Annotated in this window: 61 protein-coding genes and 1 tRNA gene (2 of these 62 only partly in view); 42 read left to right on the plus strand and 20 right to left on the minus strand. The window is 74.1% G+C overall.

Annotated elements, in window-relative coordinates:
* From O7602_RS13230 to O7602_RS13245, 4 genes are all read right to left on the minus strand, one after another.
* A protein-coding gene (locus O7602_RS13230; protein ID WP_281589214.1) for a hypothetical protein crosses the window boundary here: on the minus strand, positions 1-7 show its 5' portion. It extends 479 nt beyond the left edge of the window; the window shows 7 of its 486 coding nt (coding positions 1-7); the start codon lies at positions 5-7; its stop codon lies beyond the left edge, outside the window.
* A gap of 207 nt (positions 8-214) precedes the next feature.
* The gene (locus O7602_RS13235) at positions 215-694 is read right to left on the minus strand and encodes a hypothetical protein (RefSeq protein WP_281589216.1); all 480 of its coding nucleotides are present in this window, start codon (positions 692-694) and stop codon (positions 215-217) included.
* A gap of 31 nt (positions 695-725) precedes the next feature.
* Complete coding sequence (locus tag O7602_RS13240; protein ID WP_281590280.1) at positions 726-1,340, minus strand: response regulator transcription factor; 615 nt, start codon at positions 1,338-1,340, stop codon at positions 726-728.
* Positions 1,341-1,408: 68 nt separating this feature from the next.
* Positions 1,409-2,506 carry a sensor histidine kinase gene (locus O7602_RS13245; RefSeq protein WP_281589218.1) on the minus strand — a complete coding sequence of 366 codons (1,098 nt, stop codon included), beginning with the start codon at positions 2,504-2,506 and terminating at the stop codon, positions 1,409-1,411.
* A 175-nt stretch (positions 2,507-2,681) separates the two neighbouring features.
* On the opposite strand from O7602_RS13245, the gene O7602_RS13250 reads away from it, so the two are divergent.
* From O7602_RS13250 to O7602_RS13275, 6 genes are all read left to right on the plus strand, one after another.
* Positions 2,682-3,098, plus strand: coding sequence for a DUF6069 family protein (locus O7602_RS13250; RefSeq protein ID WP_281589220.1), 417 nt, complete (start codon positions 2,682-2,684; stop codon positions 3,096-3,098).
* A gap of 498 nt (positions 3,099-3,596) precedes the next feature.
* On the plus strand, positions 3,597-4,007 hold the full coding sequence (locus O7602_RS13255; RefSeq protein WP_281589222.1) for a YciI family protein: 411 nt from the start codon (positions 3,597-3,599) through the stop codon (positions 4,005-4,007).
* A 9-nt stretch (positions 4,008-4,016) separates the two neighbouring features.
* Entirely contained in the window at positions 4,017-5,153 is a 1,137-nt protein-coding gene (locus tag O7602_RS13260) for a DUF6596 domain-containing protein (RefSeq protein WP_281589224.1), read from the plus strand.
* Between the two features lie 101 nt (positions 5,154-5,254).
* Positions 5,255-5,800, plus strand: coding sequence for a hypothetical protein (locus tag O7602_RS13265; protein ID WP_281589225.1), 546 nt, complete (start codon positions 5,255-5,257; stop codon positions 5,798-5,800).
* Positions 5,801-5,871: 71 nt separating this feature from the next.
* Positions 5,872-7,125, plus strand: a complete 1,254-nt coding sequence (locus O7602_RS13270; protein ID WP_281589226.1) for an MFS transporter — start codon at positions 5,872-5,874, stop codon at positions 7,123-7,125.
* A gap of 94 nt (positions 7,126-7,219) precedes the next feature.
* Positions 7,220-8,425 (plus strand): lycopene cyclase family protein, encoded by a 1,206-nt coding sequence (locus tag O7602_RS13275; RefSeq protein WP_281589228.1) that lies wholly within the window; start codon positions 7,220-7,222, stop codon positions 8,423-8,425.
* Here O7602_RS13275 and O7602_RS13280 read toward each other — a convergent pair.
* Positions 8,399-9,526 (minus strand): serine hydrolase domain-containing protein, encoded by a 1,128-nt coding sequence (locus O7602_RS13280; RefSeq protein WP_281589230.1) that lies wholly within the window; start codon positions 9,524-9,526, stop codon positions 8,399-8,401. The two genes, O7602_RS13275 and O7602_RS13280, sit on opposite strands and share 27 nt — an antisense overlap.
* 125 nt (positions 9,527-9,651) lie before the next feature.
* Between O7602_RS13280 and rnhA the strand changes: the two genes are divergently transcribed.
* Positions 9,652-10,224, plus strand: coding sequence for a ribonuclease HI (rnhA, locus tag O7602_RS13285; RefSeq protein WP_281589232.1), 573 nt, complete (start codon positions 9,652-9,654; stop codon positions 10,222-10,224).
* Here the strand turns inward: rnhA and O7602_RS13290 are convergent.
* The 3 genes from O7602_RS13290 to O7602_RS13300 form a co-directional block, all read right to left on the minus strand.
* The gene (locus O7602_RS13290) at positions 10,143-10,403 is read right to left on the minus strand and encodes a hypothetical protein (RefSeq protein WP_281589234.1); all 261 of its coding nucleotides are present in this window, start codon (positions 10,401-10,403) and stop codon (positions 10,143-10,145) included. The two genes, rnhA and O7602_RS13290, sit on opposite strands and share 82 nt — an antisense overlap.
* 326 nt (positions 10,404-10,729) lie before the next feature.
* The gene (locus tag O7602_RS13295; protein ID WP_281589236.1) at positions 10,730-11,632 is read right to left on the minus strand and encodes a pentapeptide repeat-containing protein; all 903 of its coding nucleotides are present in this window, start codon (positions 11,630-11,632) and stop codon (positions 10,730-10,732) included.
* Positions 11,633-11,766: 134 nt separating this feature from the next.
* On the minus strand, positions 11,767-12,747 hold the full coding sequence (locus O7602_RS13300; RefSeq protein ID WP_281589238.1) for a WYL domain-containing protein: 981 nt from the start codon (positions 12,745-12,747) through the stop codon (positions 11,767-11,769).
* 44 nt (positions 12,748-12,791) lie between these two features.
* Here O7602_RS13300 and O7602_RS13305 point away from each other — a divergent pair, with 44 nt between their 5' ends.
* Positions 12,792-13,307, plus strand: coding sequence for a hypothetical protein (locus tag O7602_RS13305; protein ID WP_281589240.1), 516 nt, complete (start codon positions 12,792-12,794; stop codon positions 13,305-13,307).
* On the opposite strand, the gene O7602_RS13310 is transcribed toward O7602_RS13305, so the two are convergent.
* Complete coding sequence (locus O7602_RS13310) at positions 13,226-13,939, minus strand: TetR/AcrR family transcriptional regulator (RefSeq protein ID WP_281589242.1); 714 nt, start codon at positions 13,937-13,939, stop codon at positions 13,226-13,228. The genes O7602_RS13305 and O7602_RS13310 overlap by 82 nt on opposite strands.
* Positions 13,940-14,053: 114 nt before the next feature.
* Between O7602_RS13310 and O7602_RS13315 the strand changes: the two genes are divergently transcribed.
* The 4 genes from O7602_RS13315 (at position 14,054) to O7602_RS13330 (ending at position 18,808) form a co-directional block, all read left to right on the plus strand.
* A complete protein-coding gene (locus O7602_RS13315) occupies positions 14,054-15,547 on the plus strand; it encodes an NAD(P)/FAD-dependent oxidoreductase (protein WP_281589244.1) in 1,494 nt (497 codons plus the stop codon).
* Entirely contained in the window at positions 15,540-16,412 is an 873-nt protein-coding gene (locus O7602_RS13320) for an SDR family NAD(P)-dependent oxidoreductase (RefSeq protein WP_281589245.1), read from the plus strand. The genes O7602_RS13315 and O7602_RS13320 overlap by 8 nt, the downstream gene beginning before the upstream one ends.
* A complete protein-coding gene (locus tag O7602_RS13325) occupies positions 16,409-17,263 on the plus strand; it encodes an alpha/beta fold hydrolase (protein WP_281589247.1) in 855 nt (284 codons plus the stop codon). The genes O7602_RS13320 and O7602_RS13325 overlap by 4 nt, the downstream gene beginning before the upstream one ends.
* A 201-nt stretch (positions 17,264-17,464) precedes the next feature.
* Entirely contained in the window at positions 17,465-18,808 is a 1,344-nt protein-coding gene (locus tag O7602_RS13330; RefSeq protein WP_281589249.1) for an MFS transporter, read from the plus strand.
* Between the two features lie 13 nt (positions 18,809-18,821).
* Here O7602_RS13330 and O7602_RS13335 read toward each other — a convergent pair whose 3' ends face one another.
* Entirely contained in the window at positions 18,822-19,238 is a 417-nt protein-coding gene (locus O7602_RS13335; protein ID WP_281589251.1) for a hypothetical protein, read from the minus strand.
* Between the two features lie 307 nt (positions 19,239-19,545).
* On the opposite strand from O7602_RS13335, the gene O7602_RS13340 reads away from it, so the two are divergent.
* The 5 genes from O7602_RS13340 (at position 19,546) to O7602_RS13360 (ending at position 24,612) form a co-directional block, all read left to right on the plus strand.
* The gene (locus O7602_RS13340; RefSeq protein WP_281589253.1) at positions 19,546-20,634 is read left to right on the plus strand and encodes an S-(hydroxymethyl)mycothiol dehydrogenase; all 1,089 of its coding nucleotides are present in this window, start codon (positions 19,546-19,548) and stop codon (positions 20,632-20,634) included.
* A complete protein-coding gene (locus O7602_RS13345; RefSeq protein ID WP_281589255.1) occupies positions 20,631-21,260 on the plus strand; it encodes an MBL fold metallo-hydrolase in 630 nt (209 codons plus the stop codon). The genes O7602_RS13340 and O7602_RS13345 overlap by 4 nt, the downstream gene beginning before the upstream one ends.
* A gap of 230 nt (positions 21,261-21,490) precedes the next feature.
* On the plus strand, positions 21,491-22,576 hold the full coding sequence (locus O7602_RS13350; RefSeq protein WP_281589257.1) for a DUF3626 domain-containing protein: 1,086 nt from the start codon (positions 21,491-21,493) through the stop codon (positions 22,574-22,576).
* Positions 22,577-22,818: 242 nt separating this feature from the next.
* Positions 22,819-23,511, plus strand: a complete 693-nt coding sequence (locus O7602_RS13355) for a hypothetical protein (RefSeq protein ID WP_281590281.1) — start codon at positions 22,819-22,821, stop codon at positions 23,509-23,511.
* A 543-nt stretch (positions 23,512-24,054) separates the two neighbouring features.
* Complete coding sequence (locus tag O7602_RS13360; protein ID WP_281589258.1) at positions 24,055-24,612, plus strand: hypothetical protein; 558 nt, start codon at positions 24,055-24,057, stop codon at positions 24,610-24,612.
* Positions 24,613-24,669: 57 nt separating this feature from the next.
* Here the strand turns inward: O7602_RS13360 and O7602_RS13365 are convergent, their stop codons facing one another.
* On the minus strand, positions 24,670-26,151 hold the full coding sequence (locus tag O7602_RS13365) for an MFS transporter (RefSeq protein ID WP_281589260.1): 1,482 nt from the start codon (positions 26,149-26,151) through the stop codon (positions 24,670-24,672).
* A 71-nt stretch (positions 26,152-26,222) separates the two neighbouring features.
* Positions 26,223-26,459, minus strand: a complete 237-nt coding sequence (locus O7602_RS13370; protein WP_281589262.1) for a hypothetical protein — start codon at positions 26,457-26,459, stop codon at positions 26,223-26,225.
* 138 nt (positions 26,460-26,597) lie between these two features.
* On the opposite strand from O7602_RS13370, the gene O7602_RS13375 reads away from it, so the two are divergent.
* Positions 26,598-27,734: a geranylgeranyl reductase family protein gene (locus O7602_RS13375; protein WP_281589264.1), complete on the plus strand. Its 1,137-nt coding sequence runs from the start codon at positions 26,598-26,600 to the stop codon at positions 27,732-27,734.
* Here O7602_RS13375 and O7602_RS13380 read toward each other — a convergent pair.
* Positions 27,721-28,755, minus strand: coding sequence for an NAD(P)-dependent alcohol dehydrogenase (locus O7602_RS13380; RefSeq protein ID WP_281589266.1), 1,035 nt, complete (start codon positions 28,753-28,755; stop codon positions 27,721-27,723). The two genes, O7602_RS13375 and O7602_RS13380, sit on opposite strands and share 14 nt — an antisense overlap.
* 188 nt (positions 28,756-28,943) lie before the next feature.
* Here O7602_RS13380 and O7602_RS13385 point away from each other — a divergent pair, with 188 nt between their 5' ends.
* The gene (locus tag O7602_RS13385) at positions 28,944-29,129 is read left to right on the plus strand and encodes a hypothetical protein (protein WP_281589268.1); all 186 of its coding nucleotides are present in this window, start codon (positions 28,944-28,946) and stop codon (positions 29,127-29,129) included.
* A 212-nt stretch (positions 29,130-29,341) separates the two neighbouring features.
* Here O7602_RS13385 and O7602_RS13390 read toward each other — a convergent pair whose 3' ends face one another.
* Positions 29,342-31,141, minus strand: a complete 1,800-nt coding sequence (locus O7602_RS13390; RefSeq protein WP_281589269.1) for a 5'-nucleotidase C-terminal domain-containing protein — start codon at positions 31,139-31,141, stop codon at positions 29,342-29,344.
* 99 nt (positions 31,142-31,240) lie between these two features.
* Between O7602_RS13390 and O7602_RS13395 the strand changes: the two genes are divergently transcribed.
* Positions 31,241-32,143: an SDR family oxidoreductase gene (locus O7602_RS13395; RefSeq protein WP_281589270.1), complete on the plus strand. Its 903-nt coding sequence runs from the start codon at positions 31,241-31,243 to the stop codon at positions 32,141-32,143.
* A 10-nt stretch (positions 32,144-32,153) separates the two neighbouring features.
* On the opposite strand, the gene O7602_RS13400 is transcribed toward O7602_RS13395, so the two are convergent.
* Together O7602_RS13400 and O7602_RS13405 are read right to left on the minus strand one after the other, a co-directional pair.
* Positions 32,154-32,804, minus strand: coding sequence for a nucleotidyl transferase AbiEii/AbiGii toxin family protein (locus O7602_RS13400; RefSeq protein ID WP_281589272.1), 651 nt, complete (start codon positions 32,802-32,804; stop codon positions 32,154-32,156).
* Positions 32,801-33,127 carry a hypothetical protein gene (locus O7602_RS13405; RefSeq protein WP_281589274.1) on the minus strand — a complete coding sequence of 109 codons (327 nt, stop codon included), beginning with the start codon at positions 33,125-33,127 and terminating at the stop codon, positions 32,801-32,803. Before O7602_RS13405 ends, O7602_RS13400 begins: the two co-directional genes overlap by 4 nt.
* A 331-nt stretch (positions 33,128-33,458) precedes the next feature.
* Between O7602_RS13405 and fdh the strand changes: the two genes are divergently transcribed.
* The 9 genes from fdh to O7602_RS13450 all read left to right on the plus strand — a co-directional run bounded on the left by fdh (position 33,459) and on the right by O7602_RS13450 (position 43,492).
* Positions 33,459-36,785 carry a formate dehydrogenase gene (gene fdh, locus O7602_RS13410; RefSeq protein WP_281589275.1) on the plus strand — a complete coding sequence of 1,109 codons (3,327 nt, stop codon included), beginning with the start codon at positions 33,459-33,461 and terminating at the stop codon, positions 36,783-36,785.
* A complete protein-coding gene (locus O7602_RS13415) occupies positions 36,778-37,824 on the plus strand; it encodes a 4Fe-4S dicluster domain-containing protein (RefSeq protein WP_281589277.1) in 1,047 nt (348 codons plus the stop codon). Before fdh ends, O7602_RS13415 begins: the two co-directional genes overlap by 8 nt.
* Positions 37,821-38,960 (plus strand): NrfD/PsrC family molybdoenzyme membrane anchor subunit, encoded by a 1,140-nt coding sequence (gene nrfD / locus O7602_RS13420; protein ID WP_281589279.1) that lies wholly within the window; start codon positions 37,821-37,823, stop codon positions 38,958-38,960. The genes O7602_RS13415 and nrfD overlap by 4 nt, the downstream gene beginning before the upstream one ends.
* Positions 38,961-39,006: 46 nt before the next feature.
* Positions 39,007-39,102, plus strand: a tRNA-Sec gene (locus tag O7602_RS13425).
* A gap of 23 nt (positions 39,103-39,125) precedes the next feature.
* Positions 39,126-40,418: an L-seryl-tRNA(Sec) selenium transferase gene (gene selA / locus O7602_RS13430; RefSeq protein ID WP_281589281.1), complete on the plus strand. Its 1,293-nt coding sequence runs from the start codon at positions 39,126-39,128 to the stop codon at positions 40,416-40,418.
* A 4-nt stretch (positions 40,419-40,422) separates the two neighbouring features.
* On the plus strand, positions 40,423-42,186 hold the full coding sequence (gene selB, locus O7602_RS13435) for a selenocysteine-specific translation elongation factor (protein WP_281589283.1): 1,764 nt from the start codon (positions 40,423-40,425) through the stop codon (positions 42,184-42,186).
* 30 nt (positions 42,187-42,216) lie between these two features.
* Positions 42,217-42,996 carry a hypothetical protein gene (locus O7602_RS13440; protein ID WP_281589285.1) on the plus strand — a complete coding sequence of 260 codons (780 nt, stop codon included), beginning with the start codon at positions 42,217-42,219 and terminating at the stop codon, positions 42,994-42,996.
* 45 nt (positions 42,997-43,041) lie between these two features.
* Positions 43,042-43,239, plus strand: coding sequence for a hypothetical protein (locus tag O7602_RS13445; RefSeq protein ID WP_281589287.1), 198 nt, complete (start codon positions 43,042-43,044; stop codon positions 43,237-43,239).
* A 67-nt stretch (positions 43,240-43,306) separates the two neighbouring features.
* Positions 43,307-43,492: a hypothetical protein gene (locus O7602_RS13450; RefSeq protein ID WP_281590655.1), complete on the plus strand. Its 186-nt coding sequence runs from the start codon at positions 43,307-43,309 to the stop codon at positions 43,490-43,492.
* A 9-nt stretch (positions 43,493-43,501) separates the two neighbouring features.
* On the opposite strand, the gene O7602_RS13455 is transcribed toward O7602_RS13450, so the two are convergent.
* Positions 43,502-44,158, minus strand: a complete 657-nt coding sequence (locus O7602_RS13455) for a hypothetical protein (RefSeq protein ID WP_281589289.1) — start codon at positions 44,156-44,158, stop codon at positions 43,502-43,504.
* A 128-nt stretch (positions 44,159-44,286) separates the two neighbouring features.
* On the opposite strand from O7602_RS13455, the gene O7602_RS13460 reads away from it, so the two are divergent.
* A complete protein-coding gene (locus tag O7602_RS13460) occupies positions 44,287-44,493 on the plus strand; it encodes a hypothetical protein (RefSeq protein WP_281589291.1) in 207 nt (68 codons plus the stop codon).
* 15 nt (positions 44,494-44,508) lie between these two features.
* On the opposite strand, the gene O7602_RS13465 is transcribed toward O7602_RS13460, so the two are convergent.
* The 3 genes from O7602_RS13465 to O7602_RS13475 form a co-directional block, all read right to left on the minus strand.
* On the minus strand, positions 44,509-44,970 hold the full coding sequence (locus O7602_RS13465) for a hypothetical protein (protein ID WP_281589293.1): 462 nt from the start codon (positions 44,968-44,970) through the stop codon (positions 44,509-44,511).
* Positions 44,967-45,176 carry a phosphatidylethanolamine-binding protein gene (locus O7602_RS13470; protein WP_281589295.1) on the minus strand — a complete coding sequence of 70 codons (210 nt, stop codon included), beginning with the start codon at positions 45,174-45,176 and terminating at the stop codon, positions 44,967-44,969. Before O7602_RS13470 ends, O7602_RS13465 begins: the two co-directional genes overlap by 4 nt.
* Before the next feature lie 150 nt (positions 45,177-45,326).
* On the minus strand, positions 45,327-46,208 hold the full coding sequence (locus O7602_RS13475; protein WP_281589296.1) for a universal stress protein: 882 nt from the start codon (positions 46,206-46,208) through the stop codon (positions 45,327-45,329).
* A gap of 154 nt (positions 46,209-46,362) precedes the next feature.
* Here O7602_RS13475 and O7602_RS13480 point away from each other — a divergent pair, with 154 nt between their 5' ends.
* The 12 genes from O7602_RS13480 to O7602_RS13535 form a co-directional block, all read left to right on the plus strand.
* Positions 46,363-47,109 carry an SAM-dependent methyltransferase gene (locus tag O7602_RS13480; protein WP_281589298.1) on the plus strand — a complete coding sequence of 249 codons (747 nt, stop codon included), beginning with the start codon at positions 46,363-46,365 and terminating at the stop codon, positions 47,107-47,109.
* Between the two features lie 75 nt (positions 47,110-47,184).
* Positions 47,185-48,372, plus strand: coding sequence for a PP2C family protein-serine/threonine phosphatase (locus O7602_RS13485; RefSeq protein WP_281589300.1), 1,188 nt, complete (start codon positions 47,185-47,187; stop codon positions 48,370-48,372).
* A gap of 46 nt (positions 48,373-48,418) precedes the next feature.
* The gene (locus O7602_RS13490) at positions 48,419-48,889 is read left to right on the plus strand and encodes a MarR family transcriptional regulator (protein ID WP_281589302.1); all 471 of its coding nucleotides are present in this window, start codon (positions 48,419-48,421) and stop codon (positions 48,887-48,889) included.
* 266 nt (positions 48,890-49,155) lie between these two features.
* Positions 49,156-49,791, plus strand: coding sequence for a CDP-alcohol phosphatidyltransferase family protein (locus tag O7602_RS13495; RefSeq protein WP_281589304.1), 636 nt, complete (start codon positions 49,156-49,158; stop codon positions 49,789-49,791).
* Positions 49,788-50,732 carry a DUF881 domain-containing protein gene (locus O7602_RS13500; RefSeq protein ID WP_281589306.1) on the plus strand — a complete coding sequence of 315 codons (945 nt, stop codon included), beginning with the start codon at positions 49,788-49,790 and terminating at the stop codon, positions 50,730-50,732. Before O7602_RS13495 ends, O7602_RS13500 begins: the two co-directional genes overlap by 4 nt.
* Positions 50,729-51,061 carry a small basic family protein gene (locus O7602_RS13505; RefSeq protein WP_007071104.1) on the plus strand — a complete coding sequence of 111 codons (333 nt, stop codon included), beginning with the start codon at positions 50,729-50,731 and terminating at the stop codon, positions 51,059-51,061. The genes O7602_RS13500 and O7602_RS13505 overlap by 4 nt, the downstream gene beginning before the upstream one ends.
* Before the next feature lie 10 nt (positions 51,062-51,071).
* The gene (locus O7602_RS13510) at positions 51,072-52,022 is read left to right on the plus strand and encodes a DUF881 domain-containing protein (protein ID WP_281589308.1); all 951 of its coding nucleotides are present in this window, start codon (positions 51,072-51,074) and stop codon (positions 52,020-52,022) included.
* Between the two features lie 54 nt (positions 52,023-52,076).
* Positions 52,077-52,457, plus strand: a complete 381-nt coding sequence (gcvH, locus tag O7602_RS13515; protein ID WP_281589309.1) for a glycine cleavage system protein GcvH — start codon at positions 52,077-52,079, stop codon at positions 52,455-52,457.
* Between the two features lie 217 nt (positions 52,458-52,674).
* Positions 52,675-53,127, plus strand: coding sequence for an FHA domain-containing protein (locus tag O7602_RS13520; RefSeq protein WP_007071101.1), 453 nt, complete (start codon positions 52,675-52,677; stop codon positions 53,125-53,127).
* Positions 53,128-53,177: 50 nt separating this feature from the next.
* Positions 53,178-53,879 carry a MerR family transcriptional regulator gene (locus O7602_RS13525; protein WP_281589311.1) on the plus strand — a complete coding sequence of 234 codons (702 nt, stop codon included), beginning with the start codon at positions 53,178-53,180 and terminating at the stop codon, positions 53,877-53,879.
* A gap of 214 nt (positions 53,880-54,093) precedes the next feature.
* Complete coding sequence (locus tag O7602_RS13530; protein ID WP_088647333.1) at positions 54,094-54,558, plus strand: bifunctional nuclease family protein; 465 nt, start codon at positions 54,094-54,096, stop codon at positions 54,556-54,558.
* A gap of 204 nt (positions 54,559-54,762) precedes the next feature.
* A protein-coding gene (locus O7602_RS13535) for a MerR family transcriptional regulator (RefSeq protein WP_281589313.1) crosses the window boundary here: on the plus strand, positions 54,763-54,972 show its start. It continues 378 nt past the right edge of the window; 210 of the gene's 588 nt are visible here — the first part of the coding sequence; it begins with the start codon at positions 54,763-54,765; the stop codon falls past the right edge of the window.

Here is a 54,972-nt window from a genome sequence, read left to right on the forward strand (position 1 = left end):
CCTTCATCCGCGTCTTCCCTCACTTTTCGTCCGCTGTCTGCGTGGGACGTCGTTCGGGTGGCCAACTCCGTGACTAGCACCGGTGTGGCCAACACTAGGAGGGTTGAGACAGTCACTGGGGGTAATTGAGAAATCTTCGTTGCCGTCCGGTGTTACCCCTCTCGCCACCGGCCGACGGACATGTCGGCACGTCGAGGATGAGACCGGACAGGCGTCAGGACGACCCGTGCGGGCTGAGCGCCGCCGACCACAGGGCGATCCGGCGGTCCCGGCTTCGCCGGCTCAACAGCGCGAAGCAGACGGCGAGGACGACGAGGTCCGGATGCCGCCCGGTCACCTCGACGTCGACCGGGGCGCCCGGCCGGCCCGACGTGCGCGCGGTGACGGTCCCCCCGGGCCGGGTCAGCACACCCTCGTACCGCCGGAACCCGCGCGTCGTCCGCCACCCGGCCGGGGTGTCCATACCGGCCCACCGGGCCGACGGCGGCTCCAGTTCGAGCAGCGGCGCGTCCGCCGGCCCGGCGGTGATCCGCAGCCGGCGTCGGCCCTGGGCGCGTAACGACCAGGCGCCCTCGGACGTGGTCGCGTCGGCGCGGACCAGGCCACGGTCGGCGTGCAGCGTCCCGCGCGGCGAGGTCCCCGCCGTCAGCGTCCACAGTCGGCGGCCCGTGCGGCGCAGCGTCAGATCAGTCATGTCGTACCCCCGTGATCGTGGTGTGAGCGGCTCAGCCGGACGGCGGCTCCGGCCGTACCAGCCCGGTGTCGTACGCGAGGACCACCGCCTGGATGCGGTCCCGCAGCCCCAGCTTGGTGAGAATCGCGGAGACGTGGGTCTTCACGGTTGCGGTGCTCAGGTGCAGCCGGGCGGCGATCTCCGCATTGGACAGCGCCCGCGCGGTCAGGGTGAGCACCTCCCGCTCCCGGGCGGTCAACGCCGCGAGCGCCCGGTCGGCGGCGGGTGCCGGGCCGGGCAGCCGGTCGGCGAACCGGTCCAGCAGCCGTCGCGTCACGGTCGGCGCCAGCAGCGCCTCACCCCCGGCCACCACCCGCACCGCCTCGGCGAGGTCGGCCGGGCGGGTGTCCTTGAGCAGGAAGGCGCTCGCCCCGGCGCGCAGCGCGGCGTAGACGTGCTCGTCGACGTCGAACGTGGTGAGCATGACGATCCGGGCGGGATTGCCGGCGGCCACCAGGTCCCGGGTCGCGGCGATGCCGTCCCGCCGCGGCATCCGCACGTCCATCAGCACCACGTCGGGCCGGGTACGCGTCGCCACCGCGACCGCCTCGACGCCGTCCGCCGCCTCCCCGACCACGGTCAGGTCGGGCCGGGCGTCGAGGACCATCCGCAGCCCGGCGCGGATCAGCTCCTGGTCGTCGGCGACCACCACCCGTACGCACTCACTCCTCGCGCTCACCGGACCGCCGCCCGCACCGGGAGCTGCGCGCGTACCCGGAAACCGCCGGCCGGCAGCGGGTCGGCGTCGAGCGTGCCGCCGAGCAGCCGGGCCCGTTCCCGCATGCCGACGATGCCGCGCCCGCCGGGCCGGCGGGCCGGCGCCGAGCCGTCGTTGACCACCTCCAGCCGCAGCAGCCCGTCGCCGTAGCGGACGTTGACGTCGGCGCGGGTCGCGTGCCCGTGCCGCAGCGCGTTGGTAAGCGATTCCTGCACGATCCGGTACGCGGAGAGCTGCACCCCGCCGGGCAGCGCCTCGCCGTCGCCCTCCCGGCGTAACGTCACCGGCAGCCCCACCGCGCGGACGGCGTCGACGAGCGCGTCGAGCTGCGCCAGCCCCGGCTGCGGCCCGTCCGGGTCCGACCCGTCGTCGGCGGTCAGCGCGTGCAGCATCGCCCGCAGCTCGGTAAGCGCCGACCGGGCCGCCGTGTTGATCGACCCGAGCGCGGCACGGGCCTGCGCCGGGTGCCTGTCGAAGACGTCCTCGGCGGCGACGGCCTGCACGGCGATCACCGCCACGTGGTGGGCGACCACGTCGTGCAGCTCGCGGGAGATGCGCTCCCGCTCGGTGGCGCGTACCTGCCGCTCCCACTCGCAGCGCCGCTGCGCCTGGGCGCGGAGCAGCTCGCCGATCGACCAGCTGAGGCCGAGCGCGGTCACCGCGAGCAGCATGTCCCGCCAGCCGCCGCTGACCAGCTTCCACGGCGTGGGCGCCACCAGCACCGCGAGCGCGGCGAGCGAGAACCGCGGCGGTCGGAGCCGGGCGACGTAGGACAGCGGCGCGGCCACCAGACCGAGCCAGCCCAGCGTCGGGCAGAGCGCCTCCAGGCCGACGCCGGCGAGCGCGGCCACCGCGAGCGCGTACCCGGGTCGGCGCCGGATCCAGAGCAGGCAGCTGGCCTGCAGCACCGCTAGGCCGACCGCGGCGGCGGTCCCGCCCGGCGTGGCCGGGCCGACGTCCGAGGTCAGCAGCACGAGCAGCGACACGCCGAGACAGGCCGCGGCGATGCCGCCGTCGAGCAGCAGCAGGAACCGGGTCCGGGACAGACACTTCATGTCCCGGATGCTAGGCCGCCGACCCACCTGACCTCATCGGCCGCGAGACGGACATCCGGCCCGCCCGTGGTTCCCGGGACGGAGCCGGGAACCGGCCCGCGGCGCGATCCGCGTGACGCCCCGCCGGCCCTAGCGTCGTCCGCAGTCGATTTCACCGCACCGGAGGTACGCACCGATGGAAACCACGATCCCGAGCGCCACCGTCCGTCCGTCCCGCCGCCGCGACCGGCTGTTCACGGTGCTCGCCGCCACCGCCGCCACGCTGCTGGGCTGGGCCGTCGCGGTGCCGCTCGCCGGGGTGGAGCTGACCGCCCGCGGCGGCGGCGCCGAGCAGCGGGTGACGCCGGTGGCGGTGGCGGTCAGCACGGTGCTCGCCGGGTTGGCCGGCTGGGCGCTGCTGGCCCTGCTGGAGCGGTTCACCGGCCGGGCGCGGACCGTCTGGAGCGTGGTCGCGGCGCTGGTGTTGCTGCTGTCCCTGGTCGGGCCGCTGACCGGGGGAGTGGGCCGGGCGGCCACGGTGACGCTCGTGATCCTGCACCTGCTCGCCGGCGCGGTGCTGGTGCCCGGCCTGCGGCGTACCGCCGCGCGCTGACCGGCCGGGCCGGGACCGCCCGCGACGGGGGTGGGCGGCTCCGGCTCGTCACGGTGCGTGACATTGGCGGGCGCCCGGGCGTGGCTCGCTCCCGCCTTTGCTCTGCAGCCATCCGCGCAGCAGGCACGGAACGTCACCGAACCGGTCCACCCCCGCCGGTGGCGGACCGTGCGTCTGAGCAGCTCAACCACCTGCTGCGCGGATGGCTGCAGAGCAAAGGCACCGGGGGGCATCAGTCCGTCCCGGGCCGTGCCATCACGCTCGGCAATCATTGCGCTGCGTGACCAACGTCGTCCGGTGATATCAAGCCAGCAACCACCGCCGAGGCGATACGGCTAGCCTCCTAGGACGCCTTAGGGGCGGTGCCGCACCTCCCTCGGCAGCTGTCGGGACTCGGCCACGAATTTTTCTGCTCGGGATGTCGAGAACCCGGGGCCGGCTCCGTCCCCGGTCCGAACGCGGCCAGAATGAGTCGCACCCGCATCGAGGAGAAGCATCATGGCGAAGTACCTGCTGCTGAAGCACTACCGTGGCGGCCCGAAGCCGGTCATCGACATGCCGATGCTGGACCGGTGGACGCCGGAGGAGGTCACGGCGCACGTGCAGTACATGAACGACTTCGCGGCCCGCCTGGAGTCCTCCGGCGAGTTCGTCGACGGTCAGGCACTCTCCCCGGAGGGCACCTTCGTCCGCTACGACGGGGAGGGGCGCCCGCCGGTCACCGACGGCCCGTTCGCCGAGACGAAGGACCTCATCGCCGGCTGGATGGTGATCGACGTGGACAGCTACGAGCGTGCCCTCGAACTGGCCGCGGAGCTGTCCGCCGCGCCGGGGCAGGGCGGCCGGCCGATCCACGAGTGGCTGGAGCTGCGCCCGTTCCTGACCGAGCCGCCCACCATCACGGAGTGACCTGATCCGATGGACGACGTGATGCTGCGCAGCCTCACGCCGAGCGTTCTCGGTGTCCTCGTCCGCCGCGGAGCTGACTTCGCGGCGGCCGAGGACGCCGTGCAGGACGCGCTTGTCGAGGCGCTCCGCGTGTGGCCGGCCGGCCCGCCGCGCGAGCCGAAGGCGTGGCTTGTCACCGTCGCCTGGCGCCGGTTCCTCGACATGGCGCGCGCCGACGCCGCCCGGCGCCGGCGTGAGGAGACCGTCGACGAGGAGCCGGCGCCCGGGCCGGTGTCCGGGGCGGACGACACGCTGCGGCTCTACTTCCTCTGCGCGCATCCGGCGCTGACACCGTCGTCGGCGGTCGCGCTCACCCTGCGCGCCGTCGGCGGGCTCACCACCCGCCAGATCGCCCGGGCGTACCTGGTGCCCGAGGCGACCATGGCGCAGCGGATCAGTCGGGCCAAGCGCACCGTCACCGGCGTACGGTTCGACCAGCCCGGCGACGTCGCGACCGTGCTGCGCGTGCTCTACCTGGTCTTCAACGAGGGCTATTCCGGCGACGTCGACCTCGCGGCCGAGTCGATCCGGCTCACCCGGCAGCTCGCCGCCGCCATCGACCATCCCGAGGTGGCCGGGCTGCTCGCCCTCATGCTGCTGCACCACGCGCGCCGGGCCAGCCGCATCGGCCCCGGCGGCGGTCTGGTGCCGCTCGCCGAGCAGGACCGCCGCCGGTGGGACACGGGTCTCATCGCCGAGGGCGTGGAGATCCTGCAGGGGGCGCTGGCCCAGGACCGGCTGGGGGAGTTCCAGGCGCAGGCCGCCGTCGCCGCCCTGCACGCCGACGCGCCCACCGCCGCGGAGACCGACTGGGTGCAGATCGTCGAGTGGTACGACGAGTTGGTCCGCCTCACCGACAACCCGGTCGTCCGGCTCAACCGCGCGGTCGCGGTCGGCGAGGCGGACGGCGCACGGTCCGGGCTGGCGGCGCTCGCCGAGCTGGACGAGACGCTGCCCCGGTACGCGGCGGTGGCGGCGTACCTGCACGAACGCGACGGCGACCGGCCGACGGCGGCCCGGCTCTACGCCGACGCGGCCCGCAAGGCCACCAGCATCGCCGAGCGGGACCACCTGACCCGCCAGGCCGCCCGCCTGAACACCCGGTGAGGCGGGTACGGCGGGCGTCGAGCTGAACCGTCGGCGGTGGCCGGTGGGGTCCTCGACGGTGGGCTCCGATGGCGCGCCTCGCCACACGCTAGCCTGCGGGCATGGATCTGGGGCCGCACGGCGAGCGGGTGGCCGTGTCCCTCGCGCGCCGACTCGACCGGCTGACCTTCGAGGATCTGGCCACCGACCAGGTGACCGCCCGGCTCGTTGACGCCGTGGTCGAGTGGGCGACAGATGAGGGTTGGCGGGTCTACCGCCGGGCGGCGAGCGTGCTGCCGTTGCCGCCGCCGTTGTCCGGGCGGCAGTCGGTGCTCGACGTCGCCTGCGCCCGGCCGGACGGTCCACCCGTCGTCGTCGAGGTCGACCACACCGACCGTCGACGGACCGTGGAGAAGCTGCTGGCTGAGGCCGGGGCCGGACGGATCCCGATCTGGCTGCGCTGGGGCGTACCCGGGTTCGCCGCGCCACCCGCGCCGATCCGGATGGTGACGGTCGAGGTGTCCCGCCGCAACGGTTCGGCCGGCCGGGGGCGGCTGCACTCGCGGCGACCGGTGGCGGACCGGCCGGCACCTGCGCACTCGGTCACGGCGGTCGGCCCGGCGGCCCCGGTCGCGTTGCCGATTCCCCTCCCTGGCGAGCCCGACTGAGCGGAGTGGCGTGTGCGGGGCCTCCGTAAATTGCTCGGCGGGCGGCGCTGTCACTGGTAGCTTGCCCCGTCGTGACGGGGGAACGACTCGGGGGGCGCTTCGCCCGCCTGTGGACCGCGAGCACGCTGTCCGCGCTCGGCAGCGGCACGGCCACGGTGGCCGCCCCGCTGTACGTGGCGTCGCGTACCGACGACCCGCTCGTGGTGTCCGCTGGCGCGGCGGTGTCGTGGTTGCCGTGGCTGCTGTTCGCGCTGCCCGGCGGGGTGCTGGCGGACCGGGTGGACCGGCGTCGGCTGATGGTGCTCATCGACTGGGTGCGGGTCGTCGCGCTGGCCGCGCTGGCCGCGGCGATGCTCGCCGACCGGGCCGGGATCGTGCTTCTCTACCTGGTGCTGTTCGTGGTCAACGCCGGTGAGGTGGTGTTCCGCGTCGCCGCCCAGGCGGTGCTGCCGGCGGTGGTGCCCCGGTCCCGGCTGGAACGGGCAAACGGCTGGCTGAGCGGCGGCGCCCAGGTGACGCAGAACATGGTCGCCGGCCCGCTCGGCGGGTTCCTGTTCGTGCTCGCGGCGGCGGCGCCGTTCGCGCTCAACGCCGGCACGTACGCGCTCAGCGCCGTGCTCGTCGGTCTGCTCGCCGGCACGTATCGCGGGGAGGGGGCGAGGACCGGGCCGCGCTCGGCGCGGGCGGAGATCGCCGAGGGCTTCCGGTGGCTGCTGTCGCAGCGGCTGCTGCGTACCATGGCCGTGCTGATCGGGCTGCTCAACGTCACGCTGACCGCGGCGATCGCGGTGCTGGTGCTGCTCGCGACCGAGCGCCTGGGCCTCGGTTCGGTCGGCTACGGCGCGTTGTTCACCTGCCTGGCGGTGGGTGGGCTGCTCGGCTCGGTCGTCGGTGACCGGTTGATCGCCGCCTTCACCGCGACCTGGACGGTGCGGGTGGGCCTGCTTGTCGAGGCCGGCCTGCACCTGGCGTTGGCCGCGTCGCGCAGCGCGGCGGTGGTCGGGTTCGCGTTGTTCGCGTTCGGGGTGCACGGCGCGTTGTGGAACATCGTGGCCAACTCGCTGCGGCAGCGGCTCACCCCGCCGGCGATGCTGGGTCGGGTGGGCAGCACGACGTTGTTCGTCGCGGCCGGCGGCAACTGCGTCGGCGCGTTGCTCGGCGGCGTGGTGGCGGCCCGGTACGGCATCACCGCCCCGTACTGGGTGGGCTTCGTGGTGGCGGTCGCGGTGATCGCCGCGACGTGGCGGGTCTTCGACCGGGCCACGGTGGCCGCCGCGTACGCCGAGCCGGCCGTCGCGGAGGTCCGCGAGCTGGCCACCGGATAGCCCCCGCGCGCGAACTGCCCACCGGTTTGTTAAGCGGGGGCCCTTCCTCTACCGCAGGCGTTAACCGGGGCCCCCTCCTTGAATCGTCCCGCGGGTGTGGCAGCGTGGGTGGGTGTCCGCTTTCTCCCCGGTCGACGTCGACCTCGCGCTGGTCGGCGGCGGTGGCGCCGCCTCCCTGGTCCTGGCCGCCCTGGACCGGCATCGGGTGCGCGGCGTGCGGGTGGCCGTGGTGGATCCGGTCCGCAAGCGCGGCCAGGACCGCACCTGGGCGTTCTGGGGCACCCCCGGCGGCGACCTCGATCCGCTGCTGAGCGCGAGCTGGTCGCGGGTGGAGGTGGTGACGGCGGCGGGCCGCCGCGTCCTGCCGTTGGACCCGCTGCGGTACGCCATGCTGCGTTCCGCCCCGGTCTACGACCGGGCTGCCGAGGCGGAACGGCGGCTGGACGCGGTGCGGATCGGCGCGGCGGCGGGGGAGGTGCGCGACGACGGTGCTCGGGTGACCGTGCACGACCCCGCCGGTGGGGTGTTGGTGCGGGCCGGCTGGGTGCTCGACTCCCGGCCCCGCCCGCCCGCGCGGCCGGGGCGTACGACCTGGTTGCAGCACTTCCGGGGGTGGTGGTTGGCGGCCGAGAAGCCGACGTTCGACCCGGGCCGGGCGGTGTTGATGGATTTCCGCACCCCGCAGCCGGAGCGCGGGGTGTCCTTCGGGTACGTGCTGCCGGTCGACGACCGGTTCGCGCTCGTGGAGTACACCGAGTTCGGGCCGGCGGTGCTCGACGACGCCGGCTACGACGCGGCGCTGCGCGGCTATGCCGGGCTGCTCGGTCTGGACCTGGGCGCGCTGCGGGTGCGGGAGGTGGAGAACGGGGTGATCCCGATGACCGACGGCCCGTTCGTGGCCCGCCCGAGCCCTCGGGTGGTGCGTTTGGGCACCGCCGGTGGGGCGACCCGGCCGTCCACCGGGTTCACGTTCTCCGCCATGCTGCGCCAGGCCGACCAGGTGGCCCGGGCCGTGGCGGCGGGTCGCCCGCCGGTGCCCGCGCCCGCGTACCCGGGTCGGCACCTGTGGATGGACGCGGTGGCGTTGCGGGCCCTGGACCGGGGGCACGTGGCCGGGGTGGAGTTCTTCGAGCGGCTGTTCGACCGCAACCCGCCGGAGCGGGTGCTGCGCTTCCTCGACGGCGTCACCAGCCCGGTCGAGGACCTGGCGGTGATGCGGTCCAGCCCGTTGCTGCCGATGACCGGCGCGGTGCTCGGGGACGCCGCCGGCCGGCTACGCGCCCGGCTGCGCCCCGCCTAGGGTCGCGGCGACCCGGTCGCGCACCAGCGCCCGCAGCCGCTCCATCGGGTCGCCGTCGCCCGCGCCGAGCCGGTTGCGCACCGCCGCCACCGTCAACCCCAGTTCCGGGTACGCGAACGCGAGGCTGCCGCCGCTGCCGGCGGTGCCGAACGACCCGTCGTCGTCGACCGCGTACCCGAGCCCGAACGTGCTCTCCTGCCCGAACACCCACTCCTGCGCGCGCACCGCGGGCGCGGACACGGCGCGCAGCCGCTCGGGGGAGATCAGTCGGACCCCGTCGACCGGGCCGAGCAGCGCCGCGTACATCCGGGCCACCGCGCGGGCGCTCATCGTGCCGACCGACGGCACCTCGGCGCGGAGCACGTCCGGGTTGCCGCCGATCGTCGCGTCCGGCCGGACCGCGGGCGGGGCCACCGCGTCGAAGTGCGGCAGGTTGGCGCCGGCCCAGGTCATCATCGCGGACAGGCCGGCGTCCTCCAGCCGGGCCAGCCGGGGCAGCTCCGCCTCGGGTACGGCGAGGAACAGCTCCCGGTCGACGGCGAGCGGCCCGGCCACCTCCTCGGCGAGGACCCGGGAGATCGACCTGCCGGTGACCCGGCGGACCACCTCGCCGACCAGCCAGCCCCACGTCCAGGCGTGGTAGGCCAGCCGTTCGCCGGGCGCCCACAACGGCTTCGCGTCGGCGAGCAGATCGCACATGCGCTGCCAGTCGGTGAAGTCGGCGGGGGTGATGTCGGCGGGCAGGGCGGGCAGGCCGGCGGTGTAGGTGAGCACGTGCCGCAGCGTGATGCCGTCCTTGCCGTTGCGGGCGAACTCCGGCCACACCCGCGCCAGCGGAACGTCGTAGTCGAGGCGGCCCTGCTCGGCCAGCACGTGCACCACGGTCGCGGTGAGGCCCTTGCCGGTGGAGACCGCGTGCACCGGCGTGTCGGCGGTCATCGGCCGGCCGGCGTCGGTGTCGGCGAGGCCGGCCTGTTCCTCGACGATCGGCGCGCCGTCGAGGTAGGCGGCGACCTGCACGCCGGCCTCCCGCCCGGAGGTCACCAGGTCGTCGATCGTCGCGCGCACTTCGGCCCGCAGGCCGTCCCATCGGTCGTCCACGGTCAGGGAGCCTGCCAGAGCGCCGCGTCGGCGTCGCCCGGTTTTTCGTCGTCGATGTCCCTCCGCCGGAGCCGTGAGACGGTGCGCCGTCGAGGGTCGGGCGGCGCACCCGGTAGGTTGCCGGCATGGCGGAGGCGGAGACCGGCCGGGTCGTGGAGATCTGGACCGACGGCGCATGCAGCGGCAATCCCGGGCCCGGTGGCTGGGGCGCGGTGTTGCGCTGGGGCGGGCACGAGCGGGAGCTGTGCGGTGGCGAGGCGGCCTCCACCACGAACAACCGGATGGAGCTGACCGCCGCGATCGAGGCGTTGGAGAGCCTGACCCGCCCGGTGACCGTGCGGCTGCACACCGACAGCACCTACGTGCGTAACGGCATCACCGGGTGGTTGAACGGGTGGAAGCGCAACGGCTGGGTCACCGCCGCGAAGCAGCCGGTGAAGAACGCCGACCTGTGGCAGCGGTTGGAGGCCGCCTGCGCCCGGCACGACGTCACCTGGCTGTGGGTGAAGGGCCACAACGGACATCCGGAGAACGAACGCGCCGACGCGCTCGCCAACCGGGGGATGAGCGAGTCGCGGGGCGGCGGTTCACCGGCCACCCCGCGCACGCCGGCGGCTCACCGCAGCGGGCGGCCCTCCTCGATCTCCTCCGGCCCGTCGGCCGGGTCGGCGGCGCCGGAGACGGCGTCCACGTCGTAGCCGGCCCGGCTGGTGTCCCGCGCCGAGCGCCGGTCCTCGGCCGGCAGGTCGGCGAAGTCGTCGCCGCTGTCGTCAGTGGTGTGCAGGGATTCGCCCGGCGGGCGCAGGGACGCCTCGTAGGCGGTGGCGCCGTCCGGTTCGTCGCCGGCCGCGCGGCCGAAGGACTCTTCACTGGTCATGTCGCACTCCTGCCCGCATCCGGTGACGGCAAACGTTCAGCGGGCCGCGTCCGGGTGCGTCGGCATCGACGAGCCGCCCGAACTGCTGCCGGACGCCCCGCCGGCCATACCCGACCCGTCGTCCTCGGTCACCTCGCCCGATATCCCACCGGTCCCGCCCCCGTCCCACCTCGACTGTTCCCGCCGCCTACCCACCCCACCCCCACCAAAACCCCACCCACCCCGCCCCGCCGCCCGCCCACCTCACCCACCCGCCGTCCCCCGCCCCAGCGGTGATCAAGGGGTTCACGTCGAGAGGCCGCGTTGTCGAGACGCGAACTCCTTGATCAACGGGGATGGCGCGGGCGGGGATGGTGGGCCGGGCGGTGGCGGGGTGGGCGAGGTGCGGTGGGGGTTGGGGGGCGGGACGGGGTTAGCGTCAGGAACCAGTGCGCGGGGCGGCGCAGGCCGGGCGGTAGGACGGTGCGGTGGTCGCCGCGGGCGGCGTCGAGCTGGGACTGGTGCGTGAACAGGCACTCGCCGAGATCGGCGCCGCGCAGGTCCGCGCCGCGCAGATCGGCCCCGGTCAGGTCGGCGGCGCCGAGCCGAACCCCGCGCAGGTCCGCCCCGATCAGGGTGGCGCCGCGCAGGTTCGCCCCGGCCAGCGCGGCGCGGCGCAGGTCCACGCCGATCAGCACGGCGCCCCGGCGGTCCGGCCCGGCCCGACCGGCGCGGGCCTGCTCGCCGGCGCTCGACAGCAGTCGGTTGACCCGGTCCCGGTGCGCGTCGGCGTCGACCGCGAGCAGTTCCTCCGGAGTGCCGTCGGTGAGCCGGCCGGTCTCGTCCCGCGCGGCGGCCAGGTTGTCGCGCAGCGGACCGGGCGGGGTGAGCCGCACCGCCTCGGTCAGATACCAGAGCAGCTCGTGCAGCGGTCGCAGCACGGCGAACGTGTCGAACATCCGCCGTGCGGTCGCCGGGTCCGTGCGCCAGTCGTGGCCGGCGAAGGTGCCCTGGGTGAGGTGCTGGCCGGCACCGAAGCAGTCGAACACGGTGCACCCGGGGAAGCCGCGTTGCCGCAGCTCCGAATGGATGCCGCAGCGGGAGTCGGGGCGCAGGTTCGGGCAGGGCCGCCCGGCCGGCTTGTCGATGGCGAAGTCGGCCGAGGCGGCGAACGCCGGCGCGACGCAGCAGACCCCCGCGCAGCGCGCGCAGTCCGCCCGCAACTCCCACCCCTCGCGCTCACCGGTCATCCGCCGCCCCCTCCGACATCCGGTCCATTCTCCGCTGGCCCACCACCCGCACCCCACCCGCCCCGCGATCATGAAGTTGGCGGCGCCCGCCGTTCGAATTGTCGCCGGCAACCTCATGATCGGCGGGGCGGGTGTCAGGGCCGCTTCCGCGAGTAGAGGGCGGCCAGGGCGGCGGCGGTGTCGGCCAGCCGGGTGCGGAGCGCGGCGGGAGAGAGGACCTCCACGTCGGCGCCGAGCCGCAGCAGGTCGCCGTGCGCGTGGGTGAGCGACTCGATGGGGATGACGGCCCGCACCCAACCCGCCGCGTCGGGCGGGCCGGCGGACGCCTCGGCGGCGGCGACCACCACGTCGCTGCCGATCTCCCGCAGCCGCGCCCGCCCGCCCGGGGAGAGCCGGACGGTGGCCTCGTCCCGGTGCAGGCCGGCCCGGAACGCGACCACGTGCGCCCGCCACCACGCCGGCAGGTCGAACTCCGGCCGGTCGAACGGCTCGTCCAGCGGGGTGAGGTCGAGGATCTGGTTGACCCGGTAGGTGGCCGGCTCGGCGCGGTCCGGCCGGGCCGCGACCACGTACCAGCGGCCACCCTTGAGCACCAGCCCGTACGGCTCCAGCACCCGGGTCACCTCGCCGCGCCAACCGCGGTAGCGGACCCGGACCCGATGTTCCCGCCACACCGCCTCGGCCGCCTCGGCCAGGTGCGGTGACGGGTCGCCGTCGGAGTACCAGCCCGGCGTGTCCAGGTGGAAGCGCTGCTCCAGCCGAGCGGCCCGGTCGGCCAGCGGGGCGGGGAGCGCGGCGCGCAGCTTGAGCTGCACGGCCGCCACGACCGACTGGTAGCCCAGCTCGGCGGCCGGCCCGGGTAGCCCGGCGAAGAGCAGCCGGTCGGCCTCCTCCCCGGTCAGCCCGGTCAGCCGGGTACGCCAGCCGTCGACAAGCCGGTAGCCGCCGGCGTGTCCGGCCTCGCCGTACAGCGGGATGCCTGCGGTGTGCAGCGCCTCGACGTCCCGGTAGATCGTGCGTGCCGACACCTCCAGGCGGGCGGCCAGGTCGGCGGCGGTGAGCCGGCCGTGCGCCTGGAGGAGCAGCAGGATGGACAGGAGTCGACTGGCCCGCATCCGCTGACACTAGCTGTCAGGGGAGCGGCCCTACGGTCCCCGGCATGGCCTTCCACGACAAGGAGCTGACCGTGCCCGGGACCGTCGAGGTCGCCGGCCGGCACGTCAAGCGCTACCACATCGACCAGCCGCGGCGTCGCCTCGAACCGGAGGTGGTCGCCGCCGCGTCCGCGTACCTGCCGTCGCTGCTGCCCGCCCCGGACGGCGGCACCCCGCCGGCGAGCTGGGTGGTGCTGCACCGGGGCGCGGACACCGGGGCGTACCTGTTGGCGTACAGCTGGTTCTTCGACAACGTCGTCGAGTGCCGGATCGCGATCGCCGGGCAACCGGCGCTGGCCTGCCCGGACGACGACCCGGCGCACTTCGTCGACCTGGACCGGCCCGGGGTGGGGTGTGTCTGGGAGCTTGGCGTGCTGGAGCACGAGCGGCTCGCGTGGATCCGGCACGTGCTCGCGCCCGAGGCGCCCGACCTGGCCGGCTACCTGGCCGACGTGCGCGCCGAGGGGCCGGTGGGGCGAGCGCGCCCGGGCGGCGTGGCCGGTGGCGTGGTGGTGCGGTAGATCGCGGTCAACCAGACGTCGAGCAGCACGTCGACCACGTCCCGCTCGGCCACCGCCGGGCCGTCCCCGGCGAACGTCGCGTACCAGACCCGCTCGTTCATCGAGTTGAGCGCGATGGCGAGGTCCCGGGCGGGCAGCCCGTCCGGGGCCGCGCCGCGGGCGCGTTCCACCTCGACGGCGGCCTGCACCGCGCGTACCCAGCGTTCCAGGACCTCGGCCCAGAGCCGCCGCACCTCGGCGTTGGTGCCGCGCACCTGGGCGCACGCCAGCACCACGTCCCGGTGGGCGCCGAAGATCGCGTGGAACCGGGCGATCAACTCCCGCCACCTGGCACGCGGGTCCTCGGCGAGCCGGTCCAGCACGTCGCCGGCGGCGGCGTCGGCCTCCTCGGTGACCCGGTCGAGCAGGGTGAGCAGCACCGCGTCCTTGGCGGGGAAGTAGAAATAGAAGGTGGGCCGGGAGATGCCCGCGCCCCGGGCCAGGTCGTCGATGGAGATGTCGCCGAACGGTCGCTCCCGCAGCAGGCGCTCGGCGGTGGCCAGGATCGCGACCTCCCGGTCGTCGCCGGTGGAGCGGCCGGCCCGCCGCCCGCGCGTCGGCGCGGCGCCGGTCGGCGTACGGGCGGGGCTCATGTCGGCCGATGCTACACCCGGTCAACACCCTGTCGATTCCACTCGACAGGGTGTTGACTGGTTTCGGGAGCGGTGGCTAGTGTCCGGTCCACCGCGGGCAGAACGGGAGAAGCGATGGCCCCCGACCACGTCGACGTCCTCATCGTCGGCGCCGGCCTGTCCGGCGTCGGCGCCGCCGTCCACCTGGGTCGCGAGTGCCCCGGCAAGACCTACGCGGTGCTGGAGGCCCGCGGCGCGATCGGCGGGACCTGGGACCTGTTCCGCTACCCAGGCGTCCGCTCCGACTCCGACATGTACACCCTCGGCTACTCGTTCAAGCCGTGGACCGACCCGAAGGCGATCGCCGACGGCGAGTCGATCCGCCGCTACGTCCGGCAGACCGCCCGGGAGTACGACGTCGAGCGGCACATCCGCTTCCACCACCGGGTGGTACGCGCCGAGTGGGACAGCGCGACCGCCCGCTGGACCGTGCACGCCCACCGCGACGACACCGGCGAGGACACGACGCTCACCTGCGCGTTCCTGTTCGCCAACTCCGGCTACTACCGCTACGACGAGGGCTACACCCCGCGCCTGCCCGGCGTCGAGCGGTACGCCGGCACGCTCGTGCACCCGCAGCACTGGCCGCAGCGGCTCGACTTCACCGGCCGGCGGGTGGTGGTGATCGGCAGCGGCGCTACCGCGGTCACCCTGGTCCCCGCCATGGCCGAGCGGGCCGCCCACGTCACCATGCTCCAGCGCTCACCGACGTACGTCATCTCGCTGCCCTCGCGCGACAGGTTCGCCGACGCCGCCCGGCGGTGGCTGCCCCCCACGGCCGCCTACGCCGTCACCAGGTGGAAGAACGTGCTGCTCGGGGTGGCCAACTTCCAGCTCAGCCGACGCGCGCCCGGGCTGGTGAAGCGGTACCTGCGCCGGGCCGCCACGGGCCGGCTCCCCACCGGGTACGACGTGGACCGGCACTTCTCGCCCCGCTACGACCCGTGGGACCAGCGGCTGTGCGTGGTGCCCGACGGGGACCTGTTCACCGCCCTGGCCGACGGCCGCGCGTCGGTGGTGACCGACACCATCGACACGTTCACCGCGTACGGCATCCGGCTCGCCTCCGGCGCGGAGCTGCCGGCCGACATCGTGGTCACCGCCACCGGCCTCAACCTGCTCGCGCTCGGCGGCATGACGCTCGCCGTCGACGGCGTCGACGTCGACCTCGCCGCCACCGTGGCCTACAAGGGCATGATGCTCTCCGGCGTGCCGAACTTCGCCATGACGATCGGCTACACGAACGCGTCCTGGACGCTGAAGGCGGACCTGGTCGCCACCTACGTCTGCCGGCTGCTGCGCCACCTCGACGACACCGGCCAGCAGATCGTCACCCCCCTCGCCCCGGACACCGACGACCTGGCTCCGATCATCGACCTACGGTCCGGGTACGTGCTGCGCTCCGTCGACCAACTGCCCAAGCAGGGGCCGCGCGCGCCGTGGCGGCTGCACCAGAACTACCCCCGGGACGTACGCCTGATGCGGCACGGGCCGCTCACCGACGGCGTCCGGTTCGCCCGGGCCGGCGTGCCGGCCACCGCCGCCCACTCTGGAGGCAACCATGCGTGACCTGGACTTCTCCGGCGGCACCGCGGTGCTCACCGGCGCCGCGAGCGGCATCGGCGCGGCGCTCGCGCACGGCCTGGCCCGACGCGGCGCCGACCTGGTCCTGCTCGACCGCGACGCCGACGGGCTGGCCGCCGTGGTGGCGGCGATCCGGGCCGCGCACCCGGACCGGCGGGTCGAGACGCACCTGGTCGACCTCGCCGACGCCGACGCCACCGACCGGGTCGCCGCCGAGATCCACCGCGCCCATCCCCGGATCCGGCTGCTCGTCAACAACGCCGGCGTCGCGCTCGGCGGCCGGTTCGACCAGGTCACGCTGGACGAGTTCCTCTGGGTCATCGAGATCAACTTCCGGGCGGTGGTGCGGCTGACCCACGCGCTGCTGCCGGCGCTCAAGGCCGAGCCGGGCGCCCACCTGGTGAACGTCTCCAGCCTCTTCGGCCTCATCGCCCCCGCCGGGCAGGCCGCCTACGCGGCGAGCAAGTTCGCCGTACGCGGATTCACCGAGGCGCTGCGGCACGAGCTGGTCGACGACGGGATCGGCGTCACCTCGGTGCACCCGGGCGGCATCCGCACCCGGATCGCGGCCCGCGCGCGGGTCGGCAGCGGCGTCCCGATCCAGGAGTACGAGGCCGGCCTCCGACAGTTCGAGAAGCTGCTCACGATCGACCCGGCGACCGCCGCCGAGACGATCCTGCGCGGCGCGGGGCGTCGTCGCGGCCGGGTGCTGATCGGCTGGTCGGCGAAGCTGCCCGACCTGCTCGCCCGGATCGCCCCCGCCGGCTACGGCCGGGTGCTGGCCCTGGGCATGCGCCCGCCGCGTACGCCGGTGTCCCGTGCCGCCCCGGGGCCCGGTCGGTCGGCGTGACAGTCGCCCTGCCGGCGGTCGACGAGCGCACCGTGGGCGGACGGCGGATGCGCTGCCGGATCACCGGCGACGGGCCACCGGTGGTGCTGCTGCACGGCATCGGCCGTACCCTCGACGACTTCACCGCGCTGCACGCGGCGCTGGCCCGGGACCACCGCGTGCTCGCCGTGGACCTGCCCGGCCACGGCGGCTCCGCGCCCCTCGACGGGCCGCACACGCTGCCCGCGCTGGCCGGCGCGGTCGCCGGTTTCCTCGACGCCGCCGGGGTCACCGGCCCGGCCCACCTGGTCGGCAACTCCCTCGGCGGGGCGGTGGCCATGCGTGTCGCCGCCGACGCCCCGCACCGGGTGGCGGACCTGGCGCTGCTCGACAGCGCCGGCTTCGGGCGGGAGGTGACCGTGGCGCTGCGGCTGCTCGCGGTGCGCCCGCTGGCCCGGCTGCTGCTGCGCCCGCACCCGGCCATCGCCCGCCGCACCGAGCGGGCCATCTTCTTCGACCCGGCGTACGTCACCGACGAGCGGGTCGCCACCGCGCTGGCCGTGGCCCGGCAGCCGCACGCGGCCCGGGTGATCCGGGAACTCGTCCGCCACCTGGGCACCTGGCGTGGGGTGCGCCCGCGCTGGCGCGCCGAGCTGCTCGACGCGGTGGCCGCGCTGGACCTGCCCACGCTGCTGGTCTGGGGCGACCGCGACCTGATCCTGCCCGCCGCGCACCTGGCGTACGCGCGGACCCGGCTGCCCGGGGCGCGGGCCCACCTGTTCCGCGACACCGGCCACATGCCGCAGATCGAGCGGACCATCGAGGTGGAGGCGCTGCTGCGCGACCTCTGGTCCGCCCGCCCAGCCCTCTGACCCACCCCACCACCCCACCACCCCACCACCCCACCCCGCCAGGTTGATCATGAACTTGACGGCGTCGGGTGTCCGATTTGTCGCCGCCAACTTCATGATCGCGCCGCCGTGGCGCGGGAGGGGTGGGGTGGGTGGGTGGTCTGCGCCACGGTGTGGGGGCGGGGGGATGGGGGGCGGGGGACGGGCGCGCACCATGGATGCATGAGGCAGGCGTGGCGCGAGGCGGTGGCGCCTCAACACCGCCGCCACCAGGCTCGGGACGCCACGGTGAGTGTCGGCCGCCGACCCGCCGGCCTGGTCTACGCGGTGGCCGTCACCGCGTACGTGGCAGCCGTGTTCCACCGCGGCTCGCTCGGCGTGACCGGGGTGGACGCGACGGACCGCTTCGGTATCAACGCGTCCGCGCTCGCCACCTTCTCCGTCGCCCAGCTCGCCGTCTACGCGGCCATGCAGATCCCGGTCGGGGTGCTGCTGGACCGGTACGGTTCGCGCCGGCTGCTGCTGGCCGGCGGCGCGCTCATGGTGGCCGGGCAGCTCGTGTTCGCGGTCGCCGTCGACGTGCGCCTCGCCGTCGTCGCCCGGGTGCTCGTCGGCCTCGGCGACGCGATGACGTTCATCAGCGTGCTGCGGATCGTGGCGTTCTGGTTCCCCGGCCGGCGCAACCCGTTGCTGGTGCAGCTCACCGGCACCATCGGTCAGCTCGGGGCGGTGCTCGGCGCCGTACCCCTGGTGGCGCTGCTGCACCACGCGGGCTGGACCCCGGCGTTCCTGACCGCGGCGGCGCTCGGCGTCACGGTGCTGCTGCTGGTCCTCGCCGTGGTGCGGGACACCCCGCACGCCGGGCACGTCACCGCGCTCGCCCCCGGGTTCGCGACCGTGCGTCGGCAGCTCGCCGACGCGTGGGCGCAGCCCGGCACCCGGCTGGGCCTGTGGACGCACTTCGTCACCCAGTTCTCCGGCTCGGTGTTCGCGCTGCTGTGGGGTTACCCGTTCCTGGTGCAGGGGCAGGGTTACTCACCCACCGCCGCGGCCGGGCTGCTGACCCTGATGACGGTGGTGACGCTGGCGTGCGGTCCGGTGGTCGCGCACCTGTGCGCCCGGCACCCGTACCACCGTTCGGTGGTGGTCTTCGCCATCACCGCCGCCACCGCCGCGGTCTGGGCGGTGGTGCTGTCCTGGCCCGGCCGCGCCCCGCACGGGTTGATGGTGGCCCTGGTGGTGGTGCTCGCGGTCAACGGCCCCGGCGCGGTGATCGGCTTCGACTACGCCCGGACGTTCAACCCGGTGCACCGCATCGGCAGTGCCACCGGCATCGTCAACGTCGGCGGGTTCGCCGCCTCGATCGTGCTCATCCTGGCCGTGGGCGTGGTGCTCGACCTGGCCACCCCGGCCGGGCGGGCCGCCCCGCCGCTGTCCGCGTTCCGCCTGGCGTTCGCGGTGCAGTATCTGCTCTGGGCGTTCGGCGCGGTGCAGGTGCTGCGTTACCGCAACGCGGCCCGGCGTCGGTTGGCCGCCGAGCGGGCGCCGGTGGCGGTGCCCGCCTGAGGACGCGGCCCGGTCAGCGGCGCCGCCGGTGGGTGAGCGAGTCCAGCATCAGGGTCACGCCCGCACCGACCAGCCACACGTCCTTGGCCAGGCCGATGCCCGCCTGGCTCGGCCGCAGGCTGGTGCCCTCCCGCATGCCCGGCGTCTTCAGGTAGAGCTGCACCAGCCCGGCGCCGAACGCGGTGAGCGCGGCGCCGGCGAGCAGCGACGGGACGAACGGGGCGAGCAGCGCCGCGCCGAGGGCCATCTCGCCGCGGGAGAGCAGCACCGCGAACCGGTCCGGCGGGACCTGCCCCAACTGCGGGATCGCCCCGGCGGCCATGCCGTGCACCCCGGCGGCGGCCTCGCCCTCAAGCGTCCGCTTGGACAGCCCGGAGTTCAGGATGTACGCCCCGATGGCCACCCGCAGCGGCGCATGCGTCAACCTCATGATCACTCCCGTTCGACGTCGGAGAACCGGCACTGGCGGATACCCGGCGTCGACCGGGACAATCCGCCCGGTGCCACCGGGCCACCGGCGATGATCGGCGGTAGGTTCGGCGGGGGACCAGCAGCCGGTGAGCGCGAGGAGCGAGCCGGTTCTGCGAGCCCCGCAGTCGCGAACGAAGGAGGCACGGTGAGCGCGAGGAGCGAGCCGGTTCTGCGAGCCCCGCAGTCGCGAACGAAGGAGGCACGGTGAGCGCGAGGAGCGAGCCGGTTCTGCGAGCCCCGCAGTCGCGAACGAAAGAGGAGGCAGAGTGAGTCAGGAAGTCCGGGGAGTCGTGTCGCGGCGCAAGGGCGCACCCGTGGAGGTGACCACGATCGTGGTGCCCGACCCGGGGCCGGGCGAGGCGGTGGTACGCGTCCAGTCCTGCGGCGTCTGCCACACCGACCTGCACTACCGCGAGGGCGGCATCAACGACGACTATCCGTTCCTGCTCGGCCACGAGGCCGCCGGCGTCGTCGAGCAGGTGGGCGACGGCGTCACCGACGTGGCCCCCGGCGACTTCGTGGTGCTCAACTGGCGGGCCGTGTGCGGGCAGTGCCGGGCCTGCCGGCGCGGCCGGCCCTGGTACTGCTTCGCCACCCACAACGCGGCGCAGAAGATGACCCTCACCGACGGCACCGAGTTGGCCCCCGCGCTGGGCATCGGCGCGTTCGCCGAGAAGACGCTCGTGCACGCCGGGCAGTGCACCAAGGTGGACCCGTCCGCCCGGCCCGCCGCCGTCGGGTTGCTCGGCTGCGGCGTGATGGCCGGCCTCGGCGCGGCCATGAACACCGGGAACCTGACCCGGGGCGACTCCGTCGCGGTGATCGGCTGCGGCGGTGTCGGTGACGCCGCGGTGGCCGGCGCGGCCCTGGCCGGCGCGACCACGATCGTCGCGGTGGACACCGACTCCCGCAAGCTCGACTGGGCGCGGAAGTTCGGCGCCACCCACACCGTCAACGCCTCCGAGGACGATCCGGTCGAGGCGATCCGCGCGGCCACCGGCGGGTTCGGGGCCGACGTGGTGATCGACGCGGTGGGTCGCCCGGAGACCTGGAAGCAGGCGTTCTACGCGCGGGACCTCGCCGGCACGGTCGTCCTGGTCGGCGTGCCGACCCCGGAGATGACCGTCGACCTGCCGCTGCTCGACGTGTTCGGCCGCGGCGGCGCGCTCAAGTCCAGCTGGTACGGCGACTGCCTGCCCAGCCGCGACTTCCCGATGCTCACCGAGCTCTACCGGCAGGGTCGCCTCGACCTGGACGCGTTCGTCTCCGAGGAGATCGCCCTCGACCAGGTCGAGGAGGCGTTCACCCGGATGCACCACGGCGACGTGCTGCGGTCGGTGGTGGTCTTCCCGTGACCGCCCGCGTCGACCACACCGTCACATCCGGCACGTTCTCGCTGGACGGGCAGACGTTCGACGTGGACAACAACGTCTGGGTGATCGGCGACGACGACGAGTGCGTCGTCGTCGACGCGCCGCACGACGTGGCCGCCATCCGCGCGGTCGTCGGCGACCGTCGCGTACTCGCGATTCTGGCCACCCACGCCCACGACGACCACGTCCGGGTCGCTCCCGAACTGGCCCGGGCGACCGGCGCGCCGGTGCTGCTGCACCCGGCGGACCGGGTGCTGTGGGATCAGGTCCACCCGGACACGCCGCCGGACGGCGACCTCGTCGACGGGCAGACCGTCACCGTCGCCGGCACCACGCTGCGGGTCCTGCACACGCCCGGCCACAGCCCGGGCGCGTGCAGCCTCCACGCCCCGGAGTTGACCGCGGTCTTCACCGGCGACACGCTCTTCGCCGGCGGTCCCGGCGCGACCGGCCGCTCCTGGAGCGACTTCGACACCATCGTCGAGTCGATCCGCGCCCGGCTGCTCACTCTGCCGTCGGAGACCGTGGTGCACACCGGGCACGGCGACGACACCAGCGTCGGCGCGGAGGCGCCGCACCTCGACGAGTGGATCGCCCGGGGTCACTGAACCGTCCGGCGGTGCTACTGGCCCGGTCCGACAGTGCCACCGGCCCGGCCCGGTAGCGCCGCCGGGCCGGGCCGCCGTCGTCCGGAGCACCGGTGATCGTCCGCCGGGCAGGTGCGGCATCCGGACCGGTGCCGCACCGTAACGAAGGGACGGTCGGCTCGCCCCCGCCCGCGGCGTACCCGAAGGAATTCCCTGGCCCGCCCGCGCCCGGCCCGGCGATACTCGGCCGCGTGCCCGCGACGACCCTGACCGCCGCCCAGTCCGCCGCCCTGCGGCACGTGCGCGACGTCGCGCTGCGGGACCGCCCGGCCGCGCTCGCCGTGATCGCGGCACACCTCGCCGACGCCGGCGCCGTCGTCCGGGGCGAGGAGGTCGTCGCGGCGGTGACCGGGTACGGCCGGCTGACCGTCAACTTCCACCCCGACCGGCTGCTGCGCGACGGCCGTACCGTGGTCGAGGCGCTCGACGCCGAGGGTGTCTACCGCAGCCAGTTCGAAACCGGCATCGGCAACGGCGGACTGACCGCGTATCCCGGCGGGGACCGGGACGTCTGGGAGGAGGCGATGTTCGGCGGCGCGTACCAGCGTCCGGGTGTGCTACCCGCGGAGCGTCCGAAGTACGGCGGCCTGAACCTGCTCGACCATCCCGACGGCGCCTGCCCCCGGTTCGGCTCCTGCCACCTGCGGCTGCGCCCGGAGGTCCTGGCCCGGACGACGTTCACCTTCGGCGACAGCCACCTCCGGCCGACCGAGGTCGGCACCGCCACCGCCTTCGAGCCGGTTCTCGCCGCGCTGCTCACCTCCACCGCCGACACCGGCGTCAGCCTGGGCGTGTCCAAGATGGACACCGGCATCCTGCTGCGGACGCTGCTGTCGCGCCGGGAGCGCGCATCGGAGCGGGCCGGCCGCGCGCTCGACGACTACATCGAGGCGCAGGTGCACGGTGAGGTCCGCCTCGCCCGCGACGTCGTGGCGGTGGTGGTCGACCCGTCGTTCCGCGACACCGACGTGGGACGCCGCCTCGTCGGGATCGCTGGCCGGCACGGCTTCGCGTTGCGCTGGCACGCCGGGTTCGAGCTGCCCGTCGACGGCGTCGACGCCGATTTCCGCGGACCGGACATCCCGCCGCTGGCCGCCCGCGTGCACGCCGAGTTCGGCCGGCCGGGGGAGCCGCTGTACGCGGCGTTGATCGGCCGCGCCGCCGCCTCCCTGGCCCGCGAGCCGCAGCGTTGGGCCGACCGCGGGCCGGCCGAGTTGACCTGGCAACACCTCAAGCAACTCTGGCACGTCCTGGTGCGGTTCGGCGGTCCGACCTGATCGTCCCTTTTGTCGGAGTGACGCGCCCGGTGTCCGTTGCTGCGGGTGACCTGGACCGCAGCTCGCGCCTAGACCGACATAACCGGAATGACCGACACACCGGGCTGGTTGAGTCCCCCGTACCGTCGGCATCCAAACCCGTGCCGCCGGTCGACCCCCGAGGGGCGCTCACCCCGGAGCGCGTCGTAACGATCGAAAGGGCAACCATCGTGAAGCAGCACGTCGCTCGATGGCTCCCCGCCATCGCGAAGACCGCCGCCGAGAAAACCAGCGGCATCACCCGCAACCGTCGGGCCGTACTCACCGTCGCCGGCGTGACCGCCCTGGGCGGGCTCGCCTACGGCCCCACCGCCGTCGCCGCCCCGGTGACAAGCGGACCGCACGCCGGCGCCGTGGCCGCCATCGACCTGGCCACCGGTAGGAAGTCCGGCACCGAGGTGGCGAAGTCCGGCCTGACCACCGGCAGCGACAAGGTGCCGACCAAGGCCGACCGGCCGAGCCGGGACACGCTCATGCCGCACGGCGTCGAGGGCGCCCAGTCGCGCATCCCGCTCGACGACGCGCAGGTCGAGAATGCCAAGGCCATCGTCGAGGCGGCCAAGGACACCGGCGTGGGGGAGCGGGGCGCCGTCATCGGCGTCGCCACCTCACTCCAGGAGTCGAAGCTGTACAACCTGGGTCACCTCGGCAGCTACAACGACCACGACTCGGAGGGCCTGTTCCAGCAGCGTCCGTCGTCCGGTTGGGGCACGTCCGAGCAGATCACCGATCCGGAGTACGCCAGCAAGGCGTTCTTCGGCGCGCTGAAGAACATCGGTGGCTGGCGGGACCTGCCGCTGACCAGCGCGGCGCAGACGGTCCAGGTGTCCGCCTACCCGTACGCGTACGCGCAGTGGGAGGAGCAGGCGGCGGACATCGTGCAGCAGCTCTGGTGACACCGTCACCCCCGACCGGCCGGCCCCGCTTCCGGGGCCGGCCGGTCGGCTTTCCCCGGTCGGGCGTGCCCGCCCCGAGCCGGGACATTTGGCATGTGCGGGACATTCAGGCCGGTGTGCCCAATGGGCTGATACACCTGTCGCTGTCCCAGTCCCGGCGCGGAGCGCTGATACACCCACGACCTTCCACTCATGGCCCGGCGAAAGCGCGGGTGGAACGGTGTGGGCGTCTTCGTGTGCGGGTGGGTGGGGTGTCCGGTTCGGGGGTGGTGGGTGGCACTCTGGCGGCGGAATCGTCGCGGGGGTGGGGGCGTTGTAACGCGGTGAACGACCGAGGAAGGCCGGCGCGCCCATGCCGCGCGGCCGACCCCGCCCCCGGGAATGACGGTGGGTAGCCGGTCGTTACACAGTCACTCCGGCCCACCCGCGCCCCGCCCCGCGAAGGCCGCCGGAACCCCCGAACTTTGAGCGCCTGACGGTGCTCGCCCGCGCGCCGACCACCCCCGCTCGGCGTGTGTGTCGACCCCCGGAATGGAGCCCCCCATGAACACGATTCTGCGTAAGAGTGTCCTGGGTATCGCTGGTCTGGCGTTCACCGGTGGTGTGTTCGCCGGTCCGATCGCCGCCCACGCCGACACCCCCACCCACACCGGTAAGCCCGTCACCGCCACGGCCGTGGTGCAGGCCGAGGGCAAGCAGTCGACTATCGACCTGAACGGTGAGCAGACCGCCAACGTCAAGGCGATCATCGCCGCGACGAAGAAGGCGGGCCTGCCCGAGCGGGCGGCGGTCATCTCCATCGCCACCAGCTTGCAGGAGTCGAAGTTGGAGAACCTGGGTCACCTGGGCGACACCAACGACCACGACTCGCTGGGTCTGTTCCAGCAGCGTCCGTCGAGCGGTTGGGGTAGCCCGGAGCAGATCACCGACCCCGAATACTCGACGCTGGCGTTCCTGAAGGGCCTGAAGCAGGTTGACGGCTGGCAGGACATGCCGCTGACCGAGGCCGCGCAGACCGTCCAGGTGAGCGCCTACCCCGACGCCTACGCCCAGTGGGAGAACCAGGCCACCGACCTCGTCACCCAGCACTGGAACAAGTAACGGATACCCGAGAGCCGGCACCCGCCCAGGGTGCCGGCTCTCGTGCTACCGCTTGTGTTAAGCGGGGCCCCTTCCTCTACCGGAGGCGTTAACGGGGGCCCCCGCCTTGCGTGCGGAGCGGTGGCCGGCGACGATGTCGGTTACGGCGACGGCCAGGGCCAGCACGATGATTCCGGCGGCCAGCAGCAGCGAGTGCCGGAACGCCAGCCCCCAGTCGTTTTGATTCTGCGCCAGCGTCGAGAAGAACAGCGCGCCGACCGCCGCGATGCCGGCGGCGGTGCCGATCCGCTGCCCGGTCTGGAGCATGCCGGCGCCGCTGCCGGCCATCGGCACCGGCACCTCGGAGAGCGTGAGCGTCTGGTTGGGGGCGATCACCAGACCGCTGCCCAGCCCGGCGACGAGCAGCGGCAGCGCGGTCCGCAGCGGCACGTTCTGGTGCGACCCACCGGTCAGCACCAGGTCGGTCGCGACCAGCCCGACCACCACGGCGAGCAGTCCGATCGCGACCAGTGGCCGACCGTACCGGGTGACGACCCGGCCGCCGAGCGCGGACGCGAGCGCCGAGCCGAGCGCGAACGGGGTGATCGCCACGCCGGCCACCAGCGCGCTGTAGCCCAGGCCGATCTGGAGGTAGAGGGTGAAGATGAAGAAGATGGCGGTGAACCCGGCGAAGTAGATCAGCCCGATCAGGGAACCGAGGACGTACGAGCGCAGCCCGAACAGCCGCAGGTCGAACAGGGGTGTGGCCTGCCGGGCGAACCGGCGTTCCCAGAACGCGAAGCCGGCCAGCAGCAGCAGGCCCAGCGGGATCAGCAGCCACTTGGCCGAACCCTGCCACTGCTCCCGCTGCACCAGCGGCAGCAGGATCACGGTGACCCCGGTGCCGAGCAGCAGCACGCCCACCGGGTCGAGCCGGTGCCGGTGGGGCTGCCCTTCGGGGCGGCCCGGCACCAGCCGCCAGCCGAGCACCATCGCCACGATGCCGACCGGGATGTTCACGAAGAACACCCACCGCCAGCCGTGCTCCTCGCCGCCGAGTTGGATGAGCAGCCCGCCCAGCAGCGGTCCGACCGCGGTGGAGATGCCGATGGTGGCGCCGAGCAGGCCGAAGGCGCGACCCCGGTCCGCGCCCCGGAACAGCTGCTGGATCATGCCGCTGACCTGTGGGTTCACGATGCCTGCGGCGGCGCCCTGGACGAGTCGGGCGATGATCAGCCAGGTCGACGAGGTGGCCAGGCCGGCCAGCGCGCTGGTGAGCGTGAACAGGCCCACCCCGACCACGAACGCGGTCCGCCGGCCGCGCGCGTCGCCCAACCGTCCGGCCGGCACCAGCACCAGGCCGAACGTCAACGCGTACCCGGACAGCACCCACTGCAGGTCGCTCGGGGTGGCGTCGAGCGCCCGGTCGATCGACGGTACGGCGACGTTGACGATGCTGACGTCGAGCAGCGTCATGAACGCCGCGACCAGGCCGACGCTCAGCGCCTGCCAGCGGCGCCGGTTGTCGTACCCGGCCTCCGGCGACCGGTCGCCGCTCATCGTGCCGTCCACAGACCGTCGATCACGCATCCCCGATCGCTACCCGGACCCCGGAGGGGCAAACGACATGATCAGGCCGTCTGACGCGCACACCAACGGGGCCCGAAGTCCAGGCCCGACATCGGCGAGTCCTCCCGGTGCAGCAGCCCCCGCTCGGTGAGCGAGTGCAACGGCTCGTGCACCTCTTCCTCGGTCATCCCGGTCTCCTCGGCGATCAGGTCCGGGTAGGGGACGTGTCCCCGTACCTCCAGGGCGGTGACCGCCTGGTACACCCGTTCCTCGGCCGCGGACAGCTGGACCTGAGGCATGGCTTCCCTCCTCGCCGGTGGGCCGCCCGACCCGCGGACGGCCGGCGACCGGCGGTTACCCGGGCGGACGGCGATGATGCCCACCCGAACGAGGGTCGTCGCGGGCGTGGCGACGTACCGGTGCCCTAGGCTGCACGCGTGATCATCTGGGACCTCGTGGTGGTCGGTGGTGGGCCCGCCGGACTCTCCGCCGCGCACGCCGCGGCCCGGGCCGGCGTGCGCACGCTCGTGGTCGAGCGGGCCACCCATCCTCGGTACAAGACCTGCGGCGGCGGCCTGATCGGCACCTCGCTCGCCGAGGTCGGCGACCTGATCGAGGTGCCGGCCCAGGACCGCACCGACCGGGTCACGTTCACCCGCGACGGGCGGCGGGCGTTCACCCGCCGCAACGGCACGCCGCTGGTGACCATGATCCGCCGGGAGGAGCTGGACGACCGGCTGCGCGCCGCCGCGGTCGCCGCCGGTGCGCAGGTCCGCGAGGGCGTCGCGGTCCGCGCGGTGGAGCAGGACCCCGACGAGGTACGCCTGCGGCTGGCCGACGGCGAGGTGGTACGCGCCCGGACCGTGGTGGGCGCCGACGGCTCCTCCGGCGTGACCGCCCGCCACGTGGGGGTGCGTTTCCGCCAGGTCGACCTGGGGCTGGAACTGGAGCTGCCGGTGTCCGCCGCCGAACGGGACCGGTGGCGGGGTCGGGTGCTCATCGACTGGGGGCCGGTCCCCGGCTCGTACGCCTGGGTCTTCCCGAAGGGCGACCGGCTCACCGTGGGTGTCATCGCCACCCGCGGCGAGGGTGAGCGGACCCGGGCCTACCTGCGGGACTTCGTGGCCCGGCTGGGGCTGGCCGGGATCGACCCGGAGCACGACTCCGGCCACCTCACCCGCTGCCGGGCCGAGGACTCCCCGCTGCGCCACGGCCGGGTGCTCGTCGCCGGCGACGCGGCCGGCCTGCTGGAGCCGTGGAGCCGGGAGGGGATCAGCTACGCGCTGCGCTCCGGCCGGCTGGCCGGCGCGGCGGTCGCCGGCGGGGATCTCGACGCCTACGGTCGCGAGGTCGAGGCGCGGCTGACGCCGGAGATGCGGGCCGGGCACCGGCTGTTGGACGTCTTCGAACGGCGGCCGGACGTGTTCCACGCCGTCCTGGCCAGCCCGCCCGGCTGGCGGATGTTCGTCCGGTTCTGCCAGGGGAAGGCCAGCTTCGCCGAGGCCCTGCACCGGCGGCCGGTGCGGGCCGGGTTGGCGCTCGTCGACCGGCTGCCCCCGGTCAGGGCACGATGACCGCCCGCCCGTGGATGTCGCCCCGGCGCAGCGCCTCGTACGCCTCGGGCGCCTCGGCCAGCGGGAACGTCCGCACGTCGGCGTGCAGCCGCCCGGCCCGGCCCAATGCGATCACCTCCTGGAGTTCGGCCCGGGTGCCCCAGAACGGCACCACCACGCCGGTCTCCAGCGGCACCGGGGGCGGCTCGTCGGCGACCGGCCGGACCGGCAGCGTCCCACCGGCCAGTCCGACCAGCAACAGCTGACCGCCGGTCGCGACGACCTGCCGGGCGGTGTCCAGGGTGGGTTGCGCGCCGACGAAGTCGAGCACCACGTCCGCGCCGTCCGGCGGCGGCCCGACCAGCTCACGGATCGTCGCCACGGCGTCCGGGCCGGCCTGCACCACGTGGTGCGCGCCGAGGCGGCCGGCCAGGTCCAGCGCCGCGACGCTGGTGTCCACCGCGACGATCCGCACCGCGGTGGTGGCCACCAGGATCTGCACCGCCATGTGCCCCAGCCCGCCGATGCCGATGACCACGCAGGTGGTGCCGGGCCGCAGCCGGGGCCGGGCCAGCTCCACCGCGTGGTACGGGGTGAGCCCGGCGTCGGTCAGCGGGGCGGCCTGGGTCAGGTCCATGTCACCCACGTGCAGCAGCCGGGACGCCGGCACCACCACGTGCTCGGCGAGCCCGCCGTCACGGCTGAGGCCGATGCCGCCGACCGGGACGACCCGGCAGCGGTTCTCCTCGCCGCGCAGGCAGGCCCGGCACCGGCCGCAGCCGATGATCCCGTAGACCGCGGCCCGGTCCCCGGACGACCAGCCGTCCACGCCGGGTCCGGCGGTCTCCACCGTGCCGGCGATCTCGTGGCCGAGCGTCATCGGGGTGGGGAACATCCCCGCCTCCGCGTCGAGGATGTGCAGGTCCGAGTGGCAGGCGCCGACCGCGCCGACCCGCAGCAGCACCTCACCGGGGCCGGCCTCCGGAGTGGGCGTCTCGGTCAGCTCCAGCACCCCGGGGGCGGTCATCCGTACCGCGCGCATCGCGTCGCCTCCCACCTCGTCGCCCGCAGTCGTCGCGCCGGCATACCCGTGCCGCCGCCGTTGATGCCGCGCCGCTCCATCCGGCCCGCGAGTGGAGCACGGTGGCCGTCTTCGGTCGGTCTTGACGTCCATACCGTTCCACCGAGCGCAGGATGGCTGTCCTCGCGCGCGTGGCGCACAATGCGGGCATGAGCGAGCCGGTCGAGTCGTTCACCGACGAGGAGTACGCGTTCCTGCGGCATGTCCGCTTCGGCGAGTTGCCACCGCGGGTACGCCCCGAGGAGCGCGCGGCGTCCACCGAGACGGACAGCCGCCCGGACCGGCCGGACCCGACCGGCGGCGAGTCGGAGTGGCACCTGCGCGCCGGCGGCTGACCCTCAGCCAATGCCGTTCCATCCGTGACAGGGCCGCCTTGATCTTGGCGCGCAGGCCATCCCTGATCTCGCCACAGATCTTGGAAGCTCCCGGCCCCTCCAGGGGCCCTCTCTTTCCAAGATCTCCACTCGGTCGCGTCGATCATGAAGTTGGCGGTGACAAAACGGACCGGGAGCACCGCCAACTTCATGATCAACCGGGCTGGGGCGGGTCAGAAGACCGGTACGCCCTCGCGGACCAGCTTCCAGTTCGGCACGAAGAAGTCGGCCGGGTCGATGACGCCCTCGGCCTGCGCCCAGTCGATCAGGAGCTGGCGGATCTCCTGCTGCGCGTTGTAGACCTGGGTCTTCACGATGCCGGGGAAGTTGCCGCCGCCGCTGCGCCGGTAGTTGTTCACCGCCACCACGAACTGCGCGTCCGCCGCGACCGGGGTGTCGGTGCCGGCCAGCGTCAGGCGGGTGATCCGCTGACCGACCTGCTTGGAGATGTCGATGTCGTAGTCGACGCCGGAGAACACGTCGTAGTTGTAGTCCGGCACGGTCGGGTCGTTGATGGTCGCCACGTCGACCGGGGCGCCGACCGCGACGGTGGTGAAGTACTTCGCCGAGTACTCCAGGTACGCCTTCACCTCGGCGCCGGTCAGCACGACGGCTTCCAGCGTGTTGTCGTACACGTAGAGGCCGGCCACGTCGCGGATCCGCACGTCGCCCTGTGGGAACACGGCGGTGCGGCTGAACGGCGCGGCGATGGACAGCACCGGCAGGCCCGCGTACGCGCCGCCGGCCAGGGCCTCGGTGACCACCTCGGTCTGGACGTGGTTGATGAAGTCCAGGATCGGGGTGTCCTTGTAGCGCGACTCGGCGGCGGACAGCTCCACGCTGGACTGGGCGACGACCTTGTTGACGTAGTCGACGGTCTTGGCGTGCTGGCCCCGGACGGCCGCGAGCACCGCCGGATCCTCGACCACGGTGTTGGTGTTCAGCGTGGTGGCCGACGAGCCGACCACCTTCCAGCAGCCCTTGTCCCGGGTCAGCGTGAAGTCCATCCGGGTCAGCCGCTGCCCCCACTTGGACGGCTCGGAGGTGAGCACCGCCCGGCCGGTCTTGGCGTTGGTGACGAACTTCTGCGGCACCTCGTTGTGGGCGTGGCCGAACAGGATCGCGTCGATGCCCGGCACCTGCTCGGCGATCAGCGCGGTCGGGTTCTCGTTCGGCAGCTCCGGGCCGTAGCTGGAGGTGCCGCTGTCGCCGCCGTGCGCGGAGATGATGACCACGTCGGCGCCGCGCCGGCGCATCTCCGGCACCCACTTCGCGGCGGTGGCGACCATGTCGGCGAAGACCAGGCGGCCTTCGACGTTCGCCCGGTCCCAGATGGCCACGCCGGGGTTGGTCAGGCCGAGGATGCCCACCCGCAGCTTCGGTGCGCCGTGCCCGCCGAGTCGGACCTGCTTGATCACGTACGGGAGGAAGGCCGGCTTGCCGGTCTTCGCGTTGAGCGCGTTGGCGGCCAGGGCCGGGAAGCCGAGCTGCTTGATCCAGGTGGCCAGCAGCGGCAGGCCGTAGTTGAACTCGTGGTTGCCGAGCGTGACCGCGTCGTACCTCAACACGTTCATCGCGTTGGCCATCGGGTGCGTCTCACCGGTGCTGGTGATCGGCTCCTGCTTGGCGTAGTAGGTCGCGAGCGGCGTGCCCTGGATGGTGTCGCCGGCGTCCAGGACCAGCGTCGCTCTGCCTCTGCGCTCGGCCCGGATCTGGTTGACCAGGGTGGCGAGCTTCGCGACGCCGACGTCGTTGTGCGCGCTGTCGTCGTACTCGGAATCCCGGTAGTAGTCCCAGTTGTGGACGTTGCCGTGGGTGTCCGACGTGCCGAGGACGGTCAGGTCCCAGGTCTTCGGCTGCTTCGGCGGCTTCGGCTTCGCCTCGGCGGGCGCGGCGGCGAGCAGGGGAGCGGTCGCCGCGGCGGCGGCGACGGCAAGCACCTGGCGCCGGGAGGCGCCGGAGGAGGAGGTCAATGCGGTGCCTTTCCATGGGGGTACGCGCCTCGTGGGCGCCGTTGCGCACGATAGACCATCAGGCGTTTTTCGGGCGCGCCTCGGGGTAGGGGCGCAGGCATGAGCGAGGACCAGTACACCCGGCAGGACCCGACCGAGCAGTACGGCCAGCAGCCGGGCCGGTCGGCGCAGCGGCAGTCGACCCCCGGCACGGAGCAGGAGATGGGCTCGAAGCCGGACCACGGCGAGGAGTCCTACCGGGGCGCAGACCGGCTCAGCGGCAAGCGGGCGGTCATCACCGGCGGCGACTCCGGCATCGGCCGGGCCGTGGCCATCGCCTTCGCCCGGGAGGGCGCCGACGTCCTGGTGTCCTACCTGGGCGAAGAGGAGGAGGCGGACGCCCGCGAGACGGTCGACCTGGTCGAGCAGGCCGGCCGCCGGGGGCTGGCCGTCCGCACCGACCTGCGCGAGGAGGCCAACTGCCGCGAGCTGATCGACCGCGCGGTCGCCGACCTGGGCGGCATCGACGTCCTGGTCAACAACGCGGCCTACCAGATGTCGCAGGACAACGGCATCGACGACATCAGCACCGAGCAGTTCGACCGGGTCTTCAAGACCAACGTGTACGCCATGTTCTGGCTCAGCAGGTTCGCGGTGCCGCATTTGAAGGAGGGCTCGGCGATCATCAACACGTCGTCGATCCAGGCGTTCGACCCGTCGCCGCAGCTCCTGGACTACGCCACCACCAAGGCGGCCATCGCCACCTTCACCAAGGCGCTGGCGTTGAACCTGGCCGACCGGGGCATCCGGGTGAACGCGGTCGCGCCCGGCCCGGTGTGGACCCCGCTGATCCCGGCCACCATGCCGGCGGAGAAGGTCGAGCAGTTCGGCACCGACGTGCCGCTGGGCCGCCCCGGCCAGCCGGCCGAGCTGGCCCCGGCGTACGTCTTCTTCGCCTCCCAGGAGTCCAGTTACGTCACGGGGGAGATCCTCGGGGTCACCGGCGGCCGGCTGACGAAGTGACCCGGACGGGTCAGCGGGGCCAGGCGGCCATCCGGCGGCGCACCTCGGCGATTCGCGCCGGGTCCAGCCCGTAGCGGGTGAACCGGCGGTCGGCGAGACCGTCGAGGTAGCGGCCGGCGGCGCGCACGTCGGCGTCCTCCAGCGCCGGATCGACCTGGCGGGCCAACGCCAGCAGCTCGGTCACCGCGTACCGGTCCAGCGCGGCGGCCACGTCGATGTAGTCGCGTACCTCCCGCCGGTTGACGAGCGCGGCGGTCTTGTTGGCGATCAGGTCCCGCACGTCCATCACCGGGCCGAAGTCCATCACCACCGGGCTGCGGTGGCGGTCGAGCCGGGCCAGGCTGAGGCGGATCCGGCGGTCGCCGCGGCTGACCACGAAGTCACGCAGGTCCCGGTCGAAGCCGTCGAACACCTCGCCCAACCCGTCCGGGTCGGCCTCGTCCACCCGGTAGCCGGCCCGTTCCAGCGCGGCGCGCACGTCGGCGGCCGCCGCGGCGGCGGCGCCCTCGACGTCGGCGAACAGGTCGACGTCCTCGGTGGGGCGGGTGACCAGGCCGTGCGCCGCCCAGGCCACGCCGCCGCCGAGCACGAACCGGTGCGGGCCGGCGGCGGCCAGCGCCACCCGGGCCACCTCCCGGTAGAAGTCGTGCGGATGCGTCACGCGGCGCGCAGGCTCCGGTGCCGGGCCTCCCAGGCCAGGCGTACGCCCCGGGGCAGGTTGAGCAGCGGCCACACCCGGCGCAGCGTGCCGGCGTGGATCAGCTCCCGCAGGTCGTCCATCCGGCTGGTCTCGCGCAGCACGTTCTCGTACATCCAGAGCAGTTCGTCCGGGTCGGCGAGGTCGAAGGCGCGTTCGCCGCACCACATCAGGCGCACCGGCAGCTCGACGATGCCGGCGGTGGGGCCGGTCAGCTCGGCCAGGGTGCGCGCCACCACCGCGGGACGCCCAGGTCGGGCGAGGTACGCGCTGGCGGTGGCGGACATGGCATCAGGGTAACCCCTGCCCGGCGTGGCGAGCGCGGAAGTCGGTGACCGGCGTCACGACGGCCCGGCGGAAGAACCGACCGCCCGGTACCGTTGTGCAGAGCGTCGGTGTGACCAGTGTCCCCGGGCCTCACCTAAATTGCCTTCGCGGAATACCGTTCGGCTGGAGCCGCGTCGCGCCACTCGCCGAGAGGCGACCTGCACACCGACGCCCAGCGCCGCCCCGGTCACCAGGCCGGGGCGGCGCTGTTTTCCACTCGACTCGCGAGCCCGGTTCGGCTGGCCTAGTGTGCTCAGTGTCCGCCGATCTCAGCGTGGAGGGGGTGCCCGGGTGGGGTTGAAGACGTTCATCCAGGGTTGGCCGGTCTACCGGCAACTCACCGGCACCGACCCGCTGGGGCGCGGGGCCGCCGCGCAGTCGGCACGCTCCGCCGAGCTGACCGCCCGCACCGAGACCGCCGACGGCATGGCCCGGTCGGTCTGCCCGTACTGCGCGGTCGGCTGCGGGCAGCGCGTCTTCCACAAGGACGGTCGGGTCACCCAGATCGAGGGTGACCCGGACAGCCCGATCTCCCGTGGCCGGCTCTGCCCGAAGGGTTCGGCGAGCAAGAGCCTGGTGACCAGCCCGCTGCGGCAGACGAAGGTCCGATACCGCCGGCCGTACGCGACCGAGTGGGAGGATCTGGACCTCGACGTCGCGCTCGACATGATCGCCGACCGGGTTCTCGCCGCCCGCGACGAGACCTGGGAGGACGTCGACGACGCCGGACGCCCGCTGAACCGGACGCTCGGCATCTCCAGCCTCGGTGGGGCGACCCTCGACAACGAGGAGAACTACCTCATCAAGAAGCTGTTCACGGCGATGGGGGCGCTCCAGATCGAGAACCAGGCCCGCATTTGACACTCCGCCACCGTCCCCGGTCTGGGGACCAGCTTCGGTCGCGGCGGCGCGACGGACTTCCAGCAGGACCTCGCCAACGCTGACGTCATCGTCATCCAGGGCTCCAACATGGCCGAGGCCCACCCGGTGGGCTTCCAGTGGGTGATGGAGGCGAAGCGGCGCGGCGCGAAGGTCTTCCACGTCGACCCGCGGTTCACCCGCACCAGCGCGCTCGCCGACACCTACCTGCCGATCCGGGCGGGCACGGACATCGCGCTGCTCGGCGGCGTGGTGCGCTACATCCTGGACAACGAGCTGGACTTCCGGGAGTACGTGCTGGCCTACACGAACGCGGCCACCATCGTCAGCGAGCAGTTCGCCGACACCGAGGACCTGGACGGCCTGTTCTCCGGCTACCACCCGGAGACCGGCTCCTACGACCACGCCAGCTGGCAGTACGAGGGCCACGAGGGCAGCACCACGATCCGGGGGACCGGCAAGGAGCGTGACTCGGCGTCCGGGCTGGAGCACGAGTCGCACGGCGAGCCGGTGCCGGCGCGGGCCCGGCGGGACGAGACGTTGCAGCACCCGCGCTGCGTCTACCAGATCCTCAAGCGGCACTTCGCCCGCTACACCCCGGAGATGGTGGCCCGGGTCTGCGGCATCCCGGAGGACAAGTTCCTGGAACTGGCCCGTGCCTGGACCGAGAACTCCGGCCGGGAGCGCACCGGCGCGCTCGTCTACTCGGTGGGGTGGACGCAGCACAGCGTCGGCGTGCAGTACATCCGCACCGGGGCGATCATCCAGACGCTGCTGGGAAACATGGGCCGGCCGGGCGGCGGCATCCTGGCGCTGCGCGGGCACGCCAGCATCCAGGGCTCCACCGACATCCCGACGCTGTTCAACCTGCTGCCCGGCTACCTGCCGATGCCGCACCACGCCGACCACCCGACGTTCGACAAGTGGGTGGACAGCATCCGCCACCCCGGCCAGAAGGGCTTCTGGGGCAACTCGCGGGCGTTCGCGGCGAGCCTGCTCAAGGCGTACTGGGGGGACGCGGCGACGCCGGAGAACGACTTCGGTTACGGCTGGCTGCCCCGGATGACCGGCGACCACGGGACCTACCAGCAGGTCCTCAACATGATCGACGGCGGGATCAAGGGTTACTTCCTGCTCGGCCAGAACCCGGCGGTCGGCTCGGCGCACGGCCGGGCCCAGCGCCTGGGCATGGCCAACCTGGACTGGCTGGTCGTGCGCGACCTGTTCCTGATCGAGAGCGCCACGTTCTGGAAGAACAGCCCGGAGATCGCCACCGGGGAGATCGTGCCGCAGGAGTGCCGGACCGAGGTGTTCTTCCTGCCGGCGGCCTCGCACGTGGAGAAGGAGGGCACCTTCACCCAGACCCAGCGGCTGCTGCAGTGGCGGGAGAAGGCCGTCGACCCGCCGGGCGACGCCCGCTCCGAGCTGTGGTTCTTCTACCACCTGGGCCGGGTGCTGCGGGAGAAGCTGGCCGCCTCCAGCAAACCCCGCGACCGGGCGCTGCTGGACCTGACCTGGGACTACCCGACGCACGGCGCGCACGCCGAGCCGAGCGCCGAGGCGGTGCTGAAGGAGATCAACGGCTTCGACGTGGCCACCGGCCGCCCGCTCAACGCGTTCGCCGAGGCGAAAGCCGACGGCTCCACCGCCGTCGGCTGCTGGATCTACTCCGGCGTCTACGCCGACGGGGTGAACCAGGCGGCCCGCCGCAGGTCCCGGCACGAGCAGGACTGGGTGGCCGCCGAGTGGGGGTGGGCGTGGCCGGCGAACCGGCGCACGCTCTACAACCGCGCCTCCGCCGACCCGGAGGGCCGGCCGTGGAGCGACCGCAAGAAGTACGTCTGGTGGGACCCGGACGCCGGCGAGTGGACCGGCTACGACGTGCCGGACTTCGAGAAGACGAAGCCGCCGACGTACCGGCCGCCGGCCGACGCCTCCGGGCCGGCGGCGCTCGCCGGTGACGACCCGTTCGTCATGCAGGGCGACGGCAAGGCGTGGCTGTACGCGCCGACCGGCGTGCTCGACGGCCCGCTGCCGACGCACTACGAGCCGGCCGAGTCGCCGATGCGCAACCCGCTGTACGGGCAGCAGGCCAACCCGACCCGGAAGATCTACGAGCACCCGGTGAACCGGATCAACCCGAGCCCGCCGGAGCCGCACAGCGAGGTCTTCCCGTACGTGTTCACGGTCAGCCGGCTGACCGAGCACCACACGGCCGGCGGGATGAGCCGTACCGTGTCGCGCCTGGCCGAGCTGCAACCGGAGATGTTCGTCGAGGTGTCCCCAGAGTTGGCCGCCGAGGTGGGGTTGGCGCATCTCGGCTGGGCGCACCTGATCAGCGGGCGGGCGGTGATCGAGGCGCGGGTGCTGGTCACCGACCGGCTCACCCCGCTGCGGGTGGACGGCCGGATCATCCACCAGGTCTGGTTGCCCTACCACTTCGGCCGCGAGGGGCTGGTCACCGGCGACTCGGCGAACGACCTGTTCGGCATCACCCTGGACCCGAACGTGCTCATCCAGGAAAGCAAGATCGGCACCTGTGACATCCGGTCCGGCCGGCGGCCCACCGGGCCGGCGCTGCTCGACCTGGTCGGCGACTACCAGCGACGGGCCGGCATGGCCCCGGACCGTAAAGTGCCGATCGTGACCACCGACGTGCTGGGCGGGGAGAACGCGGCCGGCAGCACCGACGAGCAGACGCCCGAGGCCGCGGCGCGCGACGGAGACGGTCATGCCTGACGCCGACAGCCTGTACGGACCGCTCGACCCGGCCCCCGACGCGGGCTGGGTGTCCGCGCCGCCGCGGATGGGGTTCTTCACCGACACCAGCGTCTGCATCGGCTGCAAGGCGTGCGAGGTGGCCTGCAAGGAGTGGAACGGCGTCCCCGACTCGGGCTTCGACCTGCTCGGCATGTCCTACGACAACACCGGCGCGTTGACCGCGAACTCGTGGCGGCACGTCGCGTTCATCGAGCAGCCCCGCCCGGCGGGGGACCGCACGCCGCCGTTCGCCGGCGACCCGACCGGCGCGGCGTCCAGCGGTCCGACGTCCGCGTCGGTCGGCGCCGCCGCGGCACCGGGCACCGGCACGGACCCCGGCCTGCCGTCCGGACGCCCGGAAGCGGGGGCGCGCATGTCCGCCGGCCCGGAGTTCCTCGGCATGCCCGGCGCGCAGCCGCCGGGGCGGGGCACCGGCGCGGAGAGCCGCACCGACTTCCGCTGGCTGATGATGTCCGACGTGTGCAAGCACTGCACGCACGCCGCCTGCCTGGACGTGTGCCCGACCGGTTCGCTGTTCCGCACCGAGTTCGGCACGGTGGTGGTGCAGGAGGACATCTGCAACGGCTGCGGCTACTGCATCTCCGCCTGCCCCTACGGCGTGATCGATAAGCGTGAGGACGACGGCCGGGCGTGGAAGTGCACGCTCTGCTACGACCGGCTGGGCGCCGGCATGACCCCGGCCTGCGCGCAGGCGTGCCCCACCGAGTCGATCCAGTACGGCCCGCTCGACGAGCTGCGGGAGCGGGCCGCGCAGCGGGTCGCCACGTTGCACGAGCGCGGCGTGCCGGAGGCCCGGCTCTACGGCCACGACCCGACCGACGGGGTCGGCGGCGACGGCGCGTTCTTCCTGCTGCTGGACGAGCCGGAGGTGTACGGGCTGCCGCCGGACCCGGTGGTCACCACCCGGGACCTGCCGAAGATGTGGAAGCGGGCCGGGCTGGCCGCGCTGGCCATGGCGGCGGCGACCGTCGCCGCGTTCGTCGGAGGGTCGTCGTGAGCCCGGACCGTCAGGTGGGCGCCCTGTTCCGTCGCTTCCGCGACCGCCTCGCCGCCGACGGCGTGACCCCGGAGAGCGGCAGCCGGGCCACCGGCCCGGGCGTCGGCCGCACCGACGCCGGCGCCCGCGACGCCGGGCTGGCCCCACACCCCGCCCGCGACACCGCCCCCCGGCGTCGCCGCGGCGGCAGGGGCGGCGAGCAGCTCACCGTGCCGCCGGCGGAGTTCACCTCCTACTACGGCCGGCCGGTCCTCAAACCGCCGGTCTGGAAGTGGGACATCCCCGCGTACCTGTTCACCGGCGGGCTCGCCGCCGGTTCCTCGCTGCTGGCCGCCGGCGGGCAGCTCACCGGACGGCCGGCGCTGCGCCGCGCCGGCCGGGTCGCCTCCCTCGCCGCGGTGGGCGCCAGCGCGTTCTTCCTGATCCACGACCTGGGCCGGCCGAGCCGCTTCCACCACATGCTGCGGGTGGCGAAGGTGACCTCGCCGATGTCGGTGGGCACCTGGGTGCTCACCGCGTTCGGCCCGGCCGCCGGGCTGGCCGCGGTCGCCGAGGCGGCGCACCGGCTGCCCGAACGCGGCGTGCCCGGGCTGGCCCGCCGGCTGCTGCCCCCGACCGGGCACGCCGCCGGGCTGGTCGCCGCCGTTACCGCGCCGGCGCTCGCCACGTACACCGGGGTGCTGCTTGCCGACACGGCGGTGCCGTCGTGGCACGAGGCGTACCCGGAACTGCCTGTCATCTTCGCGGGCAGCGCGCTCGCCAGCGGCGCCGGCGTCGGGTTGCTGGCCGCGCCCGCCGGCCAGGCCGGGCCGGCGCGGCGGCTCGCGGTGGCCGGCGCGGCGCTGGAGCTGTGGGGCGCGCACCGGGTGGAGAACCGGCTCGGCCTGCTCAGCGAGCCCTACGCGGAGGGCGCCGCGGGAAAGCTGCTGCGCGCCGGGCGGGCGCTCACCGCTGCCGGGGTGGCCGGCGCGTGGCTCGGCCGCCGCAGCCGGCTGGTCTCCGCGGTCTCCGGCGGCGCGCTGCTCGCCGCGTCCGTCTGCACCCGCTTCGGGATCTTCCACGGCGGCGTCGCCTCGGCCCGGGACCCGAAGTACACGGTCGTCCCGCAGCGGGAACGCGCCGACCGGGCGGCCTGAGCACCTCGCCCGGCGGCCGGTGGGCCGCTGTGGTTGACTGCTGCGTGGAGGCGTTCAGGCGGCTGGTGCCCCTCCCGGTCTTCAAAACCGGTGTGGTCCGGGACCCGGGCCAGGCGGGTTCGATTCCCGTCCGTCTCCGCCACAACCGTCCGAGGGGGAGCGTCGATGCGTGAGGCGGACCCGCGTCGGCGGGTGCCGCGCACCGACGCGCTGCTCGCCGACCCGGCGCTTGCGGCTGCCGCCGGCACGTTCGGCCGCGACCGGGTCAAGGCCGCGATCGTCGCGGCCCAGCAGCGGGCCCGCCGCGGCGAGCTCACCCCCGAGGGGGTACGCGACGCGGCGCTGGCCGGGCTGACCGGGCGCACCCCACGGCCGGTGCTGAACGCCACAGGCGTCGTGCTGCACACCAACCTCGGCCGGGCACCCCTCGCGCCGGCGGCCGTGGACGCGCTCGTCGCCGCCGCCGGACACACCGACGTGGAACTCGACCTGGCGACCGGCCGGCGGGCCCGGCGCGGCCGAGAGGCGCTCGACGCGCTCGCCGCCGCCGTGCCCGACGCGCCAGCCGTGCACGTGGTCAACAACGGCGCCGCCGCGCTGGTGCTTGCCGCCACCGCGCTCGCCGCCGGCCGGGAGATCGTGGTCAGCCGCGGCGAGCTGGTCGAGATCGGCGACGGGTTCCGCCTGCCCGACCTGCTGGCCAGCACCGGCGCCCGGCTGCGCGAGGTGGGCACCACCAACCGCACCACCCGCGCCGACTACGCCGCCGCGATCGGCCCGGACACCGGCTTCGTGCTCAAGGTGCACCCGTCGAACTTCCTGGTCACCGGCTTCACCTCGGCCGTGCCGGTCGGCGAGCTGGCCGCGCTCGGCGTGCCTGTGGTCGCCGACATCGGCTCCGGCCTGCTCGCCCCCGACCCGCTGCTGCCCGACGAGCCGGACGCGGCGACCACGCTGCGCGCCGGCGCCCACCTGGTCACCGCAAGCGGCGACAAGCTGCTCGGCGGGCCGCAGGCCGGCCTGCTGCTCGGCACCGCCGACCTGGTCGAACGGCTGCGCCGGCACCCCCTCGCGCGGGCGCTGCGGGTGGACAAGCTCACCCTCGCCGCGCTGGCCGCCACCCTGCACGCGCCGGCCACCCCGACCGGCGAGGCCCTGCACGCCGACCCGGGCCGGCTGCGCGCCCGCACCGAACGGCTGCGCGACCTGCTCGGCGCCGACGGCTGCAAGGCCGAGGTGGTGCCGGCCGCGGCGGTCGTCGGCGGCGGCGGCGCGCCCGGCGTGGAGCTGGACTCGTGGGCGCTGAGCCTGCCCGAGCGGTACGCGCTGCCGCTGCGCACCGGCGACCCGGCGATCCTCGGCCGGGTGCTGCACGGCCGGCTCCTGCTGGACCTGCGCGCCGTGCCCGACACCGCCGACGACCGAGTCCGCGCGGCGATCCTGCGCGTGGCGGGCTGAGCCGGTGTGGGTCGTCGCCACCGCCGGGCACGTCGACCACGGCAAGTCCACCCTGGTCCGGGCGCTGACCGGGATGGAACCGGACCGGTGGGCGGAGGAACGCCGCCGGGGCATGACCATCGACCTCGGCTTCGCCTGGACCACCCTGCCCTCCGGCGGCACGCTGGCGTTCGTCGACGTGCCCGGGCACGAACGGTTCGTACCGAACATGCTCGCCGGGGTCGGCCCGGTCCCGGCCGCGCTCATCGTCGTCGGCGCCGACGAGGGCTGGATGCCGCAGTCCGCCGAGCACCTGGCCGCGCTCGACGCGCTCGGGGTGTCGTACGGGCTGCTGGCGGTGACCCGCGCGGACCTGGCCGACCCGGGGCCGGCGGTGGCACGGGCCCGCGAGGAGATCGCCGCGACCTCGCTCGGCGAGGTGGAGGCGGTGCCGGTCTCCGCGGTCACCGGCGCCGGCCTGCCCGAGCTGCGCGCCGCCCTGGACCGCCTGGTCGCCCGGCTGCCCGACCCGGACCGGGACGCCCCGGTGCGGCTCTGGGTGGACCGGGCGTTCACCGTGCGCGGCAGCGGCACCGTGGTCACCGGCACCCTCGGCGGCGGCCGGCTGCGCGTCGGCGACGAACTCGAACTCGCCGCCACCGGGGAGCCGGTGCGGGTCCGCGGCCTGCACTCGCTCGGCGTCGCCCACCCCGGGGTCGACGCGGTGGCCCGGGTGGCGGTCAACCTGCGCAGCCTGCCCCGCGACCGGGTCGGGCGCGGCGACGCCCTGCTGAGCCCCGGCCGCTTCGGCCGCACCGACCTGGTCGACGTGCGCCTGGCCGGCGACCCGGCCGCCGACCTGCCGGCCGCCCTCACGCTGCACGTCGGCTCCGCGGCGGTGCCCGCCCACGTCCGGCCGCTGGGCCCGGACACGGTACGGCTACGCCTGGCCCGCCCGCTGCCGCTGCTCATCGGCGACCGGGCGCTGCTGCGCGACCCGGGCCGACGCCACGTCGCCGGCGGGATCACCGTGCTGGACGTGGAACCGCCGCCGCTGCGCCGGCGGGGCGCGGCGGCGGCCCGCGCCACCGTCCTGGCCGGCCTCGACGGGCGCCCCGACCCGGCCGGCGAACTGCGCCGCCGGCGGCTGGTCCGGGCCGGGCAGCTCACCCGGATGGGTGTGCCGCCGACCGCGACCCCGGTGGCCGGGGACTGGCTGGCCGACCCCGACCATTGGCGGGACCTGGGCCGGCGGCTCACCGCGGAGGTCACCCGGTACGCCGCCGAGCAGCCGCTCGCCGCCGGCGTGCCGGTCGACGTACTGCGTCACCGCCTCGGCCTGCCGGACCGGTCGCTGGTGACGGCGCTGCTACGCCCGCCGCTGCGACTGCACGCCGGCCTGGTCACCGCCGCGCCCGCCGGGACGCTGCCCGAACCGGTGGCCCGGGCCGTGGCGGCGGTCCGCGCCGAGTACGGCGACCGGCCGTTCCAGGCCCCCGAGGCGTACCACCTCGCCGACCTCGGCCTGGGCCCCCGGGAGATCGGCGCCGCGGTGCGGGCCGGCGAGCTGCTGAGGCTGGCCGAGAACGTGGTGCTGCTGCCGGGCGCCCCGGAGCACGCAGTGCGGGTCCTCGCCGGGCTGCCGCAGCCGTTCACGCTCAGCGCCGCCCGGCAGGCCCTCGGCACCACCCGCCGGGTGGCGGTGCCGCTGCTGGAGCTGCTGGACCGCCGCGGGGCCACCCGCCGGCTGCCCGGAGACGCCCGCGAGGTGGTCCGCCCGCCCGGCTGACCTGTTGCGTCCGGATGGCATGGTGTCGGCATGATCGACAGGCTCCGCACCGTCCGGCTCGACGGGGCATGGCTGCGCCGTCGGGCGCTGCCGGCGGCTGTGCTGACCTGTTGGCTGGTCTGGGCGGCGCTCGCCTGGTGGTCCGCGCCGCGCGCCGCGGACCAGAGCGACCTGGCGCGTGACCTCGCGGCCGGCCGGGTGCTGACGATCACCCGCGTCGACGGGTGGGAGACCGGCGGGCCCTGGGGCCGGCGCCCCGAGCCCCGTTACGCGCCGGGCGGCTCGACGGTCGTCTGGACCCGCCCCGACGGCCAGTTCCGTTACACCTACCTGCCGGCGCGGACCCCGACCGAGGGCGACATCACGGGCGTCGGCCCGGGTCCGGAGGCGAGCCCGGAACCGGACGCCGCGACGTGGCCGGGACCGGATCCGTTCGCCGATCCGCTTGCCGATCCGCGGGCCCGGGACGCCGTCACCCACGGCGGGGACACCCTGGCGGACGCGGTCGCCAACGCCGCCGCGACGCTGGCCCTGGTGATCGGCGTCGGTTGGCTGCTCATGCTCGTCGCCGGGCCGCCGCCCGTGGTCGGCACCCGCTGGTACTGGTTCTGGGTCGGGCTGCTGCCGCTCGGCCTCGGCGTGCTCGCCTGGACCTGGCGGGAACGATGGCGCGCGGACGTACCGGCCACCCGGCCGCGCCGCTCGGGCTGGAGCGGGCTCGGGTGGTTCATCCTCGGCGGCATCGCGATTTCCCTCGTGCTGGCGGTGGCGGGCACGGTGCTCGGCCGCTACGTCGTGCCGGGCGGCTGAGCCAACCGCCGCCGACGGCCCGCCCCGGTCACCTACCGTGACGCCATGGACCCTTCCGCGGTCTGGCGGGACAAGAACCACAAGTGGCGGATCGAGGCGTACCGGGCCCCGGACCTGCGGTTCGCCATCTTCGCCACGAACGGCACCACCGAGTCGGCGCCGCTGTGGCTGTTCGGGATGGCCGCCCTGGCCCGCTGGCTGATGACCCACGCCGTCTCCCTCGACGACCTGGAGACGGACTGACCCCGTCCGGGGGACGACCGGGGCGAAACGGGCCACCGGCGCCGCCGCCGGACGTACCGTCCGGGGCGTGAGGGACCGAGGAATGCGGACGTTCGTGACCGTGCTCGCCGGCCTGGCGGTGATCTACTTCGGCGCCACCGGCCACCGGGCCGGCGGCGGCGAGGGTGGCGGCATCTCCGGCGGGGTGGTGCTGCTCGCCCTGCTCGCCTCGTTGCTGGCCTGGCACCTGACCCGACCCGGCCCGGCGAAGTAGCCCGGCGGCTCAGCGGCCCGCCGCCGCGGTGCGGCTCACCTCGCCGGCCGACTCCTCGCCGAGCGCCACCCGCACCAGCGCCGAGGCCAGCCGCCCGAAGTCGGCCTCCCCGACCAGCCCGACCAGGCTGCCCGGGTTCGCCGGCAGACCCAGCCGCCGCGCCCCGGCCAGGGTCCGCCGGTCGGCGTACGGGCGCACGTCCGGCCAGACCGCCTGGACCTCGCGCAGGAAGATGTCCGCACCGGTCGGGCCGATCCCGGGGAACTCGGTGAGCCGCCGGCGCAGCACCGACCGGTCCGCGCCGGCCTCCCGGTGCAGCCGGCGCAGGTCGCCGTGCCACCGGTCCAGGCAGAGCCGGGCGCCGGTGCCGAGCATGGTGGCGGTCCGCTCGTCGTAGCGCCGGTAGTGACCCCGCCCCAGCGCGTCGACCCGGTCCTGCCAGCTCGCCGCCTCCATCTCCTGCGGGGTACGCCAGCCCGCGGTGAACAGCTCCCGGGCCGCGGCCACCGCCACCGACGCCCGGATCCGCGTGCTCAACAGCGTCGTCAGCACCAGCAGTTGGTAGAGCGGGCCGGGCCGGTCCGCGAGCGTGATCCCGGCCTCCTCCGCGTACGTGCGGGACTGCCGGTCCAGCAGGGCCCGCGCCACGTTCCGATCGTCCGGCATGGCACCGGGATACCCGTCCGGGGCCGGCCCAGACCCCGCGCCACTGCCGGAATGCGCCCGGCGGCGGCGGGTAACCGGCTCAGGCGCGCGGCCGAGCACCGCGCGTCCCCACCGGGAAGGAGAGACCTGTGGTCAAGCCGCAGCAGGAGGAACTGCGCCGCAGCGACCTGGGCGCGACCAGCCAGGACAGCCGCAAGGCCGCCGCCGGGGGCGGCGACCGCTCGCGCGGCGCCGGCACGTCCCGCGGCGACGCCGGCCGGCCGGTGCCGAAGGGTCAGGTGTCGCCGTACGGCCCGGCCGGCGAGCCGGTGGCCGAGGACGACAGCGACCGCTGACCGGACGCGCGACCGCTAACCGGGCCGCAGCCGCCGCCAGGTGGCTGCGGCCACCAACCCGTACGCCAGGTGCGGCACCAGGTCGGAGAGCCAGTCGACCCGGCGCCAGGTGCGCGGGTCGGTCACGCCGAGCACCGTCATCGAGCTGTCGGAGGTGGCCATCACCCCGCCGCCGAGCAGCGTCACCGCCACCGGCAGCGGCATCCGGCGGCGGGCGGCGAGCAGGCCGAACGCGGCGCCGGCGGCGACGCCGGTGACGTATCCGAGCATCGGGCCGAGGCCGGCACGCCGGTTCGCCGCCTCCTCGCCCGGTCCGAGGTCGACGTGCGCCACGTCGGCGAGGCGGCCGGCGGTCGTCTCCGGGGTGGTGCTGGCCGGGCGGGCGCGCAGCGTCATGTCGAGGTAGCTGACGACGTTGAGCGCGGCGCTGCCGACGGCGCCCGCGATGGCGCCGTCGACGAGGGGCGCCGCCCTCACTTCGGGTCGCCCGGTTCGCGTTCGCCCTTGGGCCCGTAGGTCCGGTCACCCCGGGCTACGCCCCGCTGACCCCGGTCGTCCTGGAGGATCCGGTTCGCCACCTCGTTCGCCTCCTGGTCGGCGGCCCGCCCGGACTGCTCCACGCGGTCGCGCAACCGCGCCCGCTGCTTGTCGTACGCGTTGCTGCCCGGCCGTGGTCCTGGCATCGCTGCCTCCTCGCGGTCGCTTCCGGCTGTCCGCCCCGTCTACCCGCCCCGGGCAGCGCCAACCGTCCGCCCTGGGCCACTCACCCGGGCGCGCGGACCGTCCGCCCTGGGCCACTCAGTCGGGCGCGCGAACCGTCCGCTCGGGGCCACTCAGTCGGGCGCGCGGACCACCGCGACCGGGCAGTCGGCGTGGTGCAGCAGCCCCTGGCTCACCGAGCCGAGCAGCAACCCGCTCAGCTCGCCGCGACCCTCCCGGCCGACCACGACCAGCTGGGCCGCGCGGGAGGCCGCGGTGAGCGCGCCGACCGGCCGGGCGTGCACCACCTCGCGGGTCACCGGCACGTCCGGCCAGCGCTCCTCGATCCCGGCCAGCGACCCGACGAGCACCTCGTCCTCCTCGCCGCGCAGCCGCCCCTCCTCGTACACCAGGGGCTGCATGTCCCCGGGGCCCGCGGAGGCCGGGTGGGTGTAGGCGTGCAGCGCGTGCAACCGGGCGCCGCGCGTGGACGCGGTCGCGGCGGCGAACTCGACCGCGGCCCGGGAGCGCGGCGACCCGTCCACGCCGACCACCACCGGACCGGCGTCGCGGGCCGTCCCGCGGGCGACCAGCACCGGACAGTCGGCGTACGAGGCGACCTGCACCGCGACGGAGCCGACCACGAGCGCGGCGAATCCGCCGAGCCCCCGGTCACCGAGCACCACGAGGGCGGCGGCGGGCGACTCGCCGAGCAGCACGGCGGCGGCCTCCCCGTCGATGATCTCGCCGGTGACCCGCAGCCCGGGACACTGCGCCTCGGCGGTCGCGACCGCGTCGCCGACCAGTTGCTCGGCCTGGTGGCGCAGGCCGGCGCCGGGCGGCGCCTGGTCGGGCGCGGTCACCGGCACGCGCAGCAGCGGCCAGATGAATCCGTGCACCACCCGTAGCGGACGGTTCCGCCGGGCGGCCTCCCGGGCGGCCAGGCGCACCGCCCGAGCCGCCGACTCCGAGCCGTCCACGCCGACCACCACCGCCGCGCCGTTCGCCGAGTTCACCCCGTACCTCCTCGTCGCGGGCCGGGGCGGGCACGCGCCGGCGGCTTCGACCCGCGGCCAGTATCGCGGCCGGCGCGCCCCCTTCGCGGCGATACCGCGGGAGTCGGCCGGTCGGTACGCTGGCGACAAGCGCCCAGGGGAGGGATCCTCATCGATGGCCGAACCGGACCGACCGAGCACCGCCCGCATGATCGACCACTGGCTCGGCGGGCAGCACCACCGTCCGGTGGATGTCGCCGCGGCCGCCGCGTTCGAGGCGGCGTACGGGCCGTGCGCCGCGATCTTCCGTTCGTTGCGTGCCTTCCTCGGCCGGGCGGTGGGGGCGATCGCCGCCGAAGGGGTGGACGCGTTCCTGGTCTTCGGCGCCGGCGTGCCGACCCGGGGCAACGTCCACGAGGCGGCGCCGGACGCCACCGTCCTCTACACCGACGTCGACCCGGAGACGGTCCGGCTCGGCCAGCGCCTGCTGGCCGGCAGCGACCGCGCCGGCTACGGCTACGGCGACGCCACCGACATCGGTACGCTCGATCCGGCCCTGCTGCACCGCTTCGTGCCGGGCTGGGGGCGGAGACCGGTCGGGGTGGTCTTCCTCGGGCTGGCCGCCTTCCTGGACGACGACACGCTCGTCCGGACGCTCGACGAGCTCTACGAGGCGGTGGCGCCGGGCAGTTGGCTGGCGATCGACTTCGACGGCGAGGAGTTGGCCGGGCACCCGCGGGCGCTGGCGATGATGGGCCCGGCGTTCCGGATGCGCTCCCCCGGGGAGTTCGCGCCGCTGCTCGGTCGCTGGCAGCCGACGGGCGAGGGCCTCGTGCCGGTGGCCCGGTGGCGGCCGGTGGGCGAGCCGGAGCCGGTGCCGGACGCGTTCCACGGCGGGCTGGCCCGGCGTCCGACCGGCTGAGCCGACGACGTCGGTGTCGGTGGCCTCCGTATGATGCTTGTCCTGTAGCAATCGTCATTCTCGGAGGATGAGCACATGCCGGAGGCGTCCGGAGCGGTGTCGCGTGCCCTGCGCACGGCGCCACCCGACCAGTTGCCGGAGGCCGCGGACGCGGTGCTCCGCCAGACGCTCGGCGCCGCGCGGTCGGAGGTGTTCGTCGCCGACTACCGGTCCAGCGGGTTGTGGCCGGTGCGGGACCAGGAGCGCGCCGACGGCGGCCCGCTCCGCTCGCACGGCGTGGCGCAGCGCTGCTTCAGCAGCCAGCAGCCGGTGTTGGACACCGCGGACGACGGCCGTTGCCTGGCCCACCTGCCGCTGTCGGTGTGGGGGGAGCGGCTCGGCGTGCTGCTCGTGGAGTTTCCCGGCGTCCCGGACGCGGCGACGGTGGCGGCGGCCCGGGAGGCCGCGGGTGACCTGGCGGTGGCCATCCGCGCGGCCGACCGGGAGACCGACCGCTACCGTCGGGTGCGCCGGCGGGAGCGGCTCAGCATGGCCGCGGAGATGCAGTGGGACCTGTTGCCCGGGCGCAGCGTCGAGCACGGCGACGTGCTGCTCGCCGGGCAGCTCGAGCCGGCGTACACGGTGGGCGGCGACCACTTCGACTGGTCCGTCGACAGCGACCGGCTCACGCTGACGGTGCTCAACGGCGCCGGCAACGGACTGTCCGCGTCGCTGCTCACCGCGGTGACGGTGAACGCGATGCGCAACGCGCGCCGCTCCGGCGGCAGCCTGGTGGAGCAGGCCGAGCTGGCCTCCGACACCATCTTCTACCAGCACCGGGGGAGCCGGCACGTGGCCACGCTGCTGTTGGAGCTGGACGGTCGGCGGGGCGTGGTGCGGGCGGTGGACGCGGGTTCCCCTCGCGTGCTGCGGCTGCGCGGCGGCCGGGTCACCCCGGTCAGCCTGGAGCAGCAGCTGCCGCTCGGCATGTTCGCCGAGACGCGGTATGCGGTGCAGGAGTTCGGCCTGGAGCCGGGGGATCGGCTCTTCGTGGTCAGCGACGGGGTGTACGCGGCCGAGCCGGATGAGCAGGAGCCCTACGGGGCGCGGGCGATGGCGCGGGCGATGCGGTCCACTCGGCTGCAGCCGGCCGCCGAGGCAGTTGGTACGGTGATGCGCGAACTGCACGCGTACCATGCCGACGCGGATCTTCGCGACGACGCGGTAGTCGTCTGTCTGGACTGGCGCGGTTCCAGCCGGTCGGGTGACGTCACGCGGCGGTGACCAGCGGCGGGGCGAACACGAGCGAGACGATCGCAGGGGACAGCGGGTGGAGCGACCTCCGAATCTTGCCGCGGCCGTCGAGGCGGCTGCCGAGGCGCTCATCGGTGTGCTCGACTCGGCCACGTCGCGGCACACGGTGAGCGTCTCGCCCACCCAGCTGCGGGTGCTGTCGCTGATCGTGTCGCATCCCGACACCAACGTGAACCGGCTGGCCGAGTTGCTGGACGTGGTTCCGTCGTCGGCCAGCCGGCTCTGTGACCGGCTGGAGGCGGTGGGCCTGCTGCGCCGGGCGGCCGACCCGCGGGACCGGCGCGAGGTGCGGCTCATCCCCACGAACGCGGCCGAGTCGCTGCTGCGGGAGTTGCAGGAGCGGCGGCACCGGGCGGTGCAGGCGGTGCTCGACCGGATGCCCCACCGGGTGCAGCACGACCTGCTGCTGGCGCTGTTGGCGTTCGGCCAGGCGGCCGCGATGGCGACGCCGCAGGCCGGCTCCGACTCGACCGCCCGCACGGCCTGATCCGGCGCGCTCGCCTCCACTAGTATCCTAGGATGCCTTAGCGGTTGTGACGGCCGACACCGTCACGACACTGATCAGCCACGCAGCGCCAACACCGGGAGCTAGCCGGCAGCCCGATATAGTGGCAGCGCAACTGGCCGGCCCACGATCCGTTCGATGGTGGGCCGCATCGGGGAGGGCGCCGGCATCCGACCGGCCGACAACGCGCACGTTCCTCCGGCGGCCGCTCGTTCGGCTGCCGGACCGTGCTGCGGAGGGGGGTTGGGGTGTCGCATCGGCCGGCTCCGGCGGAGCAACCGGGGGATGCGGCGACGGTCTCGACGGACCGCGTCCTCACGTTGCCCAACCTGATCAGCTTCGTCCGGCTCCTCGGCGTGCCGCTGTTCCTCTATCTCTTCCTCGTGGCCCGGGCCGACGTGGTCGCCGTCGTGGTGCTGGCCCTGGGCGGCACCAGCGACTGGGTCGACGGCTGGATCGCACGGCGCCTGCGGCAGGTGAGCCGGTTGGGCGAGCTGCTGGACCCGCTGGCCGACCGGCTGTACATCCTGGCCACGTTGTTGGCGTTCACCGCCCGTGAGGTGGTGCCGTGGCAGTTCACCGCGGCGCTGCTGGCCCGTGAGCTGCTGCTGCTCGGCTCGTTGGGGGTGCTGCGCCGCTACGGCTACGGCCCGCCCCCGGTGCACTACATGGGCAAGACGGCGACGTTCCTGCTGCTGGCGGCGTTCCCGATCCTGCTGTTGGCCGACGCCGCGCCGAGCGTGGCCACCGCGGCCGGCGCGATCGGCTGGGGTCTGGGCTGGTGGGGCCTCGTTCTCTACTGGGTGGCCGGCGCGATGTACGTGGTGCAGGCGCGCCGCCTGGTCCTGGCGATGCGGGCACGACGCGCGGGGGTCACGGCGTGACGGCGGCGCCGCCCCGGGACGGGGAACGGGACCCGTCGACGCGGGTGTACGCGCCGGACTTCCTGACCGAGCTGTTCCGCAATCCGCTGGATCCGGGTTACGCCGACGCGTCGGCCCGCCGGGCGGTGGGTCCGGTGTCGCGGATGCGGGAGGTGCTGGGCCGTCCGGTGAGCCTGGTGGTGCTGGCGGTGATCGGGTTCCTGTTCGCGGTGGCTTACCGGGAGACGGTGGCGGAGGAGCCGAGTCGGGCGACCGCGCGGGCCGGTCTGATCGCCGCGATCAAGCAGCGGGAGGCGGAGACGGACCGGTTGACCGCGCGGGCGGAGCAGTTGCGCGAGGAGGTCGGCCGGCAGCGGGACGCGGCGTTGAGCGGTTCGCAGGCGTCCCGGTTGCGCACGCTTGAGGCCGGCACGGGCCTGGGTCGGGTGCGTGGGGACGGTGTGGTGGTGCGGTTGGCCGACGCGCCGCGGGACACCGACGCGGTGACGGGGGCGGAGGCCGGTCCGTCGCACGTGTTGTACTCCGACCTGCAGAAGGTGGCGAACGGTCTGTGGGCGGCGGGCGCGGAGGCGGTGTCGATCAACGGGCAGCGGTTGACCGCGACGTCGACGATCCGGCAGGCCGGTGAGGCGATCCTGGTGGACTACCGGCCGGTGACGAGTCCGTACGAGGTGCAGGCGATCGGGCCGGGGTCGATGCGGGGCAAGTTCGACGACGGCCGGGCGGCGGGGTTGATGCGGGAGGTGGCGCGGACGACGGGGTTGTCGTTCGGGGTGAAGGAGGTCGACGACCTCTCGCTCCCGGCGGCTCCGGAGCCACAGCTACGCTACGCCGAGCCGTCGGCGAGTCCGCGTCCGTCGGGTTCGGGTGTCGCGGGTTCGTCCAGTCCTGGGTCGTCCGGCTCGGGTGTTTCTTCCAGCCCTTCGGGAGGTGGCCGATGATCGCGGTGCTGGCGTTGCTCGCTGGTGTGGTGCTCGGGGTGTATCTGGACCCCACGGTGCCGGCGGCGTTGCAGCCGTATCTGCCGATCGCGGTGGTGGCCGCGTTGGACGCGGTGTTCGGTGGGGTGCGGGCGAAGCTGGACCGGATCTTCGACGACAAGCAGTTCGTGGTGTCGTTCATCTCGAATGTGCTGGTGGCGGGCCTGATCGTGTATCTGGGTGACCAGTTGGGCGTGGGTGGTCAGTTGTCCACTGGTGTGGTGGTCGTGCTCGGGGTGCGCATCTTCGGAAATGTGGCGGCGATCCGTCGGCACCTGTTCCGGGCGTAGGTTGGTGGCGATGAGCGAGGAGCACAGGGAGACGGGCACGGGGTGGCCGAAGCCGGCGGAGCCGGGGCGGCCGTCGGGTCCGGCTGGTGAGCCGGATCCTCGTCCGGATGCGCCGGATCCGGACGAGTTGAGCCCGTTGGCGCCGGTCGAGCCGGTGGAACCTGCCGAGCCGTTGGCGCCGGTCGAGCCGGCGGAACGGGAGGACGTGCCGGCGCCGGCGGAGGAGCCGGGGGCGCGGGCGCGGCCGGAGCGGGTGTCCGGGGCGCGGCGGTTGACGTCGGCGGGCGCGATGATCGCGGTGCTGCTGGCGTTGCTGGGTTTCACCCTGGTGGTGCAGTTGAAGACGACGTCGACGGATCCGACGCTCGCGGCGACGCGGGAGGAGGACCTGGTCCGGATCTCGTCGGACCTGGACGCGCGGGAGCGGCGGCTGCGGCAGGACATCGAGGCGTTGGAGGAGAGCCAGCGGCAGTTGCGTTCGGGTGAGCAGGGTCGGCAGGCGGCGCTGGAGGAGGCGACGCGGCGGGCGGACGAGTTGGGCATTCTGGCGGGGACCCTGCCGGCGGTGGGGCCGGGTCTGGAGGTGCGGTTCTCGGGGCCGGACAAGGCGATGTCGTCGACGCGGATCCTGGACGCGGTGCAGGAGTTGCGGGGTGCGGGCGCGGAGGCGATGCAGATCCAGGGTGCGGACGGCACCGCGGTGCGGATCATCGCGTCGACGTATTTCGTGGAAGCGTCGGGTGGTGGCCTGCTGGTGGACGGGCGGCGGTTGGGTGGCCCGTACTCGCTCCTGGTGATCGGTGATCCGGCGACGATGCGTACGGCCTTGAACATTCCGGGCGGGGTGGTCTCCGCGGTGCGGGAGGCCGGCGGTAACGTGACGTCCGAGGATCGTGAGGTTGTGGAGGTTTCGCAGCTGCACGCGCCGATCAAGCTGGACCACGCCCGGCCGGTTTCCTGACCGGTCGCGGCCGCGCCGGTTCGCCCGGTGCGCCGATGACGAAGGACGCAGTTGGTGATTCCTGAGGATCTGCGGTACACCGCCGAGCACGAGTGGGTCGTCGGTGGTGACGGTGGTGTCGTCCGCGTCGGTATCACGCACTTCGCGCAGGACGCCCTGGGTGACATCGTGTTCGTGCAGTTGCCGGACTCCGGTGCGGTGGTGGCGGCGGGTGAGTCGCTGGGGGAGATCGAGTCGACGAAGAGTGTGTCGGAGATCTACGCGCCGTTGGGCGGCACGGTGTCGGCGCGCAACGAGGCGTTGACCGACACCCCGGAGGTGATCAACACGGATCCGTACGGTGCGGGTTGGTTGGTGGAGATCACTCCGGATGATCCGGCTGCGGTCGATGGTCTGTTGACCGCTGACGCGTACCGCGGGCTCACCGAGAGCTGAGGTCGTGTCGTGCCGGGCGGCGGGGTTGGTTCCGCGCGTCCGGTTGCCCTGCATTTCGGCGCTGGCTAGGCTCGCCCAGTCGACCGAGAACCAATAGTTTGAGCGTTGCGGAATGCGCCTTCCCGGGCATGGGGAGCCAGCCGCCGGGTGTGGGTTTGCCCGGCGGCCAGACCCGCCATTTCCTGACGCCGACCGAACAGATCCGTGAGGTGGTCCCATGACGCGCCCAGACGACGAGTTCCCCCCGCTCGACGTCACTTCGACGCTCAATCTCGGTTCGCTCGACGAAGTGCTGGAGGGGCCGGACACCGATGTGGTGCCGAGCCGCATGTCCGGTTCGTTGCCGCCGGGAATGGCGTTGCTCGTGGTTCGCCGGGGCCCGAATGCGGGTGCCCGGTTCCTGTTGGACCACGATGTGACGACGAGTGGGCGGCACCCGGACAGTGACATTTTCCTCGACGACGTGACGGTGTCGCGGCGGCACGCGGAGTTCCACCGGGACGGTGGCACGTTCACGGTGCGGGACGTGGGCAGCCTGAACGGCACGTATGTGAACCGGGAGCGGGTCGAGGCGGCCACGTTGAGCAATGGTGACGAGGTGCAGATCGGCAAGTTCCGGGTGGTGTTCATCGCCGGTCCGCGCCCGGAGGAGGAGGCCGGCCGGGGGTGAACGAGCCTGCGGCTTCGACGCCGTCCGGGGCGGGGCGTGCGCCTGCGCTGATGAGTATCGGCGAGGTGTTGGCGCGGTTGCGGGCGGAGTTTCCGGACGTGACGATCTCGAAGTTGCGGTTTCTGGAGGCCGAGGGCCTGGTGGAGCCGCAGCGGACGCCGTCGGGTTACCGGAAGTACGGCTGGGATGACGTGGCGCGGTTGCGGTTCGTGTTGACCGCGCAGCGGGATCAGTATCTGCCGTTGCGGGTGATCCGGGAGCAGTTGGCGCAGTGGGATGCCGACGGGGCGCCGTCGGGTCGGGCGCGGCCGAATCTGGTGGCGGTCGGTCCGGGTGGTGAGGTGCCGGGTCGGGAGTCGGTGGAGCCGGTCGAGTCGGTTGAGGTGCGGCTGGGTCGGTCGGAGTTGTTGTCGCGCAGCGGGCTCGACGAGTCGACGCTTGTCGAGTTGGAGCGGCTCGGTGTGGTGGTGTCGGATCCGCCGGGGTGGTATGACGCGGATGCATTGATCATCGCGGGTGCGGTGGCGGGGTTGGCGGCGTACGGGTTCCAGCCGCGGCATCTGCGGGCGTACCGGTCGGCGGCGGATCGTGAGGTGGGTTTGTTCGCGCAGTTGGTGGCGCCGTTGGTGCGGCAGAGTGATCCGGCGGCGCGGGCGCGGGCGGCGGAGACGGCGCGGGAGTTGATGGCGTTGTCGCAGCAGCTGCATGCGGCGTTGGTGCGGGTGGGGTTGCGGTCGACGTTGGGTCGGTGAGGTGTTGGTGGGGGGCCGGGTGCCGTGGGGTGCCCGGCCCTTCGTGGTGGGTGGGCGCGCGACGTTCGGGCGGCGTGGGCGTGTCGTAGGCTTGCCGGGGTATGCCCGTCTGTCGAGGCGTGGTGCACGTAGCGCGTGGGACTTGCGTGTCCTGTGTCCGTGTACCGTGCAGGGGAAGGCGCGGTGCGATGGTGACGACGACACGGAGGCGGCGGTGCGCGAGCTGAGCGTGGTCGGAGTTCGGGTGGAGTTGCCCAGCAACCAGCCGATCGTCCTGCTGCGGGAGGTCGAGGGGGACCGCTATCTGCCGATCTGGATCGGCGCGGTCGAGGCGACGGCCATCGCCTATGAGCAGCAGGGGGTCAAGCCGGCGCGGCCGTTGACGCATGATCTTCTGCGGGATGTGTTGGCGGCGTTGCAGGCGCCGTTGCGGGCGGTGGAGATCACCGAGTTGAAGGAGAACGTCTTCTACGCGGATCTGTTGCTCGGTGACGGGGTGCGGGTGTCGGCGCGGCCGAGTGATTCGATCGCGTTGGCGTTGCGGGTGGGTGCGCCGATTCGTTGTGCGGAGCAGGTCCTCAGCGAGGCGGGGATCGTGATTCCGGACGAGCAGGAGGACGAGGTGGAGAAGTTCCGGGAGTTCCTGGAGCAGGTGCGTCCGGAGGATTTCGCGGGTTGAGTGGGTCCGGCCGGGTGGTCGGGGTGGCGGGGCGGTGGTTGTCACGGTGGTGACGGCTGGCCGCCGTGTGTGCTGTTGTGGGGTGGTAGCGCGGCGTGTCGGGTGTCTCCTGCCGGTGTTGTCGTCTCCTCGGCGTTAGGGTTGCCGTGTCGAGGGGTGCCCGTACGGGGACGTGGCGCCGCACGGGCGGGGAGGTTGGTCCGGATGCACGAGCCGCGAGATCCTGGTCCGAGTTCGGGGCAGCAGGCGGGTGTGGGGCCCGGGTCGTTCGCTGATGGTGAGGTGGGCTACCGGGGTGTGACCGCGTGTTCGGCGGTGGGCATCAGTTACCGGCAGTTGGACTACTGGGCGCGGACGGCGTTGGTGGTGCCGAGTGTGCGGGACGCGTCGGGTTCGGGGACGTCCCGGTTGTAT

Source organism: Micromonospora sp. WMMD1128 (assembly GCF_027497235.1).
GTDB lineage: Bacteria > Actinomycetota > Actinomycetes > Mycobacteriales > Micromonosporaceae > Micromonospora.

Excerpts from the sequence above, each read along its gene's own strand:
- O7602_RS13505 (WP_007071104.1), top strand. The coding sequence starts at position 50,729 with ATGATCGCGGTGCTGGCGTTGCTCGCTGGTGTGGTGCTCGGGGTGTAT.
- O7602_RS13240 (WP_281590280.1), bottom strand. The coding sequence starts at position 1,340 with ATGGTCCTCGACGCCCGGCCCGACCTGACCGTGGTCGGGGAGGCGGCG.
- O7602_RS13315 (WP_281589244.1), top strand. The coding sequence starts at position 14,054 with ATGGCCCCCGACCACGTCGACGTCCTCATCGTCGGCGCCGGCCTGTCC.
- rnhA (WP_281589232.1), top strand. The coding sequence starts at position 9,652 with ATGGCGGAGGCGGAGACCGGCCGGGTCGTGGAGATCTGGACCGACGGC.
- O7602_RS13445 (WP_281589287.1), top strand. The coding sequence starts at position 43,042 with ATGGACCCTTCCGCGGTCTGGCGGGACAAGAACCACAAGTGGCGGATC.
- O7602_RS13365 (WP_281589260.1), bottom strand. The coding sequence starts at position 26,151 with ATGAGCGGCGACCGGTCGCCGGAGGCCGGGTACGACAACCGGCGCCGC.
- O7602_RS13255 (WP_281589222.1), top strand. The coding sequence starts at position 3,597 with ATGGCGAAGTACCTGCTGCTGAAGCACTACCGTGGCGGCCCGAAGCCG.
- O7602_RS13320 (WP_281589245.1), top strand. The coding sequence starts at position 15,540 with ATGCGTGACCTGGACTTCTCCGGCGGCACCGCGGTGCTCACCGGCGCC.
- O7602_RS13485 (WP_281589300.1), top strand. The coding sequence starts at position 47,185 with ATGCCGGAGGCGTCCGGAGCGGTGTCGCGTGCCCTGCGCACGGCGCCA.
- O7602_RS13360 (WP_281589258.1), top strand. The coding sequence starts at position 24,055 with ATGAACACGATTCTGCGTAAGAGTGTCCTGGGTATCGCTGGTCTGGCG.
- O7602_RS13330 (WP_281589249.1), top strand. The coding sequence starts at position 17,465 with ATGAGGCAGGCGTGGCGCGAGGCGGTGGCGCCTCAACACCGCCGCCAC.
- selA (WP_281589281.1), top strand. The coding sequence starts at position 39,126 with ATGCGTGAGGCGGACCCGCGTCGGCGGGTGCCGCGCACCGACGCGCTG.
- O7602_RS13440 (WP_281589285.1), top strand. The coding sequence starts at position 42,217 with ATGATCGACAGGCTCCGCACCGTCCGGCTCGACGGGGCATGGCTGCGC.
- O7602_RS13415 (WP_281589277.1), top strand. The coding sequence starts at position 36,778 with ATGCCTGACGCCGACAGCCTGTACGGACCGCTCGACCCGGCCCCCGAC.
- O7602_RS13405 (WP_281589274.1), bottom strand. The coding sequence starts at position 33,127 with ATGTCCGCCACCGCCAGCGCGTACCTCGCCCGACCTGGGCGTCCCGCG.
- O7602_RS13310 (WP_281589242.1), bottom strand. The coding sequence starts at position 13,939 with ATGAGCCCCGCCCGTACGCCGACCGGCGCCGCGCCGACGCGCGGGCGG.
- O7602_RS13525 (WP_281589311.1), top strand. The coding sequence starts at position 53,178 with ATGAGTATCGGCGAGGTGTTGGCGCGGTTGCGGGCGGAGTTTCCGGAC.
- O7602_RS13305 (WP_281589240.1), top strand. The coding sequence starts at position 12,792 with ATGGCCTTCCACGACAAGGAGCTGACCGTGCCCGGGACCGTCGAGGTC.
- O7602_RS13455 (WP_281589289.1), bottom strand. The coding sequence starts at position 44,158 with ATGCCGGACGATCGGAACGTGGCGCGGGCCCTGCTGGACCGGCAGTCC.
- O7602_RS13250 (WP_281589220.1), top strand. The coding sequence starts at position 2,682 with ATGGAAACCACGATCCCGAGCGCCACCGTCCGTCCGTCCCGCCGCCGC.
- O7602_RS13510 (WP_281589308.1), top strand. The coding sequence starts at position 51,072 with ATGAGCGAGGAGCACAGGGAGACGGGCACGGGGTGGCCGAAGCCGGCG.
- O7602_RS13300 (WP_281589238.1), bottom strand. The coding sequence starts at position 12,747 with ATGCGGGCCAGTCGACTCCTGTCCATCCTGCTGCTCCTCCAGGCGCAC.
- O7602_RS13380 (WP_281589266.1), bottom strand. The coding sequence starts at position 28,755 with ATGCGCGCGGTACGGATGACCGCCCCCGGGGTGCTGGAGCTGACCGAG.
- O7602_RS13265 (WP_281589225.1), top strand. The coding sequence starts at position 5,255 with ATGGATCTGGGGCCGCACGGCGAGCGGGTGGCCGTGTCCCTCGCGCGC.
- O7602_RS13385 (WP_281589268.1), top strand. The coding sequence starts at position 28,944 with ATGAGCGAGCCGGTCGAGTCGTTCACCGACGAGGAGTACGCGTTCCTG.
- O7602_RS13260 (WP_281589224.1), top strand. The coding sequence starts at position 4,017 with ATGGACGACGTGATGCTGCGCAGCCTCACGCCGAGCGTTCTCGGTGTC.
- O7602_RS13470 (WP_281589295.1), bottom strand. The coding sequence starts at position 45,176 with ATGCCAGGACCACGGCCGGGCAGCAACGCGTACGACAAGCAGCGGGCG.
- O7602_RS13245 (WP_281589218.1), bottom strand. The coding sequence starts at position 2,506 with ATGAAGTGTCTGTCCCGGACCCGGTTCCTGCTGCTGCTCGACGGCGGC.
- O7602_RS13480 (WP_281589298.1), top strand. The coding sequence starts at position 46,363 with ATGGCCGAACCGGACCGACCGAGCACCGCCCGCATGATCGACCACTGG.
- O7602_RS13520 (WP_007071101.1), top strand. The coding sequence starts at position 52,675 with ATGACGCGCCCAGACGACGAGTTCCCCCCGCTCGACGTCACTTCGACG.
- O7602_RS13290 (WP_281589234.1), bottom strand. The coding sequence starts at position 10,403 with ATGACCAGTGAAGAGTCCTTCGGCCGCGCGGCCGGCGACGAACCGGAC.
- O7602_RS13335 (WP_281589251.1), bottom strand. The coding sequence starts at position 19,238 with ATGAGGTTGACGCATGCGCCGCTGCGGGTGGCCATCGGGGCGTACATC.
- O7602_RS13295 (WP_281589236.1), bottom strand. The coding sequence starts at position 11,632 with ATGACCGGTGAGCGCGAGGGGTGGGAGTTGCGGGCGGACTGCGCGCGC.
- O7602_RS13370 (WP_281589262.1), bottom strand. The coding sequence starts at position 26,459 with ATGCCTCAGGTCCAGCTGTCCGCGGCCGAGGAACGGGTGTACCAGGCG.
- O7602_RS13235 (WP_281589216.1), bottom strand. The coding sequence starts at position 694 with ATGACTGATCTGACGCTGCGCCGCACGGGCCGCCGACTGTGGACGCTG.
- O7602_RS13395 (WP_281589270.1), top strand. The coding sequence starts at position 31,241 with ATGAGCGAGGACCAGTACACCCGGCAGGACCCGACCGAGCAGTACGGC.